The following is a 56,569-nucleotide window of genomic DNA, read 5'->3' as shown; positions in this document are numbered from 1 at the left end:
CCAACCGGATGGCCAAACTCGCCCATGGCTGATCTCTTCCTTGAGCGGCATTCGCCGCATTTGCCGCAGCGCATGTTCGACCTGGTCTCCGATCTCGAGGCCTATCCGCGCTTCATCCCTAACTGCAAGGCGATGGAGGTGCGCGACGACGCCACCGGCGAGGGCATCCTGGCGCGCATGACCATCCAGTTCGGACCGATCACCCAGGCCTATACCAGCCGGGTGGTCGCCGACCCCGAGGCACTGACCATCACCGCCAAGGCGGTCGATGGGCCATTCGCCTATCTCGACAGCAAGTGGAGCTTCGAGCCGGAAGGCGAGGGGACCCGCATCCGCTTCGACATCGACTTCAAGATCGCCAACCCGCTGGTCGCCGCGGTCGCCGAGCCGGCCTTCGCCGCCAAGCAGACCGAGATCATCGACGCGTTCGAGGATGAGGCGGATCGGCGGTTTGGGTAGGGGCTAGTTTGCCGACGAGCCGCCACTTGAGGGTTCGGCGATCATCGTCGGGTGCAACGCGCTCTTCTTGCCTTCTCCCCTTGCGGGAGAAGGTGGCGCGCAGCGCCGGATGAGGGGTACGCGAAACGAAGTGTAGCGCGCTCTGAGCGAAGCGAAGAGCGATCCAGTACGCGGAGAGATACCCCTCATCCGGCCTTCGGCCACCTTCTCCCGCAAGGGGAGAAGGCGCCCAGCATTACCGTCAGGTGGCCCTACCCCTTCGCCGCCTTCAGCAGCAGCTTCAGCGCCTGCACCACGGTGGCGTGCCGGACCTCGTCGCGATTACCTGGGAACACCTTCTTCAAATGCGTGGTGCCATCCTCGGTCGCCACCGAGAAGTGCACCAGCCCGACCGGCTTGTCGGCGGTGCCGCCGGTGGGACCGGCGATGCCGGTGACGGCGATCGCCACATGCGTGCCGGCAGCGCCGATCGCGCCGTCCGCCATCGCCATCGCGACTTCCTTCGACACCGCGCCGAACTGCTTGAGCATGCCGAACGGTACGCCGATCATCGAGATCTTGGCCTCGTTGGCGTAACTGACGAAGCCGCCATAGACCACGTCGGACGAACCTGAGATCGACGTCAGGGCCCCGGCGATCAACCCGCCGGTGCAACTCTCGGCGGTCGCCACGGTCATCCCGGCGGCCTTGAGAGCGGCGATCGTTTCCTCGGCCATGGCGGCGATATCGTCGGGCAGCTTCATCTCAATCTTCCCTGGGCAGTTCGATGCTGGCGCTGGCCATGGCGACAATCCCTTCGCCGCGGCCGGTGAAGCCGAGCTGTTCGCTGGTGGTGGCCTTGATGGCGACACGGCTGGCGGAGATACCACAGGCGCCGCCAATCGCCGCCTTCATCGCCTCGACATGCGGCCCGACCCGTGGCGCCTCGCAGACAATGGTGATGTCGAGATTGACGATCCGGCCGCGCCGCTCGCCGACAAGCCCCGCGGCGTGCTTGAGGAAGATCGACGAGGCCGCGCCCTTCCACTGCGGGTCGGAAGGTGGGAAATGCTTGCCGATATCGCCTTCGCCGAGCGCTCCATAGATGGCGTCGGTCAACGCATGCAGCGCCACATCGGCGTCGGAGTGACCCTTGAGCTTGTGGGTGTGCGGGATTTCGACGCCGCCCAGCCAGACCGAGTTGCCGGTGTCGAACGGATGAACATCGAAGCCGGTGCCGATGCGGGTTTCCATGGCCGTCTCCTGACCCAACAGGCGCTCCGCGCGAGCGAAATCCTCGGGGTGGGTGATCTTGAGGTTATGCGTGCTGCCAGGCGTCAGCGCCACGCTGAGCCCGGCCCACTCGGCAATCGCCGCGTCATCGGTGAACTCGCGTGGCATCCGTCCGGCGCGCAGGTGAGCCGAGAGAATCTGCGGGTAACGAAAGCCCTGAGGGGTCTGCGCCGCGAACAAGGTCTTGCGGTCTTCGGTGGCGGTTACCGTGCGACCATCGACCGAGCGCTTGATGGTGTCGGTCACCGGCACGACGGGCAGGGCAGCCTCGCTGCCCTTCAGCGCCTCGATGACCCCGCTGATGACTTCCGCTGAGACCAGCGGTCGCGCTGCGTCCTGGATCAGCACGAGATCCGGCCGCCGGGGGCTCAGTGCCGTGAGGCCGGCCAGCACCGAAGCCTGCCGTGTTTCTCCACCGGTGACCGGCGGCAGCAGCCGCAGATCGACCAGCCCGAGTGCGGCGTAGCGGTCGACCTGTTCCGCGTGGATCACCGGCACGACCCAACTGATGTCGTCCCGCCCCAGAAATGCCGCGATGCTGCGGCTTAGCACCGGCGTGCCGGCGAGGTCGCGGTACTGCTTGGGGCTGGTGTCGCCGGCGCTGCTGGCGCGCTCGCCACGCCCGGCGGCGACCACGATTACGGCGATGGTTCTGGTGCCTGTCATTGTCGTTTCATATCGCGCCCCTACTGGCGCGGGCTTGGTCTACCGGCGCCTTTTCCCCGCAGCAAGCCCGGTGCCGAACATTGCGCAATCCGATGAGATATGTGGTTGCGCGCCGCCCGCTTTTGACTATTCTGCGGGCATTTCGTGGAAATGAGCAAATCTGGGGCAGGGTGTGTCTGATATTGCCTGCACATTGAGCATTGCTGGTCATAAGTTGCCGAACCGCGCCTTTCTGGCGCCGATGGCGGGGATCACCGACGCGCCGATGCGGAAACTCGCCGAGCGCTTTGGCGCCGGCCTTGTCGTCTCGGAGATGATCGCCAGCAACGCGCTGGCCACCAACAATGACGACATGGTGCGCCGCCTCAACAAATCCGGCGCGCTGCCGCATGTCGTGCAGCTCGCCGGCTGCGAAGCGCAGTGGATGCGGAAGGGCGCCGAGATCGCGTATGCGGCCGGCGCCGATATCATCGACATCAACATGGGTTGTCCGTCCAAGCGCGTCACCAATGGCTATGCCGGGTCGGCGCTGATGCGGGTGCCGGATGAGGCCTTGAAGCTGATCGACGCCGTCGTGGCCGCAACGCCCCTGCCGGTGACGGTGAAGATGCGCCTTGGCTGGGATGAAGACAGCCTCAATGCCGCCGACCTGGCGCGCCGCGCCGTTGATGCCGGGGCCCGGATGATTACCGTGCATGGCCGCACCCGGCAGCAGTTCTACAAGGGCGAGGCGCGCTGGCATCTGGTCCGCCCGGTAGTTGAGTCGGTGAACGTGCCGGTCGTCGTCAACGGCGATATCACCAGCATCGCTGCGGCGCGCGAGGCGCTCGAGCAGTCCGGCGCCGCCGCGGTGATGATTGGCCGCGGGGCGCAGGGGCAGCCCTGGGCCGTTGGCCAGATTGGCGCGCAACTGGCTGGCCGCGAGCCGCTGGCCGCACCAACAGGCGCGGCACTGGCCGAGCTGGTCGCCGAGCACTACGACGCCATGATGACGGATTACGGCACGCAGATCGGCGTTCGTGCGGCGCGCAAGCACCTCGACTGGTATCTCGAGGCCGCCAATATCGTGCTCGACAAGCCTGTCCGCAGCCAGTTGCTCAATGAGCTGGAGCCTGCCGCCGTGACGCGGATGATCGCCGATGTCTATGCCGGCGACTGGAGGCTCGCCGCATGAGCAAGGTTCCCCCGCCGGCCCTCAGCACTGCCGTGCTGCAGGCATTGCCGCAGCCTGTCATCGTCTGCACCGAAGACCGCACCATTGTCTTCGTCAACTACGCCGCCGAGGCATTCTTCGGCGCTTCGCAGAGCGTCCTGTCGCGCCAGCGGCTCGACGATCTCATCGCCTTTGGTTCGCCCATCATCGGCCTGATGCAGGCGGTGGCCGATCGCCGCGGCCCGATGACCGAGTATCGGGTGCGTGTCGGTTCCTCCCGCTTCTCCGATGTGGGCGACGATCGCATCGTCGATGTCTTCGCCTCGCCGCTCTCCGACGCGGATGGCCGCATTGCGCTCTTGTTCCAGGAGCGCACCATGGCCGACAAGATCGACCGGCAACTGGTCAGCCGTGGCGCGGCGCGTTCGGTCACCGGCCTTGCCTCGATGCTGGCGCACGAGATCAAGAACCCGCTCTCCGGCATCCGCGGCGCAGCGCAGCTACTGGAGCAGAGTGTCACGGCTGACGAGCTGCCGCTGGCCCGGCTGGTGCGCGACGAGGTAGACCGGATCGTCGACCTGATCGATCGGGTCGAGGTGTTCGGCGACGACCGCCCGATCGAGCGCGAGCCAATCAATATCCATGTCATCCTCGACCGGGTGAAGCTGCTCGCCAAGAACGGCGTCGCCAAGGGGATCTCCTTCCATGAGGAGTATGATCCGTCGCTGCCGCCGGTCGGCGGCAACCGCGATCAGCTTATCCAGGTGTTCCTAAATCTCGTGAAGAACGCGGCGGAAGCCCTTGAGCGGACACCGAAACCTGAGATCAGGTTCTCGACCGCGTTTCGCCCGGGCATCCGCATTTCGGTACAGGGTGTTTCCGAGCGCATTTCTCTGCCGCTCGAGATCGTCATCGAGGACAACGGCCCCGGCGTGCCGCCCGACATGGTGCCGATCCTGTTCGACCCGTTCGTCACCACCAAGGCCAACGGCTCCGGCCTTGGCCTCGCGCTGGTCGCCAAGATCATCGGCGATCATGGCGGCGTCGTCGACATGGACAGCCGCCCGGGGCGCACCCGCTTCCGCATCCTGCTGCCGGTCGCCGCCAAGAGCGCCGTCACCGAAACTGTCCCCGAAGAGGTTCCGGCTGAATGAGCCATACTATCCTGCTCGCCGACGACGATGCCGCGATCCGCATGGTGCTCAACCAGGCGTTGACCCGCGCCGGCTACGAGGTACGCCCCACCGGTAACCTCTCGACGATGTGGAACTGGGTGAGCCGCGGGGAAGGGGATCTGCTGATCACCGATGTGGCGATGCCGGACGGCAATGCCTTCGACATCATGCCCAAGATCAAGAAACTGCGCCCCGACCTGCCAATGGTGGTGATGAGCGCGCAGAACACCTTCATGACCGCGATCCGGGCCAATGAAGTCGGCGCCTACGAATACCTGCCAAAGCCCTTCGATATCACCGAGGTGCTCTCGGTGGTCGGGCGGGCGCTGGCCGACGCGAAGAAGACCTCTCCGGCCGAGAAGAAGGCAGACGAACCGGGCGAGACCATGCCGCTGGTCGGCCGCTCGCCGGCCATGCAGGACATCTATCGCGCCCTGGCGCGGCTGATGCAGACCGATCTGACGGTGATGATCACCGGCGAGAGCGGCACCGGCAAGGAGTTGGTGGCGCGGGCGCTGCACAATTTCGGCAAGCGCCGCAACGGCCCGTTCGTCGCCATCAACATGGCGGCTATCCCGCGCGACCTGATCGAAGCCGAACTGTTCGGACACGAGAAGGGCGCCTTTACCGGCGCCACCGCTCGCTCCTCCGGTCGTTTCGAGCAGGCCGAGGGCGGCACGCTGTTCCTCGACGAGATCGGCGACATGCCCATGGATGCCCAGACCCGGCTGCTGCGCGTGCTGCAGGAGGGCGAATACACCATGGTCGGCGGCCGCACGCCGATCAAATCCAACGTCCGCATCGTCGCGGCAACGCACCGCGATTTGAGCCAGATGATCCGCCAGGGTCTGTTCCGCGAGGATCTCTACTACCGGCTCAATGTCGTGCCGATCCGCCTGCCACCGCTGCGCGAACGCGTCGATGACATCAACGACCTGGTGCAGCATTTCCTGCGCGCCGCACAGCGCGAAGGCGAGCCGGTCAAGACCATCTCCGCCGACGCCATCCGGCTGATGCACAACTACTCCTGGCCCGGCAATATCCGCGAGCTTGAGAACCTGGTGCGTCGCCTGTCGGCGCTCTACGCCGACGAGAACATCTCGCTCGAAATCGTCCAGAGCGAGCTCAACCTCGCTGATCGGCAGCCGGTACAGACCGCCAGCGGTCCGGTGGACGTGTCGACCGCGGTCGAGACCCATGTCGCCCAGGTGCTGCGCGAGTACGAACCGAACTTGCCGCCGGCCGGGCTCTACCAGCGCGTGCTCGACCGGGTTGAGGCGCCATTGATCGCCATGGCGCTCAATGCCTGTGGCGGCAACCAGATCCGCGCGGCAGACCTGCTTGGCCTCAACCGCAATACCCTGCGCAAGAAGATCCGCGCCCACTCGATCGAGATCGTCAAGCAGTCGCGCCGACAGGGGTGATCGGCCGGCTGATACATCACATTGCCGAGGGCGTTGCACACGGCTGTTGCGAAAATACATCGACGGGGTTACGGAAGCCGGTGAGTTGCTCTGGCGCCTCTTCTCGGTGTCACATTTCAGCAACAATTGTCTTGAAGGGTGAATTGGTGGGGCAGGCCGCCCACGTTTTCGCCCACAACCCGGCTTCTGGATGCACGACGCAACGCTCGCAGGCGACGCACCACCTGAGTCGATTCCGGCGCCCGCGCCGTCCTCGGCACGTCCGTTGCTGTTTGGCAACGCCGGCCGCCGGGCCATTCGCACCATCGGTCTGATTATCGTTCTGCTCTCGGTGTTCGTCTCGTCAGGCTCGTTCCTGATCATGACCGGCGCCACCGACATCGAGCCGACGCCCGAGGTCTGGACGATTATCTGGATCATCAATGGCCTGCTGGTGCTGTCGGTGATTGCGCTGGTGCTGACCGAGGCGACGCTGCTGGTCCAGGCGCGGGTGCGCGGGCAGGCCGGCGCCGGCCTGCAGGTGCGCATGGTGGCGATGTTCGCCACCGTGGCCGCTGTCCCGGCGCTGCTGGTGGCGGTCGTCGCCATGATCTCGCTGAACCAGGGGCTTGACCAGTGGTTCTCCGAACGCACCCGCACCATGGTGGAGAGCTCGCGCCTGGTCGCCCGCTCCTACCTGCTCGAGCATTCGCAGGTGCTGCGTGACGACATCATCTGGGTGGCCAACGAACTGGAACAGGCCCGCGGCACTTTCGAGACCGACCGCACCAAGTTCCAGCGCATCCTGACCGCCCTCGCGGTGACGCGCTCGCTGCCCTTCACCTCACTGATCTCGGCCGATGGCGACACCCTGATGAAGGCGCAGATCAACGCGCCGGGCACGGCGCCCCGGGTACCTGCCGGCCTGACGCAGGGCGTGGTGGAAGGCACGCCGACGGAAATCGGCCCCGGTCGCACCAATCTCGTCGGCTCGGTGGTGAAGCTGCGTGGCTACGACGACACCTATCTCTTCGTGGCGCGCCCGGTTGACCCGGAAGTGCTGGAGTTCACCCGGCTCACCGACGCGAACATCACCGAGTACCGCAACTACGAGAGCAACCGGCTGGTCTTCCAGATCACCTTCACGCTCATGTATATCGGCATGGCGCTGGTGCTGCTGCTCGCCGCGGTGTGGATCGGTATCGCCCTTGCCAACCGCTTCGTCGACCCGATCCGCAACCTGATGATTGCCTCGAGCCGCGTTTCGGAGGGCGACCTCGACGTCCGTGTGCCGGTGCAGGAGGGCAGGGGCGATCTCCGCGATCTCTCCAGCCGCTTCAACACCATGACGCAGCAGCTCAAGACCCAGCGTGTGGCGCTGGTCGAGGCCAACGAGACCAACGAGAAGCGCCGCCAGTTCACCGAGGCCGTGGTGGAGGGCGTGTCGGCCGGTATCGTCGGGCTTGATCCGTTCGGCGCCATCACGCTGGTGAACCTGCGCGCCGCCGAAATGTTCGGCGCGGACGAAATCTCCCTCGTCGGCAAGCGCATCGACGAGGTCATTCCGGCGCTGGCACCGGTCATCGAGCGCGCCAAGTCGGCGCGTCGCGGCACCATTCGCGATCAGATCGAAATCGGCTCCGGCCCGGACTATCGCACCTATCAGGTGCAACTGACCCGGGAAGGCACAATCACCGAGAGCAAGGGGTTCGTCGTGACGCTCGACGACATCACCGACCTGCTTTCGGCCCAACGAACCGGCGCCTGGGCCGATGTGGCTCGCCGCATCGCGCATGAGATCAAGAACCCGCTGACCCCGATCCAGCTCAGCGCCGAGCGGCTGCGCCGCCGCTATGCGTCCAAGCTTGCCGACGACTTCGAAGTCTTCGACAAATGCGTCAACACCATCATCCGGCAGGTGGGCGATATCGGCCGCATGGTCGACGAGTTCTCGTCGTTCGCGCGCATGCCGGAAGCCAAGCTGGAAAAGGGCAACCTGACCGAGTCGATCCGCCAGGCGGTATTCCTCGAAAGCGTGCGCCTGCCGGAAGTCACCATCGACATGGACCTTCCCGAAGCGCCGATCATCGCCTGGTTCGACAACCGCCTGATCAGCCAGGTGCTGACCAACCTGATCAAGAACGCCGTCGAGGCGATCGAGGGGGCAGGACTTGAAGGCATCAAGAATCCGGTGATTTCCGTCGAGGCCCGCCCCGAAGGTGACATGGTTCGGCTGTCCATCTCCGACAACGGCAAGGGTTGGCCGAAAGAGAACCGGCATCGGCTGCTGGAACCTTATGTTACGACGCGCGAGAAGGGCACGGGGCTCGGGCTGGCGATTGTCGCAAAAATCATTGAACAGCACGGCGGCAAGGTCGATCTGATCGACGCCGAGCCGGACGAGAACGGGCGCGTTGGCGCCTGCTTTACCTTCACTCTGCCGTCACGGCGGCCGGGTGAAACAGACGAGGGGGAGCCAGCAGCTTCCCAACCGGTGGCGGAGCAGCAGGCCGCGACCGAGACCACGAATAGCGCAGCGGGTGGGGCAGACCCTGAAAGCGGACAGCAAGAGGAGCCGCAATTGCAAGCGGTTGATAATACCTGATGGCCCTCGACATTCTCATTATCGATGACGAGGACGACATCCGCGACCTGATCGCGGGTATCCTCGAGGACGAGGGCTACCAGACCCGGCAGGCGCATGACGCCGATTCCGGGCTGAACGAGATCGCCCGGCGCCGGCCGAGCCTGGTGTTCCTGGATATCTGGATGCAGGGCAGCCGGCTTGACGGCCTGCAGCTGCTGGATGAGTTCCAGAGCCAGCACCCGGATATGCCGGTGGTGATGATCTCGGGGCACGGCAATGTCGAGACGGCGGTCAGCGCTATCCGGCGTGGCGCCTACGACTATATCGAGAAGCCGTTCAAGGTGGATCGGCTGCTGCTGATCACCCAGCGCGCCATGGAGGCGGCACGCCTGAAGAACGAGGTGGCCGATCTTCGCGAGCGCTCGAACAAGACCGTCGAGCTGGTCGGCAACTCGCAGGCCATGCAGGCAGTGAAGGGGGTTATCGACAAATCGGCGCCCACCAACTCGCGCATCTTCATTTCCGGTTCGTCCGGTACCGGCAAGGGCCTTTCGGCCCGGCTGATCCACCAGCGCAGCGCCAGGGCCGAGGCGCCATTCGTCGAGATCAACTGCTCGCTCTACTCACCCGAGGAAGTGGCGGTCGTGCTGTTCGGCCGCGAATCCCGCGAAAAGACCGGCACGCTCAGGACCGAAGTCGGGGCGCTGGAGAAGGCGCATGGTGGCACGTTGTATCTCTCCGAGGTCGCGGCCCTGCCGCAAGCGGCCCAGCAGGCGCTGCTTCGCACCTTGGTCGAGAGCAAGTTCAACCGGGTCGGTGGTGCCGTGGCGGTGCCGATCGATGTGCGCATCATCTCGTCGAGCTCGCAGAACGTCGCCGGACTGATCGAGGAGGGCCAGTTCCGCTCCGACCTGTTCCACCGGCTGTCGATCGTGCCGCTGCACCTGACGCCGCTGAAGGAGCGCCGCGAGGACATCCCGCCGCTGGTCGAGGTGTTCATCGAACAGGTCTGCCGCCTGCATAACCTCAAGAGCCTGTCGATCGGCGACGACGCCGTGGCCGTGCTGCAGGGGCAGGATTGGCCGGGCAATGCTCGTCAGTTGCGCAACTCGATCGAGCGGCTGCTGATCCTTGTCAAGGACCAGACCCCGGCCGATGGGGTGATCACCGCAGCGATGCTGCCTCCCGATATCGGCGAAGTGCTGCCGACCGTCGGGGACAGCGACTCGTCGGCTCACCTGATGAGCCTGCCGTTGCGCGACGCTCGCGAGGTGTTCGAACGCCAGTACCTGATGGCGCAGATTGAGCGCTTCGGCGGGAACATCTCCAAGACAGCCGAGTTCGTAGGCATGGAGCGCAGCGCTTTGCACCGCAAAATCAAGTCGCTAGGGCTCTGACTGCCATGCGCGTGTACGGGTAGGCACTAAGATTCTTCTGTGCCATACTTCAAAGGCGATGGGAGAGTAACCATAAAGGGAGCAGGGGCGGTGGCGGCCGTTGTTCCCATCAACAGGGCGTGGCCGTTGGCTTGCGGCCCGCGTAACATCCCGCGAGAAGAGGCCAACGAATGCCCAGCGAAAAGACCCAGAACCTCCAGGACGCGTTCCTCAACCATGTCCGAAAGCAGAAGGTGCCGGTCACGATCTTCCTCGTGAACGGCGTCAAGCTGCAGGGCGTGATCACCTGGTTCGACAATTTCTGCCTGCTGCTGCGGCGCGATGCGCAGTCGCAGCTGGTCTACAAACACGCCATCTCGACCATCATGCCGGGCGCTCCGATCCAGCTGTTCGATCCTGAGCACACCGGCGAGGACTGAGACAAAACTTGAGTGATGACTTTGACGACGAGGCCGCCCGCAAGGGCGGCCCTCAGGCATTCATAGACCAGCGTAGCGCCCCGACCCGTGTCGGCCTCGTCATACCCGACGTCCGCGGCCGCGCCGCCACCCACAGCATCGAGGCACGCAAGGCCGAGTTCGAAGGGCTGGCCAGCGCCATCCGGGTTGAGATCGTGTTCTCCGAGATCGCCAAGGTCCGCGAGATCAAGCCCGCGACCTTCATCGGCGGCGGGCATGTGGAAGAGATTGCGAAGCGGGTAAAGGAGGAGGAGATCGAGCTGCTGCTCGTCGACACCGCCTTGCACCCGATCCAGCAGCGCAACCTCGAGAAGGAAACCGGCACCAAGGTGCTGGACCGCACCGGGTTGATCCTCGAAATCTTCGGCGAACGCGCCGCCACCCGCGAGGGCGTGCTGCAGGTCGAGCTCGCCCATCTCAACTACCAGAAGAGCCGGCTGGTCCGCAGCTGGACCCACCTTGAGCGCCAGCGCGGTTCAGGCGGCTTCGGCTTCATGGGCGGCCCCGGCGAAACCCAGCTGGAAAGCGATCGCCGCCAGCTGCAGGACCGCATCAAGATGCTCGAAGAGCGCATCGAGAAGGTGCGCCAGACCCGCGGCCAGCAGAAGGGCCGGCGCGACGCCGTGCCGTTCCAGGTAGTGGCGCTGGTGGGTTACACCAATGCCGGGAAATCCAGCATATTCAATGCTCTGACCGGGGCAGGGGTGTTCGCCAGGGATCTGCTGTTCGCCACCCTCGATACCACGGTGCGCAAGATCAGCCTGCCGCATGGCCGCGAGGTGATGCTGTCGGATACCGTGGGCTTCGTCTCCGACCTGCCGACCGACCTCATCGCCGCCTTCCGCGCCACGCTCGAAGAGGTGCTGGAAGCCCACGTGATCCTGCATGTCCGCGACGTCGCCAACCCTGATCATGCGGCGCAGGCACAGGACGTGCTGAAGGTGCTCGAAGAGCTCGGCATGTCGGCCGAGACCACTCCGATCATCGAGGTGTGGAACAAGGTGGATCTCCTCGAGCGTGACGCCGATGGCACTTATCCGGCGCTGGCGACGCTGTCGCCGCTCGGCAAGGTTTCCGCATCCGTGCCGGTGTCGGCGCAGACAGGCGAGGGGCTGGACAGGCTGCTCGACACCATCGAGAAGGTGCTGGCCGGGCAGGGGCGGACCTACCGCGTGCTGGTGCCGCATACCGCCGGCGCCGATGTCGGCTGGCTCTACGCCCACGCCGAGATCATCGGCAAGGACGAGCCGGACGAGAACGGCCAGGTCTACGAGGTCCGGGTCGAGGCCCGGCACAAGAACGCCTTCACCGAACGCTTCGCCGGCCGCATCGAAGGCTCAGACGCGGCCTGAGCGCGGATAAACGCTCTGCCGTTGCACGCTTGAGCTGGGCTGACGAAGCTCGTTGGGCTCAGTCGTGGACCTACCCACCGGCTGTCATCCCAGCGAAAGCATATGCGCTAAGCTTTGGGTGGATCGCAGCGCGTTAACCGAGGCTCTGCAAGTCCCCCAAACTCGGTGTCATCCCCGCGAAAGCGGGGAACTCCGTTTGCGATCGCGCGGCAGGCACGAAAACAGAGGTTCCCGCTTTCGAGGGAATGACCCGGTGGGTGGGGCGCGATCCTAACTTAGCGCTTGTGAGCGAAAGCTGGGACCCAACTCACCACAGCGCAAGTGGACAATTGGGTCCCAACTAGCCCTTACCCGCGCTCCTTGGCCCTGATCTCGTTCCAGTAGCCGTCGAGCCGGTCGAGGCCGGCTTCCGCCAGCGGCACGGCGTCTTCGCTGGCGCGGCTTTCGACGTAGCGGAAGCGGCGGTCGAACTTGACGTTCGCGTCGCGGAGCGCGGATTCGCCCTCGAACCCGAGCTTGCGGGCAAGGTTGGCGGCCGCGAACAGCAGGTCGCCCAGTTCCTCGTGGATCTCGGCGGTGTTGCCGGCCTCGGCGGCGGCCGCAACTTCGTCGAGCTCCTCACGAACCTTCGCCAGCGTCTGCCGCCAATCGGGCCAGTCGAACTGCACCGAGGCAGCGCGGCGGCTGAGCTTTTCTGCACGGGCCAGGGCGGGCAGGGCGTGCGGTACATCATCGAGGATGGAGGAAGCGACCTGCTTGCGCTCGGCCTTTTTCGCCCGCTCGTCGGCCTTCACCTCATCCCACTTGGCCTTGGCGCCGCCAGCGTTGCGCGCTGCTTCCTCGCCGAAGACATGAGGATGTCGGCGTATCAGTTTTTCAGTAATAGCAAAAACCACGTCGCCGATATCGAACAGGCCTTGCTCCGAGGCCATCTGGGCGTGATAGACGGGCTGCAGCAGCAGGTCGCCCAGCTCTTCGCGGAGGTCGGCATAATCCTCGCGCTCGATGGCGTCGGCGACCTCGTAGGCTTCCTCGATAGTGTAATGGCGGATGCTGGCGAAATCCTGCTCCAGGTCCCACGGACAGCCACCGTCCGGGTTACGGAGGGCGGCCATGATCTCGATCAGGCGGGAAATGTCGCGGGAGGGCTGCATGGCGGATCTCAGGTGATGTCGAAGCTGACGGCGTGGTTGCCGAAGCGACCGACGACGTGGCCGGTGCCGCTGATCGGCACGAGCCCGCAGAGCGAGCCCGTGGTGACGACCGTTCCGGCCTTAAGCGGGAAGGCCGGGTTCTGGTTCTTGGCGTAGGCAATGAACGAGTTGAGCACAGTGCCGAACGAGTGCTTGGCCGGGGCAGACCAGATCTGCTGTCCGGCGAACTCCAGGTGCACGTCGTAGTTGCCGATCTCGGCCCCGGCGTCGCGATGACTGGGATCGATGACGTAGCCATAGGCCGAGGCGTTGTCCGCAATCCCGCCATAGACGCCGGCAAGCGAGCGATCGGCGTAGCGCGTACCGCAAACCTCAACGCCAACGAAGTAATGGCTGATCGCCTCGATGATATCGAGCTCGTCGCGATTGGCGGCATCGGTGCTGAGGTCGCTGGTCAGTACCAGGCCGACTTCGACCTCAAGCCCGGTGATCGTCGGTGACGACAACTCGAACGCGCCGCTGTTGCCGACGCGCGAGCGATAGATCGGTGCGCAAGTGCCGAGGCCATCCGGCGTGACCAGCGTCTTCAGCAGCGCCGGCGCTTCGCCGAGTGCGCTCATCGTCGCCGACTGAATGCGGAGGGCCGCAGCACGATCGAGCGCCGCATAGGGGACAGCGTCGACATCGTGCCGGCCGGCACGTTGGGCCTCGATAAGCTGCTGGGTGAGGTCGGCTTCGGTCGGCATATCGGCTATTCCTCCATTCGCATAAGATATATTATGGAACTATCGCGTGTATCCACGGCGGCTAGGTTATCCAGCACGGCTGCGACATACTCAAATTGAAGTCCTTTTAGGTACATTCAGGTCAACGCCAGCGAAGCTCGGTCCCACAGTTAAGGTCAACGTGACCTCCCCTGGACCGCAGTTCCGGTCAACGCCAGGTCCGGAGTTCGAGTCGCATCAAGTTCCGTTGCGAACCTAGTCGACCCAGTGCCTGCACACCACGCCCCATTGGACGTAACCGAGCGAGACAACGGGCAAGCTTCGGACGTTCAGGCTGGCGCTCGCGATTAAGCCGGTGGATGCAGCCGCGGATCGAGCGCGAAGTCTTCCTGGCTGCGTTGGGCATAGCGCCCGCCGGCTGCCGGCACGGTGAAGACCAGGTTCCAGCTGTGCCGGGACACAACGCTGGGCACCATGATCAACGGATGGCGGGCTAGAAGGTCAGCGCCATATAGCTGCTGGCCGGCACTCGGCAGTCCCGGGACAAGCCAGTTCGGGTTCGGCAGATCCTCGGCTCGCACGATATGGATGTCCGTCAGATCGGTGACGATCGCCGAAGTCAGGACGTGGGGCACGGTGTCGAGTGTCTTGAAGCCCTTGTGTGCCGCGACCTCGAGGATGGCTGTCGAAGGGTCGATCGCGCAGTAGACGGCACGGACGCCTTTGTGGTTCCACCGTCCGCCGCCCAGGAAGGCGCCCTCACCCGAGTCCCAACTCGACGCGTGCTTCTTCTGGTCGAGCCGCCAGACGACGAGTTCGGTGCCGCCTAGGGCGCCAGGAAGCACGTTCATACGTAGACGCCATACTCGAGCTGCAGCAGCAGGTTCTCGACGAGCTCGGTACCGGCCGGCGAGGCCAGCAAGTCGATCGGCCGGCGCTGATCGAGGGCCATTGCGGGCTCTTCAAGCCACCGGCGGGCCTCGTCTTCAGTACCAAAGACCTCGGCCGCCTTGGCGAAAACCTCGGCGAACTTCCAGGCGCGGCCGCTCTGTTCTGGGGTGAGGAGGCGCTCGGGATCTTCCTTCCGACGCTGGACCGTGCGGTGGCTCAGGCCGATCGCACGCTCGAAATAGATGGTTTTGCCGACATCACCCAGGCGAATGATCAGGTGCGCCAGGGCTGGCCCCGGCATGCCGGAGATGAGCATCTCGTGGGCATCGATCGCCGAAGAGATCGTCTGCCGCAGCACCGTTGGGCCGCCGAGCAGGTCGACGACTCGAACCAGGTTTCCGCTCTCCTCGCTCTTTGTGGCAATCGCTGTGCTCATGGTCACGTCCTTGGACAGTTGTCATCTCTCAATATGACAACTGTCGTCCGCCAATCAAGTGCGCACGGCTGCGAGGTCGTTACCTCTTGCCGTATCCGCTCGCACGGCCCATCAGGCGCCGGATGCTCGATCCCCCCTCAGACGGTACTGGACAGCGGCCGCCTACAGTTCCACGGTATCCGTTACCTCCTGAACCTCGTCTCCGCGCCACAAGCAGGCGTGCTGGTTGCCCAGCACGACTAATCCTTCTGCAATGCGCGTTGGAGAAGCGCGGTCGAATAGAACTCGTACGAGGCCGCCTTGTCCGGGAAATCGATCAGATGGACGGTGAAGCGGCATGGAACGCCATTTTCGGGAAGGTTATCGGCGAAGAAGGATGAGTACGCCTCGGCATAGGCTTTCCGAAGGCGATCCTGCTCAGCGGCATATCCGGCGGGGTCGGCGAGGATGTTCGGCGTCTTCGGTTGGGCACCGAATGCGTGCATCTCGATGAAATCGATATCCCGCAAAGACGAGCAGATTCCCGCCTCGACCACCCACTTCTCCCAGCACCTGAAGACCAGTGCGACTTCCTGGTGGGGATCCATCGACACCAGTTCGCTCAGTCCCAACACGCCCTTTGCGGAGTAGCCACCCGTCAGACCAGCGAAATGAATCTTGAGGTCGCCATCCGCCTGTTCCTCGGTGACCAGCGCCGAGAGAACAGGTCGATCGCCTTCATAGTAATAGGTGAGTTTGCCGCGTTTGCGGACCTTGAATGCCATCGATAATTTCCTCGAAACGTGATCAGCTTGCCAGAACCTGTCGCAATCGAGCAGCAACGACATCGGCCTCGTCAATCGTCAGCGTCTGCGGATTCAGCGCTATGGTGTTGGGTTCATCGGCTGGAGCAGCCACCTCAATCCAGACATCGCCGTTCTTGAGTTCGTCAACGACCTGGTCGCGCGTCTTCCTGAACCCGGCATCCAGACGAACCAACGTGCGCGCGTGAGGTTGACCAGCCTCGCTTGGGAAGCCGCGTTCCGTCGTCACTCCCGCAATCCCCGCGAGGGCATCGATCCAGTTCTGGACGATCGACTCGTAAGCCTGGAGAAGCACGTCCTCGTCCTGATTCAGCGTGTACTGAACGGCGGCGAGCATTCCGGCGAGTTCTTCCTTGCCGACTTTCATGGGTCGACCGATGCCCTGCGTTGGCGACGACAGTCGGCGGCAACCGGCAATCAGTCCCCTGCTCCCGAGCACCAGGCCGGCAGCCTGGGGCCCACGGATACCTTTGCCGCCGCTGAAGACAACACCGTCGCAGCCAAGGACCTTTGTGTAGTGCCAGAGATTCGAAACCGGTGGAATTTGAGCCGCGGCGTCAACCAGAACCGGAACGTGGTGCTTCCTGGCGATCGCGATGACATCCTCGATCGGCGGCGATTTTGCCGCCAGCGCACCAGCAAACCAGACCAGGCACGCCGTACGCCCGGTTATGGCCGCCTCGAACGAGTCCAGGGTGTCGTCGCACTCAACGATGGAGGCGCCGGTCTGCCCAATCGCGAAGTCGTAGCCGTTGCGCTGTGAAGTGAAAACGATGGCTTCGTTCCTGGTGATGCCCTTGAGCATTGGATACGCCATCGGATCGGGTTCGTTCGGCGCTGCCATAAACGTTGCGACCGCGAGTACGATCCCAGCTGCCGCACCTGAGGAAACGAACGCGGCATCATTCTGGGTGAGCTCGGCAATTCGGTCCCCGACCCTCGTTTGAAGGAGTGGCAGATCGATAAACGACCCAGCCGCAGCATGCATTGCCTCGAGCACTTCCCTGGGCATGCGCGACCCACCAAGCTTGGTGAGTGTTGCCGACGCGTTGATGATCGGCTTGATGCCAAGGTCTTCGTAGATACTCACCCGCAGAACTCCTCGTGAGAATTGCGAACCCATTCGATGGGCGTCAGCCTCACCGCCCTACCCCAGCACCGCCGTGGCCGTGATCTCGATCCTGAGCCCCTTGGCCAGCAGTTCCTTGACCACCACCGTGGCGCGGATCGGGTACGGTTTGGTGTTGAAGAACTCGGCATAGACACGGTTCATGCCCGGTGCGTCGGCGCTGTCGATCAGGAAGATCTGCACCTGGACGATGTTGGTGAGCTCGCCGCCGGCGGCGTTGATCGCCTGCTTGAGGTTCGATAGCGCCTGGCGCGTCTGCACCTCGATGTCACCCTCGGTGATCTTGCCGGTCTTCGGATCCTCGGCCAGCACCACCAGCCAGACGTGCTTGCCGGCGCGGACGCAGTCGTTGATCGGACCGCTCGACGGTGCAATGCCGGTGTCGATGACTTCAATCATGGGCGGCATGGCTCCGTGGTTTCGCGTGGGGATCAGCGAGGGCTGATGATCTCGCCGGCGGTGATGTCGATCTGCAGGCCGTCGAAGGCCGGCCGCACGTGGTCGGGCGTCATGGCGTCGGTCTGGACATAGTCGAGGTCGATATGGAGGTTGGTCAGCACGGCGTGTCGCGGCTTTAGCTCCTCGACCAACTCGAGCGCTTCCGACAGGCTCAGGTGGCTCGGATGCGGTGCCGGTCGCAAAGCGTCGAGGACCCAGGTATCGAGCCCGCTGACCGTCTCACGCGATGTCTCGGGAATACCGCTCAGGTCACACGAATAGGCAAAGTTGCGCACCCGGAACCCCAGCGAAAAGATGTCACCGTGGTCCTGGCGGAATGGCAGCACGGTGATCGAGCCGCCCGGCCCGTCCACCGTCAGTGGCGTACCGGCTTCGATCAGGTGCTGGTTGAGGATTGGCGGATAGCCCGAGCCCGGCGGCGCGGTGAAGCAGTAGGCAAAGCTCGGCACGATCCGGTTGGCGGCTTCGGCGCTGAAATAGACGTCGACGCGCCTGCGATTATTCAGCGCCAGCACGCGAAGATCGTCGATGCCGTGAGTATGGTCGGCGTGCTCGTGCGTATAGAGCACGGCCTCGACCCGATCGACCTCGGCGCGCAGCAGCTGCTCACGCAGGTCGCACCCAGTATCGACGATGATCCGCGTCGGCTCGTCCGACCCGGCGCTGTAGCCCTCGATCAGCAACGAACAGCGGCTGCGGCGGTTCTTGGGATTGTCGGGATCGCACACGCCCCAATGGCCGCCGATGCGCGGCACGCCGCCGGATGAGCCGCAGCCCATGATCGTCGCAACGATACGCTGTGCTTCAGGCATTACGCCTTAGCCTTTGAGAATAAACGGAAAAAATTGTCGGTGGTTTCGGTGCCGAGCTGCTCGATGCTGACACCCCGAACCTCCGCCACTTTGGCCGCGGTGTGGGCGACGTAACTGGGTTCGTTGGTGCCGCCACGATGCGGTACCGGCGCCAGATACGGCGCATCGGTTTCAACCAGGTAGCGGTCAGCTGGAACGAACTTCGTCACCTCGCGGATCTCCTCGGCATTCTTGAACGTGATGATGCCCGAGAACGAGATGTAACCGCCAAGCTCCAGCGCCCGACGGGCGAGTTCGGTGCCGCCGGTGAAGCAGTGGAGCACGAAGGGGAAGGCCCCCTGCCCCGCCTCGTCAGTCAGCACCGCCGCCATGTGGACGTCGGCCGACCGCGAGTGGATGACCAGCGGCAGGCCGGTAAGGCGCGATGCGGCGATGTGTCGGCGCAGGCCCGTCTCCTGCGCCTCCTTGGGCGCATTGTCGTAGAAGTAGTCGAGCCCGGCTTCCCCGATGGCGACGCATTTGGGGTGGGCGCTGAGCCGCACCAGGTCCTCGGTGAAGATGTCGAGTTCTTCATCGGCGTGATGCGGATGGGTGCCGACCGAACACCAGACCTCGACATGCGCCTCGGCGATGGCCTTGATCTCGTCGAAGCGCTTCACCCGCGTCGAGATGGTGACCATGCCATCGATCCCCGCCGCTTTGGCGCGCGCCAGGACGCCGGCGCGATCGGCGGCGAGCTCCGGAAAATCGAGGTGGCAGTGCGAGTCGATCAACATGGCCTATGCCGTCTTTGGGTGCTCGAACTTCTTGAATACCGGTTCGGGCGGCGGCAAGACGGTGCCGGCGGGAACGCTGGACGCGCTGAGCGCATGGCTGAGCAGACGCTGGTCGGCCGGCACCGCCAGGGCATCGAGAAACTTCGCTGCAGAACCCGGAACGAACGCCTGCGCCGCGATGGCGGCACGACGGACGATATCGGCCGTCGTCACGAGGATCGTGCCCATGCGCGGCAAGTCGGCCTTCAGCCCCCATGGCGCCTGGTCGGCGAAGTAGAGGTTGGCGGCGTTGAGCAGCGTTGTCAGTTCGCCGGCGGCTTCATGGATCTGCTGGGTCTTCATGGCGAGGTCCATCTTGCCGATGGCCGCGATGGCCGTGGCGACGATGGCATGCTCGGCCTCGGTCGGCTCGGCCTCAGGCAGCGCCCCGCCAAAGTTCTTCTGGATCATCGACAGCGAGCGCTGCGCCAGATTGCCGAAGTTGTTGGCGAGGTCGGAGTTGTTGCGGTTGATGAACTTCTCGCGGCCCCAGTCGCCGTCCTGGCCGAAGCTGACTTCACGCAGGCAGTACCAGCGCACCGGATCGGTACCGTAAAGGTCGAGCTGCTCGTGCGGATCGACGATGTTGCCGACCGACTTCGACATCTTCTTGCCTTCCGAGGTCAGAAAGCCATGCGCGAAGACGCGGTGCGGCACCTCGATGCCGGCGCTCATCAGGAAGGCCGGCCAGTAGACGGTGTGGAACCGGATGATGTCCTTGCCGATGACGTGCAGGTTCGCCGGCCAGAACTTCCTGAACTGGTCGGAAGCAGCGTCGGGAAAGCCGACGCCGGTGATGTAGTTGGTGAGCGCGTCGACCCACACATACATCACGTGTCCGACGGCGCCCGGCACCGGGATGCCCCAGTCGAAGGTGGTGCGGCTGATCGAAACGTCGCGCAGCCCGGCTTTGACGAACGAGATGATCTCGTTGCGCCGCTCCTCGGGAGCGATGAAATCCGGCCGCTCCTCGTAGAGCTTCAGCAGCCGATCCTGATAGGCCGAGAGCCGGAAGAAGTAGCTGTCCTCTTCGACCCATTTCACTTCGGCGCCGGTCGGAGCGAACTTCTTGCCGCCTTCGCCGTCGCTGAGTTCGTCCTCGTCGAAATAGGCTTCGTCGCGGACCGAATACCAACCCTTGTAGGTCGACTGGTAGATGTCGCCATTGTTGCTGGCAGCCATCCTGCGCCAGATTTCCTGGCTCGACTCGTAATGGCGCGGCTCGGTGGTGCGGATGAAATCGTCATTGGAAACGTCGAGGCGCCCCGCCAGCTCCTTGAAGCGCGCGGCGTTGCGGTCGGCGAGTTCCCGCGCGGTAATGCCTTCGGCAGCCGCGGTCTGCACCATCTTGATGCCGTGCTCGTCGGTGCCGGTGAGGAAATAGGTTTCCTTGCCTTGAAGCCGCGCCCAGCGGGCGATGGCGTCGGTCGCGATCATCTCGTAGGCGTGCCCGATATGCGGCGCGCCGTTGGGATAAGCGATGGCGGTAGTGACGTAGAACGTGTCGGTCATGGTGTCGGCTGGACGCTCAGGAGCTGGTGTTTCCGGATCGCATCGAAAAGCGCGACCAGGGTCTGCCGCATGTCGAGGTTGTATTCGTCGGCATCGGCGAGGGAGGCTCGCGCCTTCTCCCATAGCTCGTTGGCAGAGGCAAGACGAACCCGGTCGCCGGCGGCGGCCGCCGCCTTGGCCGCATCGGCCAGCCAGTCGTTGAGGATGTCACGGGCAAAGCGCAGTTCGGCCGAGTCTCGATCCGCGGCAAGTGCATCGGCGAGCGCGATGCGGGCGGCTGAAGGCGCTCCGACGGGGTCGCCAAGCCAGGCCTGCAGCAACTGCAGGGCGCCCCCCTCCCTCAGCAGCATGGCCTCGAAGCCGCGGCGCGGCCGCCCCCCGGCAAGCGACACCGCGCGTTCGATGGCGATAGGCTGCCCGCCGACCTGGTCGAGCACGGTGCGCACGTCGCTATCGGCGATTGGCCGCAGCGCCACCTGGAAGCAGCGCGACTTGATGGTGGGGAGGAGCGAACCCGGACGGTGCGAGACGAGGAGGAACGTCGTGTCGGCCGGCGGCTCCTCGAGGATCTTCAAGAGCGCATTGGCCGACGAGGCGTTGCAATCGTCGATCGGATCGACGATGGCGATGCGATGCCCGGCGCGGCCGCGCGTCATCCGCATCTCCTCGATGAAGCGGCGGACCTCCTCGACGCGGATGGCGGTGTAATAGCCCTTGCCGGTGTCGCGGGCCGATTTTCGCATCACGAACAGGTTCGGATAGGCGCCGGCTGCAACCTGGGCGGCGATATGAACCGGCGATTCATCGCCCGTCTTCTCGAAGATACGGCGCGCCAGGTCGAAGGCCAGCGTTGCTTTGCCGATGCCGCGCGGCCCGTGGATCAGGATGCCGCCGGGCAGCCGGCCGGCATCGAGCCGCTCGAGCAGCGTGGCGCGCGCCGCGTCGTGCCCGGAAACGCCGGTCTGGTACTCGGGCAGCGGCACGCCTTCGAGCTGGTCGGGTTCGCGTTCGGGATAGTCCAATTCAGTCGGCCTTTGCCTCGAGCTCGGGGAAGCGCCGGCAGAGCGTATCCCAGATCTCCAGCTCCAGCGCATCTTCCGATTGGCCGGCGGGCAACACCACGCAGCGTTCCGGGTTGGCTTTGCCGATGGCGAGGAAGGCCTCGCGCAGCCGGCGGTGCCACTCGAGATCTTCCTTCTCGAAGCGATCGCCGGTCTCGGCCAACGCCTTCTCGATCTCGCGGTTGTTGACCCGGGCGAAGGCGACGGCCGGATCCATGTCGAGGATGAACGTGATGTCGGGTTGGTGCCCGTCGAGCGCCAGCGTCTCGAGGCCGCGGATCAGCTTGTCGTCGACGCCGCCCGTCAGCCCCTGATAAGCGCGGGTCGAGTCGTGGAAGCGGTCGGAAATCACCCATTTGCCGCTGCTGAGGCTGGGGGCGATGAGCGAGCTGACATGATCGTAGCGCGCCGCGGCGAACAGCACCGCTTCGGCGCCGGCCCCCCAGCTTTCTGAACGCCCCTGCAGGATGAAGGCGCGTACCGCTTCGGCCTTGGGCGTACCGCCGGGCTCGCGGGTGCGGACCGCTTCGATGTCCATGCGGTTCAGCCGGACCAGCAGGCGCTTGACCTGCGTCGACTTGCCGACGCCTTCGCCGCCCTCAAAGGTGATGAATCGGGCGGCGGGCTTCGCCGGCACATCGAGCATCTGCATCCAGTCCTGAGCTAGAGCCAGCCGAGCGCCAGTTCCTTCAGCGCATCGGTCGCCTTGCGGACGATATCGCCGTCGGCGACATCCTCGCCCGCATAAAGCGGGGTGACCTGTACCACGGCGCCGTTGCACATGACATTGAGCTGGGCCAGTTGATCGCCCTTCTGCACAGGCGGGCGGATCGGCGCCTTGTAGGTCACGGTGGCTTGCGGGCAGTTCTGCGCCCCCTTGGGCAGGAACAGATCAATGCTGCCCTTGCCCACCAGCGACACCTGCCCGCTGCTACCGCCATAAACATCGGCATAGGAGACTGCGGACCCCTCAGGAAACACCGGGATCAGTTCGAACCCGCGCGTGCCCCAGGTGACGAGCTTGCGTGCCTCTTCGGTGCGCTCGGTCATCGATTTGAGCCCGTGCAGCACCGCGATCAGACGGCGACCGGTGGCGGCGGTCGAGACCACCTCGCCATAGCCTGCGGCCTCGGTGTGTCCGGTCTTCAGGCCATCGACGCCGATGCCGATCTCGAGCAGCGAGTTGCGGTTCATCTGCCGGATCTTGTTCCAGGTGAACTCCTTCTCGGAGAATATCGGGTAGTACTCGGGGAACTGCGCGATGATGAATCGGGCAATTGTCGCAAGGTCACGCGCCGTCGAGAACTGCGCCGGGTCAGGCAGGCCGGTGGCGTTGACGAAGTTCGAGCCGGTGAGTCCGATCTCCTTGCCCAACTGGTTCATCATCTGGGCAAAGCTGAGCTCGCTCCCGGCAATGCCCTCGGCCAGTGCGATGGCCGCGTCATTGCCGGATTGGATGATCACCGAGCGAACCAGATCCATCACCGGGATCTTCGAGTTGAGCTCGGCAAACATGGTCGAGCCGCCCGAGGACGCGCCGCCATCGCGCCAGGCATGCTCGGAAATGAAGAACTCGTCGGTCGGCTGGAGCTTGTTCGTCTGCAACTGGTCGAACACCACGGCCAGCGTCATCAGCTTGGCCATGCTGGCGGGTTCGAGCTGCTCGTCAGCCGCCTTGTTGAACAGGATCGTGCCGGACTCGTAGTCCATCAGCACGGCAAACGGCGCCTTGGTGTCGAAATCCTGCGCGTGCGCGGCTGCTGCCGAAACGACGGCGAACAAAGCGACCAGCAGTTTCAAGCTGAAGTTCCGCAATCTCAACCCCGATCGCGGTCACTTTTCGACCGCTCTCAAACTAATAGAGCACCAGGTCCTTGAGTCCAAGTTGCCTGGCGAGCGACATTACATCATCCCGCGCCACACCGGGCTTAAGATGGGTGAGTGTCAGTCGTGTGGCAGCGGCGCCGGGAATGCGAACCGCATCCTCGTCGACCGCGCCGAGCATGGCGAACTGCAGCGCCACATCTTCGGCATGCACGGTATCGGTGAACACGCCGAGTTCGAGCTTGATGGCGCGCTTGTCCTCGTCGACGCTCGCGACCCAACCCTCGAGCGAGCCCGAGCGTGTTGCCATGGCGTTGACCGCGGCATGGGCGCCGGTAACGGCCTCGTTGGTCTCGGCATAGCCGAACATGTCGATGATGCCGCCGATAAGGTTCGGGCGTTCCTGGTTGTCGTTCATGGCGAGGCGGGTCGTGCCCTGCTCCATGCGCGTCGGCCGATCGAGGCTGGCGAGCAGCATGCGGGTATCGTCGCCATTGAGCGGCGCCGGGCCGACATACTCTACCTGGATGTTGCCGACGCCATGGTTGGCATAGCCGAGGATTTCGGCGGTGCGGTAGCTCATGTCCATCACCCGGCCATGCAGGTACGGCCCGCGGTCGTTGACGCGACAGACGATGGAGCGGCCATTGTCGAGATTGGTGACGCGGACATAGCTCGGCAACGGCAGCACCGGGCTGGCGCAGGAGATGGCATTGGCCGAGAAGATCTCGCCATTGGCGGTACGACGACCATGGAAGTCGTTGCCGTACCAGGAGGCATTGCCCGAGGCGACATAGCCGACAGGGTTTTCGATCGGCTCATAGAGTTCGCCGCGCACCGTATAGGGCTTGCCGACCATGTAGCGGCCGCCACCCTTGGGCGGGTTCTTGGCATTGGTAACGCGCGGGCTGACGGCGACGCCGAACTCCTTTGAGCTGAAGGCGGCGCGCTTGATATGCGGCACCCCTCCCCCGCCACTGCCGCAGGCAGCCAGGACCGGCGCCACGAGCGCAGCAAGAACAAGCAGCCGGGCGGCCGCGCGAAGGTCGCGAGAAAACACTGCCAAAACCAGATCAACCCAAAAGAGATTCCGCATCATACTCAAAGGCGTGCGGTGATGATCTCAAGGAAACGCAACGTGGTTGCGGCCGGGTTAATTTGCTTCAAATGCTAGGGAAATCGCCCTGGACGCCGCTGTGCCCCCCCCCTGGCGGCTCTAGCGGTTCAACCACTCCACCATCGCGGTCGTCACCGTTGTGTGTTGCTCGACCAGTGCCATGTGCCCTGCCCGCGGCACCACAACCAGCCTCGCATCGGCAATGCCGGCAGCCATCTCGCGCGCCGCCTCCGGCACGGTGATGGCATCCTTGTCGCCAACCACCACCAGTGTCGGCACGTCGATGGCGCCAAGCTCAGGCCGCGAGTCCCGACGGCTCATGATCGCGGTCTGCTGGCGGATATAGGTTTCGCCGCCATTCGCTGTGGCCATGCGGACGTGCAGCGCCTTGAGGTCGGCATTGCCGACATGGTCGGGATGGACTGCATTGGGGAACGACTGCGCTACAGCCAGATTGAACTTACCCTGCTCGGTCAAGGCGATGGCCGTTCGCCGCTTCTCAATCGCCTCCGGGGTATCCGGACGCGCCGAAGTGTCGAGCAGCGCCAGCTTTAGCACCCTGCCCCGAGCCTGCCGAAGCATCTCGAACGCCAGGTAGCCGCCCATCGAGAACCCGACCAATGCGAACTGCGGCGGCGCGTCGCTGAGGATCGAGGCGGCGATTTCCTGCATCGAACTGCCCTGCGTGTGGTTGGCAATCGTCACCGGCCCGAACTGCCACAGCGCCGGCACCTGATGCGCATAAATCTCGGCGGTGCAGTTGAGGCCGGGCACGAGGAGGATCGGCTTTGTCATGGAAGTGAAAGTCCTGATCGGAGGAACGTTTTCGTCCTCGCGGCGCGGGAACGGGAACGGGCTTGCTTGCCGGGCGGTCGGCAGTCATATAAAGATATCTTTATATCCCGCCGTGCCACCCTGCCGGCGGTGAACGCATTTTGGCGTGACAGACGTTGGAAAGTCGAGCGATGACTGAAGCTCAACACATTGAGATCGATAGAAATTCCTTGCCCAGGGGCGAGGAGGTGCGGGCAGCGCTTACCCAGGCGGCCTCCGAACGCATCCTGATCCTCGATGGCGCCATGGGCACCATGATTCAGCAGCTGAAGCTTGACGAGGCCGCCTATCGCGGCGAGCGCTTCAAGGATTGGCACAAGGACGTGCGGGGCAATAACGACCTGCTCAACCTGACCCAGCCCGACGCCATCCGGGCCATCCACCTGCAGTACTACCTCGCCGGCGCCGACATGGTGGAGACCAACACCTTCTCGTCCACCGACATCGTCATGGCCGATTACGGCATGCAGGCGCTCGCCTATGAACTGAACGTCGAGGGCGCCCGGCTGGCGCGTGAGGCGGCGCAGCAGGCTTTCGATATCGACGGCAAGCGTCGGTTCGTTGCGGGGGCGCTGGGTCCGCTGAACAAGACCGCCTCGATGTCGACCGACGTCAATTCTCCGGGACACCGGGCCATCACCTTCGACGAGATCGTCACGGGCTACGCCGAACAGATCAACGGGCTGATCGACGGTGGCGCCGACCTCCTGCTGTTCGAGACCATCACCGATACGCTCAACACCAAGGCTGGCATCTTCGCGGCGCAGCGCATCTTCGAGGAGCGTGGTAACGAGCTGCCGGTGATGATCTCAGGCACCATCACCGACCTTTCCGGCCGGACCCTGAGCGGCCAGACCCCGACGGCGTTCTGGTACTCGGTGCGGCACGCCAAGCCCTTCACCATCGGGCTCAATTGCGCACTCGGCGCCAATGCGATGCGCGCCCATATCAACGAGCTCTCCGATGTCGCCGACACCCTGATCTGCGCCTACCCCAATGCCGGCCTGCCCAATGAGTTCGGCGGCTATGACGAGACGCCGGAGTTCATGGCGCGGCAGCTCGAGGGCTTTGCCCGCGACGGCTTCCTCAACATCGTCGGCGGCTGCTGTGGCTCGACCCCGGACCATATCCGGGCGATCAAGGAAGCGGTCGGAAAGTACAAGCCGCGCAAGATCCCCGAGGTGCCGACGTTCCTCAGGCTGAGCGGCCTCGAGCCGTTCACGCTCACCGAGGACATCCCCTTCGTCAATATCGGCGAGCGCACCAATGTCACGGGCTCAGCCAGGTTCCGGAAGCTCATTACTGCCGGCGACTACACCGCGGCGCTCGAAGTGGCGCGCGACCAGGTGCAGAACGGCGCGCAGGTCATCGACATCAACGTCGACGAGGGCCTGCTCGACAGCCAGAAGGTGATGGTCGAGTTCCTCAACCTGCTCGCCGCGGAACCCGATATCGCCCGCGTGCCGTTGATGATCGACAGCTCGAAGTTCGAGGTGATCGAAGCGGGGCTCAAATGCGTGCAGGGCAAGGCCCTGGTCAATTCCATCTCGATGAAGGAAGGCGTCGACAAGTTCCTCGAGGCCGCCCGCCTGGTACGTTCATATGGCGCTGCCGTGGTGGTGATGGCCTTCGATGAGCAGGGTCAGGCCGACAGCTACGAGCGCAAGGTCGAGATCTGCTCGAAGGCCTATAAGCTCCTCACCGAGGAAGTGGGCTTTCCGCCCGAGGATATCGTCTTCGACCCCAATATCTTTGCCATTGCCACCGGCATCGAAGAGCATGTCGGTTATGGCATCGCCTTCATCGAAGCCACGAGGACCATCCGGCAAACCCTTCCCTACGCTCACATTTCCGGTGGCGTCAGCAACCTCAGCTTCTCCTTCCGGGGCAATGAGCCGGTGCGTGAGGCGATGCACTCGGTGTTCCTTTACCACGCCATCCAGGCGGGCATGGACATGGGCATCGTCAATGCCGGCCAGCTAGCGGTGTACGACACGCTGGAGCCGACGCTGCGCGAGGCCTGCGAGGATGTGATCTTCAACCGCCGGGCGGATTCGACCGAGCGGCTGCTGGAGATCGCCGAGCGCTTCAAGGGCCAGGCCGGCGGCGAGCAGAAGGCCAAGGACCTGACCTGGCGGACCAAGCCCGTGGCGGAGCGTATCTCGCATGCCCTCGTCAACGGCATCACCGAGTTCATCGACGAAGACACCGAGGAGGCCCGGCTCGGCGCCGAGCGCCCGCTGCACGTCATCGAAGGCCCGCTGATGGCCGGGATGAGTGTCGTCGGCGACCTGTTCGGCTCCGGCAAGATGTTCCTGCCGCAGGTGGTGAAATCCGCCCGCGTCATGAAGCAGGCCGTGGCGCACCTTCTCCCCTTCATGGAGGCGGAGAAGAACGCCGACGGCAACGCCACCGGCCGCCGCAGCGCCGGCAAGGTGTTGATGGCGACGGTGAAGGGCGATGTGCACGACATCGGCAAGAACATCGTCGGCGTGGTTTTGAGCTGCAACAACTACGAGATCATCGATCTCGGCGTCATGGTGCCGACGGCGAAGATTCTCGAAGTAGCGAAGGCCGAGAAGGTCGACGTCATCGGGCTGAGCGGCCTGATCACGCCATCGCTCGACGAGATGGTGCATGTCGCCTCCGAAATGGAGCGCGAGGGTTTTCACGTGCCGCTGCTGATCGGCGGCGCCACGACCAGCCGCGTCCACACGGCGGTGAAGATCCATCCGCAATATCATGGCGGGCCGACCGTCCACGTCCACGACGCGAGCCGCGCCGTTGGCGTGGTGTCGTCGCTGCTGAGCGACGAGCAGCGCCCGGCTTATGTCCAGGATGTGAAGGCCGAGTACGAGCGGCTGGCCGAAAAGCACCGGCAGAGCGAAGCCGAAAAGCAGCGCACCTCGCTGGCCACTGCCCGCGCCAACCGCTTCCAGCCGAAATGGGATGGCTACGTGCCGCCCAAGCCGAGCTTCCTCGGCACGCGGGTGTTCGAGAACTATGACCTGGCAGAGATCGCCAGGTACATCGACTGGACGCCGTTCTTCCAGGCCTGGGAGCTGAAGGGCCGCTTCCCGGCGGTGCTCGAGGACAAGGACCAGGGCCCCGCCGCTCGGCAACTCTGGGACGACGCGCAGAAGATGCTGAAGGAAGTGATCCAGAAGAACTGGTTCCGCCCCAAGGCGGTGATCGGCTTCTGGCACGCCAACCAGGTCGGCGACGATATCCGGCTCTATACCGATGCGGACCGCAAGGATCAGCTGGCGACGTTCTTCACCCTGCGCCAGCAGCTTTCGAAGACCGGCGGTAAACCGCACATGGCTTTGGCCGATTTCGTCGCGCCCGAGGGCATCCCGGACTATCTGGGCGGCTTCGTCGTCACCGCCGGGCTCGAGGAAAACGTGATCTCCGAGCGCTTCGAGCGGCGGAACGACGACTATTCGTCGATCCTGATCAAGGCCCTGGCCGACCGCTTCGCCGAGGCCTTCGCCGAACTGATGCACGAGCGGGTGCGCAAGGAGTTCTGGGGGTACGGTGCCGCGGAGACCTTTGCGCCCAACGAGATGATCGGCGAGCCCTACCAGGGCATTCGCCCTGCCCCCGGTTATCCGGCGCAGCCCGACCACACCGAAAAGACCACGCTGTTCCACCTGCTCAACGCCAGGCAGCGCATCGGCGTCGAACTGACCGAGAGCTACGCCATGTGGCCGGGCTCGTCGGTGTCGGGCATTTATCTCAGCCACCCCGAGAGCTTCTACTTCGGCGTCGCCAAGGTGGAGCGCGATCAGGTTGAGGACTACGCCAAGCGCAAGGGCATGGCGATCCGCGAGGTCGAGCGCTGGCTCGGGCCGATCCTCAACTACATCCCAAGCTCGGATAAGGAGGGGGCATGACCACCCGTCCGGTTCGCCTGGCTACCCCTCACTCTACCCCTCTCCCCAGCGGGGAGAGGGGACGTTGGGGCACGGCCGGTGCAAAGTGCGCCCCCTCGCCCCTCTGGAGAGAGGGTCGGGGTGAGGGGCAGCCAAGCACGGGGAGTTCGCCATGACCTCCCCTGCCCCATTCGCCCGGCGCGCCACGTCGGTGCCGGTGACCGTGGTCACCGATAAGGCGGCGCTCGGTCGCTTCGGCGGTCGCGATACGGCGGTGCTGCACCTCGATCCGCCGTTGCATGCGCACGACCCGGGCACCGAGTGCATTGCCTGCGACAGCCGCGGCAATGTGCGGGTGCTGCTGTTCGAGTTGCAGGAAAAGGTGCGGCTGGGGATGGCCGAGCCCTTTCTGCGCGTGGTGGTCGACGCCACCGACATCGAGAACCACGCTGCCGTCGCCGACGCCATCGTCCCCGGCAAGCTGCCGGCCTTCGGGCTCCGCGACTTCACCGTGGCCCGCAACTTTCACTTGGCGGAGGTGGTGTGATGGCCGCGCTCGACCTGTTCATCCGGCCCGCGGTCGACGATATCCATCCCATCAGCCGCGCGGCGCTGCAGACCCTCGATGCGACAGAGCGAGCAGAGCGCCTCAGCGAGCAGCAGGCGGCGATCCGCTCGCGGCTGGCAACGGCGCCGGACGCGCGCGACTGGCACAATCAAGTCGGCATGATCGTCGCCGAGTTGCGCCGCGCCGGTCATCCGCTGCGCCGCGACGGTGATACGCACAGCTGGCAGGGTGAAGCCGGCCTGGCTGTCAGTTTCTGCCAATCGGGCAACACGTTGCTCAACTGGCAAGCCCGGTAACGCCAAACCTCAGTATTACTTGCAGCATCACCTCCCCGCGTTAAGCTGACACCGTCGCTATCGTTGGCGGTTACTGTGCGCTTGAGGGGGCGTAGCAAATGGCAGAGCATGGTGATCCGTTCTCGATCAATGTCGGGAGCAAACTGCTCTTCGGCGCCATCATGCTTATGGGCCTCGGTGTTATCGGCGCCATTCTCGGGCCGTTGCTGACAGCATTCGGTCCGAACGCCAGCCCGGAAGCCATCGGTGGCGCCGTAGGCCCCGGAATCATGCTGATTGGCGTCGGGCTGGTGCTCGGCATTATCGCCGGCATCTTCCTCGGCTACGCCAACGGCAAATACCCGCCATCCAGCCGCTAGAGCACCGTACGACCGGGTTTGGACCACTGCGACAACCCCATCTGACAGCGGGTGGATGGGGCAACTGTCGAGCACCGGCTTTCCGTGCCGTCCAATCGAGAGGCACCCTAGTGCGTGTGTTCGGTGACGCACTCGCCGTGGTCGGCCAACACCTCGATGATGCGGCAATCGCAGATCCGGCCATGCCCGCATTCCTCGACCATGCGTGTCAGCTCGCCGCGCAGCGCCGTGAGGCTGGCGATGCGGCGGTCGATCTCGGTCAGGTGGTTGCGGGCAATGCTGTCAGCCTGGTGGCATGAGGCCTGCGGCGAGGCAGCCATCTCCAAGAGCTCGCGAATATCCTCGACCTCGAAGCCGAGCTCGCGCGAGTGGCGGATGAAATTCAGCCGCTCCACTTCCGGCTTGCCGTAGCGGCGCTGGTTGCCCTCGGTGCGCGGCGGCGCCGATAGCAACCCGATCTGCTCGTAGAACCGGATGGTCGGAACCTTGACGCCGGTCCGTCGTGACAGTTCGCCGATCGGCAGATTCATCGCATTCACCTCTTGATCCTCTAGTGGCTAGAGGTCCTAGATGTAGGCGGACATGATGAAGAATCCAAGGAGTGCCGCATGTCCGAGGCCGCCGAGAAGCTGAGATTCCGCGTTGGCGGCATGGATTGCGCTGCCTGCGTGACCAAGATCGAAAACGCCGTCGGCCGGTTGCCGGGAGTCGGCGAGGTCGGCGTGTCACTCCCCAATGGCACGATGACGGTGACGCGCTCGGGCGAGGTCGCTCGGGGCGCCATCGAGCGGCAGGTGAAGGCGCTGGGGTACCAGATCTCCCCTGCTAAACCCGCCTCCACCGGGTCTACTGCTCGCACGACGGAGCACCACAGCCAAGCCGAGCATGATCACTTCGATCGCAGCCACGACCACGACCATTCCGGCGATGATCACGATCACCCCGGCCACGCCAAGATCCTTGATGGCCCCTGGTGGAAAACGCGAAAGGCCATCCTGACCTTCATCTCCGCTGGCGCATTGCTCGCGGCCTACCTCGCCGGGCAGCTGTTCCCCGCCATCGGCCACTGGGCGTTCTTCGTCGCCATGGCGGTCGGCCTGATCCCGGTGGCGCGGCGGGCCATCGTCGCCGGCATGACCGGCACGCCGTTCTCGATCGAGACGCTGATGACCATCGCGGCGATCGGCGCAGTGTTCATCGGCGCCACCGAGGAGGCGGCGACCGTGGTGCTGCTGTTCCTCGTCGGCGAGCTGCTCGAGGGAGTCGCTGCCGGCCGTGCCCGCGCCAGTATCCGCGGCCTTGCCGACCTCGTGCCCAAGCTGGCGCTGGTCGAGCGGGATGGCGGAACGTCCGAGGTGCCCGCCGCCCAACTGGCCGTCGGCACCATCATCCTCGTGCGTCCCGGCGACCGCATCGCCGCCGACGGGGTCATCGTCGAGGGCAGTTCCGCCATCAACGAGGCCCCGGTCACTGGCGAGAGCGTGCCCATGACCAAGGGTGCGGGCGACGAGGTGTTCGCCGGCACGATCAACACCGACGCCGTGCTGCGGGTGCGGGTAACGGCAGCGGCAGCCGACAACACCATTGCCCGGGTCGTCCGGCTGGTCGAGGAAGCCCAGGAAAGCAAGGCGCCGACCGAGCGGTTCATCGACAAGTTCTCGAAATACTATACGCCGAGCGTGCTGGTGGTGGGCGCACTGGTCGCTATCCTGCCGCCGCTGCTGGCCGGCCAGCCTTGGGATGAGTGGATCTACAAGGGCCTCGCCATCCTCCTGATCGGCTGTCCCTGCGCCCTGGTGATCTCAACCCCGGCGGCGATCGCCGCGGGTCTATCGGCCGGCGCTCGCCGCGGGCTGCTGCTGAAGGGCGGCGCGGTGCTGGAGCAGTTGCGCACGGTCGACACCGTGGCACTCGACAAGACCGGTACGCTGACGGAAGGCAAGCCGCAGGTCACCGACATCATCGGCATCGCCCGCTCGGAAGCGCAGGTGCTGTCGCTGGCGGCGGCGCTGGAAACCGGCTCCAGCCACCCGCTGGCGCTGGCGGTGCTAGCCCGTGCCTCGGCCGACAAGGCCTTCGTGCCGCCTGTTGCCGGCGCCAAGGCCGTGCCGGGCAAGGGCGTTACCGGCAGGGTCGGCGGCGAAGCCCTGTTCCTCGCCTCGCCCAAGGCGGCCGAAGAGCAGGTGCCGTTCGATGCGGCGCTGCGTCAGCGGATCGGCGCCCTCAACGATGCCGGCAAGACCGTCTCGGTGCTGTTGGTGGGCACAGAGGTGGCGGGCCTCCTCGCCATCCGCGACGAACCGCGTGCCGACGCCGCCGATGGGCTGCGCCGCTTGCAGTCGGAGGGGGTGAGGACTGTCATGCTCACCGGCGACAATGAGCGGACCGCCAAAGCCATCGGCGCCGCTCTCGGCATCGAGGTGCGCGCCGGTCTCCTCCCCGAGGACAAGCAGCGTATCGTGCGCGAGCTGCAGCAGCAGGGCCGCGTCGTCGCCAAGGTCGGAGACGGCATCAACGACGCTCCTGCCCTTGCGGCCGCCGATATCGGCATCGCCATGGGCGGCGGCACCGATGTGGCGCTCGAAACCGCCGACGCTGCCATCCTCCATGGCCGCGTCGCCGATATCGCCAACATGATCGGCCTGTCGAAGGCGACGATGGGCAACATCGCCCAGAACATCACTGTGGCGCTGGGGCTGAAGGCGGTGTTCCTCGTCACCACCATCATCGGCATCACGGGGCTGTGGCCGGCGATTCTCGCCGATACCGGCGCCACGGTGCTGGTCACGTTAAACGCCATGCGGTTGCTGGGCTGGAAGGGCAAGTAGCGCTATGTCGCATTGCGGCGCCGGCGCTTTCGGGGTCGGCTCAACCAGCGGTCGCTGGGGGAGCCGATGCGGGAAGGCGGACTGAAGCAATTACTGGCGCAGCCCGGTTTTGTTCGACTGTGGGTGGCGGACGGATTGTCGAATCTCGGCCTCTTCGTCTTCGGCCTGGCTCTGCAACTGCTGATGATCGAGGTGCTCGAGGCCAACCAGCTCGAGATCGGTCTCGTCCGTTCGGCGCAATGGCTGCCCTCGCTGCTCTTCGGCTTGATGGCCGGGGTGATTGTTGATCGGGTCCGTCGCAAGCACTTGTTGATCACGGTGGACCTCGCCAGCGCCCTCTTGCTGCTGACGATCGGCACGCTGGCGGTCCTCGGATGGCTGACGCCGCTCACGCTGGCGATGCTGGTGTTCCTGCTGGGTACTGCGGCAGTGCTGCAGGGAGGCGCCCACCAGTCGTTTACGGCCGATCTGCTGCCACCGGGACTACTGACGGCGGGCAACGTCAAGCTGACCCAGACCTATACGATTGCGCAGACGATGGGACCGCTGGTCGGCGGGGCGCTGGTGCGCCTTATCGGTGCGCCCTTCACCCTGTTCGCCTACGCCGCCTCCTCGCTCGTTTCGGCCGCCCTGCTGGCGGGCGTTCCGGATGCCGGCGGCGAGCGTCGCGCGGCGCGCAAGTCGATCATTGCCGACCTCAAGGAAGGCGTCGCCTGGATCTATCGGCATCCGATGCTGTCGCCTTACGCGATCACGCTCCACCTGTGGTTCGTCGGCAACAACATCGTCGGGACGGTGTTCGTGTTCCACGCCACGCAACTGGGGCTCGACGCGCCTGCGGTCGGCTTGACGCTGGCTTGCGCGGGAGTAGCCGGCTTTATCGGCGCTGCGCTGGCCGAACCGCTCACCCGCCGCTTCGGGTTGGGGATCGTGGTGGTCAGCAGCGATTTCGTCGCAGCAACGGGATGGGCCATTGCTGCCCTGGCACCGGCAACGGGAGGTGCGCTCTATGCGCTCTGCCTTGCACAACTGGTCTATGGATTCGCGCTTGGGGCCCGGGGACCGCTCGAGATGAGCTACCGGAACGCGGTGACGCCGTCGGCGCTGCGTGGTCGCATGAACACGACGATCCGCTCGATCAACTGGGGGCTGATCGCTGTGGCGGCGCCACTCGGCGGCTGGATCGCGTTCAGCTTTGGCGATCGGGTCGCACTCTGGACCGGTTCGGTGATCATCGCCGGCTGCGGCCTGGCGCTGGCGCTCTCCAGATACCGGACTGCGGTGATGCCGGCCGAGACCTAGGGGCACAAACAACAACGGCTCCCCGAGGGGAGCCGCTTGTTTTGGACTGCAGGTCTCGTGAGAACCTGGTGCGGTCGAGAAGAGACAGCCGACGCGACCCGTAGGCGTTGATTTCATTGACGTTTTCGTCGCCGCCAATTCGGGTTTTGTAGGGGGCTTTGTAGGGGCTGTCAACGGTCACACGGCTTCTCTAGTCCCGTAGCGGCACCTCAAGGGATAGTGCGCTCCTCATAAGTTGGTCGTCTCCATCCCGGGTGTCATCGCCCCTTGCTAGGCGACCCTACTGTCGGTCGCGGTCGACGGGGTGCTGCGCCCGCGTGCCTACTGGCTGTGGCAATTTCCACCGCACCTATCCGGGCGCGAACATTCGCATCGAAAAACTGACGCACATTATCGCCCCTACCTTGCCCGAGAGCCGTTTCCCCGCCGGGAAAGGAGCGAAGACGCCTCATGATCTCTTGGACCTCGGCTGTCAGTATCGGGGTTCCTGCACTGAGGACATCCACCGTACTGCTCCGGGTCGGCAGAAAGCCCAACAGCTTCTTGGTCACGTCATTCACTTCGGCCACATCAAGCTCAACTTGGAGATTTCCCGACACCGGGCTCTTCGAAAGGCTCGTTGCCTTGGTAAGGATGTAGCTTCTCAAGTCCCGCGACGAATGCACCGAGAACGTTCTTCTCGATAGGGCGTTGCCAACGACTTCAGAGAGTTCCTTAGGGTTGACCATAGCCGCAACCATCTCTGCCCGGTGCACCGGAGTGGTTTCACGGTAATTTGCGATGAACACGCTCATCAGAAGGTGCAGGGCCGCAAGGTACTCCATCGGCGCTTGAGCGGTCCTGACAATCGAGATCAGTCCATCGAAGGCCCCTGCCTCGTAGAACGCCCCATCGATCTTGTGGCGTGACAGCCATGACAACCAGACGCCATTCGGGCCTGGCAGATCGTCCGATGGGTAGTCCGAATGCCGCAAGGCAATAGCGTATGGGGTCAGCCGATCTAGATCTAGCGAGCCGGGATAGTTCAAGAATTGATCGACCCCGAACGTGGCGGTTGCCTTGCCGTCTTCACGCCTTACGAAGAACTCATCGAGAAACTCACAAACTTGATCGGTTGCCCAACGGCACACGGATGCCACCGCGCCGCTCTTCTCGCCGTCAGGGGAAAGGCAACTCTGGTAAAGGTGCTCCGATGCTAAGAATTCCTGGATGGACCGATGGCCAAAGTAGACAATGTCGCTGCCCTTTTCGACCAGACACCCTTGTGCCAACTCTCGCACCAGTGCCTCGTTGTCGAACTCATGGTCAACATTGCCAACGGCAGCTTTGAACAGCGATAACGGGGCGGCCGAAACGGACGTAGTCGACGCACCTTCCTCCGAAAATAGCCACCAGGACAGGCTGGCATTTGCCGCCCGGCGGACGCCAACATCGAACCCTGCAAATCGACCGGGTTTGTCGACCTCCCGCATTAGCAGGTACTCGATGAACCGGTCGTAGAGGCTAAACAGGTCGACTTCGCTAAGGCCCCAATTCGGCTTGGTGGCGATGCGGCAAAGCATCTGGCTGTGAACTGGTCGCACGACAAGCTCGGCAAAGTGAGGAGAGAGAAGCTCTAGGAGACGGCCCTCCACCCATTCCGGTTGTGCGTCGGCTACCTCCGTCCTTGCGAGTAGGCTAAAGTAACCCCTGATGAAGCGGTGGGCCTCCTCTATCGTAAAGGGCTCTAGCTTAACGTGGTCGCATTCGGGTCTGGACGCATAGGACACCTCGTTTCCATTGACGGTACGGCGCTTCCCTTTAATGACTGCCTTGAATTCGGTGTCATCTTTGAAAGCGGTGTCGCGACCGAGGATGAGAACCTTCGCGTCGCCAACCGCCAGTGACAGTAGCAAATTGAACTGTCGCTGGAAAACGGGCAGCGTCATGCCGTGTTTCATTTCGTCGAAGCCATCAAAGACGATCAGAAAGCGGCCAAGCCTGTTTAACTCTTGAAACAATTGCCAGCTGTACCCGCGTGCATTGTGGGCAGCCGTGAAGTGAGCTCCGAACAGGCCCTCAAGATTATTCTGTTCTGTCAGATCGCCCAAGCGGATACGGACGGGTATGCGTTGAGTGGGGTCCGACATGGCTCGCGTTGCCAGCAAACCCGTTAGGTGGGAGGCGAAGGTCGTCTTGCCCGAGCCGTACCCGCCAAGGACCACAAGGGGGCGTTCGTGGGGCTCATCCAGCCACTTCAAGACGAACTGCTCAAGGTCGCCCTCTTCGATCCGCGCAGGTACGTATCCCCAGCACGAAAGCGGCGATGAGCTGCGTGATCAGGAACGTCCCGATGCCCGCGAGGATGGCGATGAAGGTAGTCATGTCGTGTCCTTGGGTGTGGTTGTAGGGCACGGCGGCAGAAGCCCCCGAGGAGGCCCGTGGCGAGGCAGGACGCGCGGCAGATGGAAAGGGTCCAGCTCAGCCGCAGACGGCCCTCTACGGGCCTCCCACGGGGCTCCTACTGGTTCTTGATTTCGTAGCGGGGGAACTGGTCGATGGCCTTGGCCAGGTCTTCCACCGTCGGTGTCTCGTAGACCCGCTTGGCGCGAGTATCGACCCAGCCGCAGAAGGCGTTGCGCAGGCGCTCCTCAATCCCTGCGCGAGCGGCGCGACGGGCGAAGGTGTGTCGCCACGAGTGCCCCGGCGAGTAGCCCTTGTCCTCAACGCCAAGTGAACGAACCCAAGCCGCGAGCTTGTTCCTCAGCACGACCGAAGCGGGGCGCGGCGGGTTAAGCGGGTCCTTGATCGGGCGCTCGCTGGAAAGCTCGTAGAACAGCGGTCCCTTCGGAGCCGCCTCTACGAAGTCAATGAAGCCCTGCTCGATCAGGTGTTCATGCAGAACGATCGTGCGAGCCACGCTGCCCTTCACCGTGCCAGCTTCCGGGGTGATCGACAGTGTCCAATGCCCCAAACGGTGTCGGACGATGTCCTCACGCCGAAGCTGCGTCATCTCCCCGGGGCGGCTGCCCGAGTACGCGGACAGCCACGGCACCCAGCGCTTGGCCGCCTTGAGCTTCGCCCCCTCGTTGGACGTCTGCTGCCGGAGGGTGGCAGCAAGGATGGTTTCAATCGCTTCGTCGGCGAACTCGCCCTTGGTCGGCTTGACCTTCGGGCCAGCAGCCTTGACGCGGTGGAACGGGTTCTTCTCGATCTTCTTTTGATCGACGACCCACTGGAACACGGTTCGGGCCGCCGTCAGCCACACGTCATTGACGGTTCGGCTCGCCCTGTCCTCACCGATCAAGGTATCCTTCCACGCCACCGCATCATCGCCGGTGTAGAGGGCAACGTCCTTGTTTCTGAAGTGGTCATTGAGGTTGAGAAAGATCGCCCGCCAGCGATTGATGGTGGAGTTGGCCGGCTTGCGTTCAGTCACGTATGCCGAGAAGGCGTCCCACGCATCCCAGCCAGCGAGCCTTGGTCCGGTGGTGGGCTGTACGCGACCGATTTGCTCTGCATCGACGGCACGCGGGTCTGGCCGGTAGTCGCCTCCCGCCATCTTCATGAGCTGCGATAGGGCCGCTCCGAACTCATCTCGTAGAGGACCGTCCAGCAGCGCTTCGGTGCTCTCGGCCGAGATGGCTTCGCGTTCCGTGGCGAGGAAGGTGGCGAGTTGGGAAAGCTCCGCCAGCTTGGCGCGGATGCGGCGGCGATGGGCGGGAGTGACCTCTCCCACCTCATCCGGGTCGCCCATCCCCGAAAAGCCACTCTCCCACACGTCCTGCAGGTCGCTTGAGATGTGCTCCCACTGGTCCTGAGTGCCGGGGTTGTCAGCGTGCAGCCGCATGAACCACAGGTACCAGCGCGCCGCGAGGCCATGCAGCTCTCTCTGGCTCAGCGTAACAACTTGGCCGCTTGCCGCTGCCATGAGGCGCTTGATGCGCTCCTCCACCTCCAGCAGCCATTCGGCGTATGCCCGCCTAGCTTCGTTCTGTGGCGAACCAGCCGGCAGTCGAAAAAGAGCTTCGCGCCGCACCCCGTGGGCTGCAGCGTAAGCATCTCGAACATCTGCGGGGATGGCCTTACGGGCGATGTAGCCGCCGTTCGGGGCCCTTTTGAGGGTCGGCATCGATATCGTCATTTGTAGTGCCCTTTGTATGGGGCGGGCGACTACAACCCCCTGCAAGACCTCAACTATTTGATCTTACAGGGAAACCAAAAGCCCCTGGTGCGGTCGAGAAGACTCGAACTTCCACGCCTTGCGGCACAGCGACCTCAACGCTGCGCGTCTACCAATTCCGCCACGACCGCACGCCGAGGTAGAAGCAACGCCGGAACCGGCGAAGCGAGGCAGCGTGTAGCAACGCTCGTTGGCGGGCGCAAGCGATTAATTGCCGTTATGCAAACGCTCGCGCCGAAACCCCAAATCAGGCTGGCCGGCGGACTTTTTCGGTGAGCTCGACGCTGAGGCGGCCGTCTTCGACCTTCACTTCGCCGCGCGCGATCAGGGTGTTGTTGGCATAAACGCGCAGCGGGTCGTTCTCGCCGGTATCGAGCTCGATCACCGCGCCGCGGCCCATGCGCAGCAGGTGGTGCACGGGCATGATCGCCGCGCCCAGCTCGACGGTGATATCGACTTCAATATTGTCTAGAGTGTTCATACATAAACCGCGAACGACCATCCCGGCTGAATCGCACGGGCCGCTTGTGAAAGACCATTGGACACCCATGCTTACCGAAGCGTTAACGACTGACCCAACTTGCGACACCGGGACCAAACTGGTCCGCGCTGACGGGGTGCCGGTCGAGTGGCGAATCTCGGAGGGCTATGTCCCTTACCCCGAGGCGCTCGAAGCGATGAAGGTGCGAGCGGCCGCGGTCGCGGACGGTACCGCGGCTGAATTGGTGTGGCTGCTCGAGCATCCCCCGCTCTACACCGCCGGCACCTCGGCGGCACCCGAGGACCTGCTGGCACCCAACCGCTTCCCGGTTTACGACGCCGGGCGAGGTGGGCAATACACCTATCACGGCCCCGGGCAGCGAGTGGTCTATTTCATGCTCGATCTCCGCCAGCGCGGGCGCGACGTCCGCTGCCTGGTGCAGGGGCTCGAGGGCCTGATCATCGATACCCTCGCCGCCTTCAACATTCGCGGCGAGCGGCGCGACGGGCGGATCGGCGTCTGGGTGGCGCGGCCCGACAAGGGCCCCGGCCGCGAGGACAAGGTGGCGGCGATCGGGGTTCGGGTCAGCCGCTGGGTGACGTTCCACGGCATTGCGATCAATGTGTCGCCGACCCTTTCACACTTCGATGGCATCGTGCCATGCGGTATCTCGGACCAGGGTGTGACCAGCTTCGAGGATCTCGGCCAGCTGGTTTCGATGGCTGACGTCGATGTTGCCCTGCGCGCAGCATTCGAGCGCCGCTTCGGCATGACGGCAGCCCTGCGGCCAGGGGCCCTTGTCAGTGCCGCCTGACGCACGCATTTTCTGGGTGACCGATTCCATGGGGGTGAGGCCATGACGCTGGACGATCTCAAGAAAATCTTCCTCAGCCCGACGCTGTTCCGGCTCGAGACAATTCTCTCGCCGCGACTGGTGCCGGTGCTCTACGCCACCGGCCTCGCAGCGTTGCTGCTGTGGTCGGTGGGCCACCTGTTCGTCAGCTTCGGCCGCAATTTCGGCGATGGCCTGTGGGGTATCCTCGAGATCGCAGTCTACGGCGCGCTGTTCCTCATCGTGCTGCGCATCGTGTGCGAAGTGCTGCTGGTGTTCTTCAAGGCCAACGAGACGGTCACCCGCACCGTTAGCCTCAGCCGGGTGCCGACCTCGCTGATCGACGAAGTGCGCGACGCCATCCACGACATCGCCGAGGACGAACCCTACGAAGACGAAACGAGCGAGGGCGCTGCGGCCGCAGAGCCAACCACGTCGGCGGTGCGGCGAACCGCAAGGCGCACGCCACCACCGGCGGCCAAACCGGACATCTGAAACAAGAAGGCCGCCCGAGGGCGGCCTTTTCGTTTCTTGGGGAACTCGAATACGGCTCCCCTCAAGGGGGGAGGGAGGCGAAAACCGCAGCGCCGGTGGTCAGGCAGCAGCCAGCGAGCGCCGGGACTTCAGCACTTCGTCGACGCTCCAGGCACCCGGACCGGCAAAGACGAGGTAGAGGAAAATGAAGCAGAACAGCACGGCGCCGTCGCCGCCATTGGCGACCGGGATGATGTTGCCCTGCCCCATCATCGGCACGTGCACGAACCAGAACGCGTAGGCCATCTGGCCGGCGAGGATGAAGGCCACCGGACGGGTGAAGACGCCGAGGAGGATCGCGAGGCCGCCGAACACTTCGAGCACCGCAGCAAGGCCCATCAGCGAGAACAGTTCGAACCCTCCGCCGCCCATCTGTGAGGCGGGAAAGCCGAACATCTTCTGCGTGCCGTGCGCCATGAAGCAAAGCGCGGCAACGATACGGAGGACGGCCAGCGCCTGCGGCTGGTACCGGTTGAGGGCTTCGAGATTCATGGGTCTTTTTCCTGCTGGACGCCTCGGAGGTGGGCGCATCGGAAATAAGAGCACGAGGCTCAGGATTCGGGTCAACTTACAGCGTGGTAACCTGACGGGCTCGTGATCATTAGTGATCAGGGCTGCCCTGCTTCTATCGCAAGGTGCCGATCATTGCTTTTTTCGCCGGTTTGGCGCATAGGCACGCGCCAATGACACAAGCTCCGAAAATCGGCCTGGTCAGCCTCGGCTGTCCCAAGGCTCTCGTCGACTCCGAACGCATCATGACGACGCTGCGCTCGCAGGGCTATGCGTTCTCGCGCGACTATGAAGGCGCGGACGTCGTGCTGGTCAACACCTGCGGCTTCCTCGACAGCGCCAAGAAGGAAAGCCTCGAGGCGATCGGCGAGGCCGTCGGCGCCAATGGCCGCGTCATCGTCACCGGCTGCCTCGGCGTCGAGGAAGAAATGATCCGCGCCACCCATCCGAGCGTGCTCGCCGTCACCGGCCCGCACCAGTACGAGGATGTGGTCAATGCGGTGAACACCCATGTGCCGCCGGTGCCCAACAAGTTCGTCGACCTGGTGCCGGAAGCCGGGTTGAAGCTGACGCCGCGCCACTACGCCTACATGAAGATTTCTGAGGGCTGCAACAATCGCTGCACCTTCTGCATCATCCCGCAGATCCGCGGCGACCTGGCGTCGCGTCCGATCGCATCGGTGCTGTACGAGGCGGAGCGGCTGGTGGCGACGGGCGTCAAGGAGATCATGGTGATCTCCCAGGACACGTCGGCCTACGGCCTCGACATCAAGTACCAGAGCTCGAAATTCCGCGGCCGCGACATCGAGGCCCGCTTCCAGACCCTCGCCCAGGAGCTGGGCAGGATGGATGTGTGGACCCGCCTCCACTACGTTTACCCCTACCCTCATGTCGACAGCGTCATTCCGCTGATGGCCGAGGGCAAGATCCTTCCCTATCTCGATATCCCGTTCCAGCACGCTTCGCCTTCGGTGCTGAAGTCGATGCGCCGCCCGGCCAACCAGGTGAAGACGCTCGACCGGATCAAGGCCTGGCGCGCCGTCGCGCCGGATCTCGCCATTCGCTCCAACTTCATCGTTGGCTTCCCCGGAGAGACCGAGGAAGACTTCGAGTTCCTGCTCGATTGGCTGGAAGAAGCCGAGATCGACCGCATCGGCTGCTTCGAGTACGAGCCGGTGACCGGGGCCCCCGCCAATGACATCGAAGGCATCGTCCCCGATGAGCTCAAGCGCGAGCGCTATGAGCGGCTGATGGAAGTGGCGCAGGACATCTCGGCGCATGTGCTCAGCAAGAAGGTCGGCCGCACCATCGACGTATTGGTCGACGACGTCGAGCCCGATACCGGCCGCGCCATTGGCCGCAGCCAGTGGGACGCCCCGGAGATCGACGGCACCGTGATCATCCACGAAGCCGACGGCATCAAGGTCGGCGACAAGGTGTCGGTGCTGGTGACCGACTCCGATGAGTACGACCTGTTCGGCGTGCCTGCGGCGGTCGCCGCCAAGGATGATCAGAAGCCGACCGCCGTCGCCAGCTGATGCCCGGTCACCGAGCGTATGAACTGGCGCCACGCAGCGCCGCGCTCAGGCTTGGCCAAACGGCCAGGCTGATGGGCATCCTCAACGTTACCCCCGACAGCTTCTCCGACGGCGGCCGCTTCGATGTCGTGTCGGCAGCTCTGGCGCAGGCCCGGCTGATGCTGGCCGAGGGGGCCGACATTATCGACATTGGCGGCGAAAGCACCCGGCCCGGCGCCGACGAGGTCTCGGCCGCCGACGAGTTGGCTCGGGTCCTGCCGGCGATCGCCGCGTTGCGCGCCGACGGGATCGTGGCGCCAATCTCGATCGATACCTACAAGGCCGAGGTGGCCGAACGGGCCATCGCCGCCGGCGCCACCATCATCAACGACGTCTACGGACTGCAGCGCGAGCCCGAGCTGGCAGCAGTGGCGGCCGCCACCGGCGTACCGTTGGTGCTGATGCACTGGGACAAGGCGCGGGACACCGCTCGCGATGTGATGGCGGAGCTGGCACGGTATTTCGAAGTGACACTCGCCATCGCCGACAAGGCGGGCGTCCCTCGCGACAACATCGTGTTCGACCCGGGTTTCGGCTTCGCCAAGTCGCTCAGCGAGAACTATGAGATCCTGCGGCGGCTCCCCGAGCTCGTGACGCTGGGCTTTCCCGTGCTGGTCGGCACTTCGCGGAAGTCGATGATCGGCAAGCTGCTCGACGTGCCGGCCGACGGGCGACTGGCCGGCACGGTGGCAACCTCGGTGCTGGGCTATACCGCCGGCGCTCATATCTTTCGGGTCCACGATATCCGGCCCAACCGCGACGCCTTGCGCGTCGCCGAAGCGGCCCTGTATGGACCGCGAGACTAGGATTCCAAAAGACGTGACCAGAGACTTCGACGGCGACCGCATCATCCTCAGGGACCTGGGGTTCTTCGGCTATCATGGCGTGATGCCCGAGGAAGCGGCGCTGGGGCAGCGCTTCTTCGTCGATCTCGCTTGCGGCGCTGACCTGATGCAGGCCGGACAGAGCGACGAGTTGCTACACTCGATCTCCTATGCCGAAATCTACGAGGTGACCAAGGCGGCGTTCGAAGAGCGGCGGTTCAAGCTGATCGAGGCAGTTGGCCAGCATATCGTCGATCGGCTGTTCGCTGCCTTCCCGACCATTCAATGGGTCCAGGTCCGGGTGAAAAAGCCTTCGGCGCCAATCGCCATGGTTGCCGGCGAGGCCGCCATCGAACTGCACCGTCACCGCGGAGATCGCTGATGTCGAGGGCATGGCTTGGGCTTGGCGCCAATATCGGTGACCCGCCGGCGCAGGTGCGCGAAGCGGTGGAACGGTTGAACGCCTGGCCGGGGATCGCCGTGGTGGCGCAGTCGGCCATGCTGCTCACCAAGCCATGGGGCAAGACCGATCAGCCGAACTTTTCCAACATGGTGGTGGAGGTCGAAACCAGCCTCGCGCCGCTCGACCTGCTCGACGCCTGCCTCGGCATCGAACGCGAGATGGGTCGGGTGCGCGATATCCGTTGGGGTCCGCGCCGTATCGATATCGACGTGGTGGCCTACGAGCGGCTGGAACTCGACACCGAGCGCCTGAATGTGCCGCACCGCCATGCGCATGAACGGGATTTCGTGCTCGAGCCGCTGCGCGAGATCGCGCCCGAGGTGGCGGAGTGGATCGTGGGGCGCAAGCTCTAGCTCCCGGTTGCCACAGCCACGGAGTCATCCCGCGAAAGCGGGAACCTCTGTTTTGTTGCCCCAGGCGAGATCGCAAACGGAGGTCCCCGCTTTCGCGGGGATGACCCGGTGATAGCCAGAGGAAATCGTCCGTGGGGACGGTGGTGTTGAGCCGACAGGGTCAGCGGGCCCTCACCATCTCCAGCACCCGCACCGCGGCGTCGAATTCCAGCCGGCGTCTGGCGCGGCGCTCGGTGGCTTCTTCAACTTCGCCCCACAGCCGGATGTTGTGGTCCTCGTCGACATGCGCTGCAGCCCAAACTTCCTCGGCCGTCAGCAACCCCTCGCGCCAGGCAATGCTCAGCAACCCCGAGCCGGTGAAGCCGGTGAGCGAGTTGAGCGCCACCGCTTCGATCAGCTCGGCATCGGCCAGCGACACACGCAGGCGCTCCAGCGTTGGCGCCGGCTGCGGCTGATGGACGATGCCGATCGTCGGCTGGAAGCCGATCTCGAAATGCCGGGCGAGCTTGACCAGTACCGCATCCCAAACCCGCTCCTGCTCGGCGACGAGCTCGCGCGGCGTGTCGGCGCGATAGAGCAGCAGGTCGTTGCCGGAATATTTGACGATCTCCTCGCGAAGGGCTTCGAGCCGTTCGTCGCCAGCCTCGACCGCCGAGTTGATCAGCCGAACCATGGGCATGGTCTTGGGATCGATAAACTCCTGCTGCGCCGCCCACTCCTCGGCCATGGCGGCGGCCACCGATTGATACGGCACCACCACCGGTTTCTGCGCCGGAGTGCGCGGCGTTTTGCCGTCGAGCGTCACCGCAAAGCCGCCTGCAACGGTGCCAACGCCGACGGCCCTATAGAAGCGCTTGGGCAGTTCGACCTTGTTGAGGTGCTGGGCTCGGCCGTAACCGTCGTCGCGGTGCTTGTCGGCGTCTTCGAGGAATTCGCGCATCAGACCTCCAGCAGCTTGTCCACGGCGTCGACCAACTGATCCATGCGGTGGATGACGAGATGGGCGCCGGCAGCCTCGAGGTCGGCCACGGCGTGATAGCCCCAGGCCACGCCGAGAGCTTTGACGTTCGCGTTTCGGGCCATCTTCATATCGTGCGACGTGTCGCCGATCATTACGGTCGCTTCACGGCCGATACCGGCCTTCGCCATGGCCGTCTCGATCATCTGCGGATCGGGCTTGCCGCGATTGTGGGCCGGGGTCTGGATCGAGTTGAAACGACCAATGATCTCGTGGCGCTCGAGCAGCGTGATGGCGCCGGCGTGGCCCTTGCCGGTGGCTACCGCGAGGATCGTTTCAGGGTCGGCCTGCAGGCCATCGAGCGCCTCGAGTGCGCCCTCGAACATCGGCTCTCGCGCAAGGCCTGCCTTCCCAAGGTACGTGGCACGGTAGGCGTTGAGGATCACGTCGATCCGGTCGCTGTCGACGTCAGGCGCGAGGATACCCATGGCATCGCGCGCGGTGATGCCGGAGATCGAGCGGATCGCGTCGTCGCTGGGAATCGCCTGCCCCACCGAGGCAAAGGATTCGCGGACCGTCTCGATGATCAGCGCTTCGGAATTGATCAAGGTGCCATCGAGATCGAAGACGACGAGCCGCATCGGGGGAACTCCTGCCGGAGCGAGATCAGGAAAGGTTGCAGACCTTTCCGGTTCGATCTCGCGACAAAACAAACAGTTGGAGCGGGACTGCGATTCAACGAAACACAATCCCGCTCCAGGCCCGCTCAGAACCACAATTTGCCGGGCATGTCACGCCCTGTGAAAGGCTTGGCTCAATCACGGAAAGATGTGCCGCTCAGTGCTACTCCAGCACCCGCTCGATGGCGGCATCGAGCTCGGAATAGTCGTGGATCAGGGTCCCTGCCCCGGCCTTGAGCAGCTCGGCGGCATCGTGATAGCCCCAGCTGACGCCGATCGAGCGCACCTTGGCGGCGCGAGCCAGCTCCATGTCGAACACCGTGTCGCCGATCATCACCGTCTGCTCCGGGGCAGCGCCGGTTTCCTGCATGGCGCTCAGCAGCATGCCGGGATGTGGCTTCGAGGGGTTGTGGTCGGGCGTCTGCAGCGTGGTGAAATGCGCCGTGATGCGATGATTGTCGAGGATGCGCGCGACGCCGGTGAGGCCCTTGCCGGTGGCGATGCCCAGCACAGTGCCCTTCTGCTCGCGCAGCCGATCCAGCGCCTCGCGGGCGCCGGGATAGAGCGGTTCGCGGTCGAACTCATGTTCGAGCGAGGCTTTGTAGAAGCTCTTGTACTGCCCGACGATGCCCTCGATCACATCGATATCGTCGGTGCCGGCGAGTTGGCCGACAGCGACCGGCAGCGACAGCCCGATGATCTGCCGAACCTCTGCCGGTGTGGGTGGAGGCAGGTCGAGCGAACGGAACGCGGACCCCATATGCTCGGAAATGAGCGCCTGGGTATCGATCAGTGTCCCATCCATATCGAAGACGATGAGCCGCACGGGAGTTCCCCCTGAATTCGGCCCGTTCAGAACCACAAAACGCAGGGCGTGTCACGCCCTGCGCCACGGCTTGAAGTCTACATCGCGGCAAAGCAATAGAGAAGGCCTGCACCGCCGGTGCCGACGAGGTTCTCCTGGCTGCAGCCGCGCGACGGATGTGACGAGTTCCACGACTTGGCGGCGTCGGAGTCATCGAGGCCGGTGCGATCGGAATGGCCGACAATTGCGCTGCCTTCGCCGTTCAGCGTCCAGTCGCCACAGGTCTGACCCGCAGCCAGTGTACCATCGGGGTTCGAGCCGGTGAGGATGTCATGCTGGTTCGGCGTGTCGCCGCGACCGTTGATCGGAGCTCCGGTCTCGGAAAGCGCCGTCGCCTTGGTCAGCTTATTGTCGGCCGAGTGCAGGTTGGCGACATCGGTGGCAATCACGTCGCCCTTGAAATTCTGCCATGGGCCGGCGCCGATCCGGTCCTTGGCGTTGACGCCTTCGGCACTGAGATAGGCCTTCCAGGTCTTGCCGGTGGAGCCGGCGGCTTCCGCCAGCTTGGCGCAATGTGCGTCGGCCCCCTCGAGGCCGCCGAGATTGGCGCCGTCTCCGCCACCGACACTGGTGACAAAGAAGCTCATGGTGGTCGCGTCCTGCGCAATGGCCGGTGCAGCAATGGCGAGGGCTGCCGCGGTGGCAGCGGCGAGAACGATCGTTTTCATTGGCATCTCCCTGTGCGCCCGCAATGGGTCGCAACAGGTCAACACGCGAGGCCGGCGTTTCGTCCGGCGCTCGCGGCGATTTGATCAGTCCTGTTCCGGATCCTGATCCTGCACGTCGTAGCGGTCGGCATCGAAGCCGAGCACGTCGAACGTCGCCTGCATATGGGGTGGCAGCGGTGCCGAGACATCCAGCATTTGCCCGTTGCGCAGTGGCAGCCGGATGCGGCGGGCATGAAGGTGCAAGCCCTTCGAGATCTCGTCCGGCGGCGTCCAGTTCTCGATATTGAAATAGCGCGGATCACCCATGATCGGGTTGTGCAGCTGCGCCATGTGGACGCGCAACTGGTGCGTGCGCCCGGTCACCGGCTTCAGCGTCACCCAGGCAAAGCGCCGGGCGGCGGTGTCGGTGGTCGAGTAGTAGCTCATCGAATGCTGAGCGCCGGGCGTCCCCTGCGGCACCACCACCATCTGCTCGCCATCGGTGGTCGCCTGCTTGGCGAGGAAGCACGAAATCGAGCCCTGCTTGGGGTGCGGGTTGCCCCACACCACCGCCCAGTAGATCTTGCGCGCCTGCCGTGACGAGAACACTTCGCCGAAATGTGCCGCAGCCGCCTTGGTCTTGGCGACGACCAGACACCCCGAGGTGTCGCGATCGAGCCGGTGCACCAGACGAGGCGCCTCGCCCTTCTTGTTTGGGAGGCTCTTCAGCAGCCCATCCATGTGCCGCTTGGTGCCCGAGCCGCCTTGCGAGGCGAGGCCGTGCGGCTTGTTGAAGACATAGAGCTCGTCGTCCTCGTAGAGGATGATATCCCTGAGGAAATCGGCGTCGCGCGAATTGATCTCGCCCTCGGCGCGTTCGGGCGCAGCCTCGATCGGGGGTACGCGGACCACCTGACCGGCGGCGAGGCGAGCATTGGCCTTGACCCGGCCACTGTCGACGCGGATCTGGCCCGAGCGCAACAGCTTCTGCAGATGCCCGAACGTGACTTGCGGGAAATGCGTCGCGAACCAGCGGTCGAGCCGCATGCCGTCTTCGTCGCGGGCGACCACCTGTTGCCGAACGCCGCTCATGCAAGCACCCGCACGGCCGTGAGACCGATCCACAGACCCGCCAGTGCCAGCAGCACCGAGCCGACCACGTAGATCGCGGCCTGCAGGATCTCGCCACGTTCGAGCAGCGCGATGGCGTCGAGCGAGAAGCTCGAGAAGGTGGTGAAACCACCGAAGACGCCGACGGCGACAAACAGCCGGATCTCGTTCTGGTACTGCGGCGTGGTCTTGGCGAGGACGCCGACCAGCACGCCCATGGCGATCGAGCCGACGATGTTGACGAGGAACGTCGCCACCGGGAAGCCATTGGGCAGGCTGCCGATCCAGTTCTGGGCGCCAAAGCGCATGAGGGCGCCGAGAGCGCCGCCTATGCCGACGAGAAGATATGCGTTCATGGCCCCTCTTTGACCCGGCCCACGCAAATACTCAAGCGTGGTGTAGCGAATGCCGGCTAGTGACCGAGCATCCGCTCCATCGCGCCCGGTCGGTCATGGACCGCCAGCTTGTCCATCAGCGTGGCGCTCGCCTCGTTCATGCCGACCAGTTCGACCTCGGCACCCTCGCGGCGAAATTTCAGCACTGCGACGTCAACGGCGTTCACCCCGCTGATGTCCCAGATATGGGCCTTGCTGACGTCGATGCGAACGCGCTGCAGGGCTTCCTTGAAATCGAAGGCGTTGAGGAAATCCTCGACCGAGGCGAAGAACAGCTGACCTTCGACGAGATAGTCGCGCTCGCGTCCGTCAGCGCTGAGGATCGAGGTGACACGGAAGATCTGCGCCACCTTCCAGGCGAAGAAGATGCCTGACAGCAGCACGCCCACGCCTACTCCCAGCGCCAGGTTGTGAGTGCCGACCACGGTGATGACGGTTGCCAGCATGACGATGCTGGAGCGGCGCGGATGGCGGCGCAGGTCGTTGAGTGACGACCAGCTGAACGTGCCGATCGACACCATGATCATGATGGCGACCAGCGCCGGCATCGGGATCAGCCCGACGATGTCGCCGAGCACCATCAGCAGAAACAACAGGAATGCGCCGGCAACGAAGGTCGAGAGCCGACCGCGGCCGCCCGACTTCACGTTGATCACCGACTGGCCGATCATCGCGCAACCGGCCATTCCGCCGAACAGGCCACTTGCCACGTTGGCGATGCCCTGCCCGATAGACTCGCGGCTCTTGTCGCTGCGGGTATCGGTCATCTGGTCGACGATGGATGCAGTGAGCAGGCTCTCGAGCAGCCCCACAGCAGCAACTGCCACAGAATACGGCAGGATGATCAGGAGGGTATCGAGGGTCAGTGGCACATCGGGGAACAGCAATGTCGGAAGTGTCGACGGCAGTTCGCCCAGGTCGGCGACGGTACGCACGTCTACATGCAGCACGAGCGAGATCGCGGAAAGCACGAGGATGCAGACCAGCGGCGACGGCACCAGCCTGGTGAGGCGCGGGAACAGGTAGATGATCGCGAGCCCGGCCGCGATCATCGCATAGGTCTGCCAGGTGACGCCGATCAACTCGGGCAATTGCGCCATGAAGATAAGGATGGCCAATGCGTTGACGAAGCCGGTCATCACCGAGCGGGACACGAAGCGCATCACGTAGCCAACGCGAAGATACCCGGCGACCACCTGCAGCAAACCGGCAAGGATGGTGGCGGCGAGCAGGTACTGCAACCCGTGCTCGCGCACCAGCGTGCCCATCAGCACCGCGGTGGCAGCCGTGGCGGCGGAGATCATCGCCGGGCGGCCGCCGGCCACCGAGATCACCATGGCGATGATGAACGAGGCATATAGCCCGATCTTGGGATCGACCCCGGCGATGATCGAAAAGCCGATGGCTTCCGGGATCAGGGCGAGGGCGACGACAATGCCGGCGAGCACGTCGCCGCGGATATTGGAAAGCCAGTCACGGCGAAAGGTCTGAGCGAAAGTCATTGCTGGTCCAGACGGCATGGGCGCGTGGTTCGTCCGAGGGCGAACGACAGCGCGGATGCGGTTTAGCTGGAGTGTCCGGCGGATCGGCGGCCGGAAGAGCCACCCGGGATTGCACCGGGTCCTAACGAATGCTCGCCTTGTGCCCGCTGCCACCCGCAAAATCAAGGATGGCAGCGAGCGACGAACTCTAGCGGCGACAGATCAGGCGTTAGCCGGTGCGGCGTCGTCCTCGTCGTCGGCGTCGATCTCGAGCGCCGGCGCCACCGCCGACGCGACCAGGCCGTTGAGCGAGCCGCCCTTGAGCCCGAGCTCGGCCAGCAGTGCGTCGATCAGCGGCGCCTGGCTGCGGTAGCGCAGCGCCGCGTCGACCGCCTGGTCGGCGATCCCGCCTCCGCCATGACCGTTCATTGAATGGCCACTACTGCCACCCCCAGAAAGCCCATCGACATGCAGGATCTTGATGCCCTCGATATTCTCCATCGGCTTCACCGACTCCGAGATGATCTGCGGCAGCGCCTGGATCAACGCCATGCGAATGTTCATGGCGATCTGCTCGGGCGACAGGTGGTTGGCCGCTTCGTTCAGCTTCTGCTTGCCTTCGGCCTCGACGGCATAGGTAACCTCGGTCGCGGCGGCCTTCAGCTTGGCGGCTTCCGCCTCGCCCTGGGCCAGCGTGCGCGCCGCCTCGGCGCGGTTCTTGGCCGCCTGCTTCTCGGCATCGGACGATACCACGATGTTGATCGAAGCCTTCTGCGCTTCCTGTTCGGCTTCGATCAGCTGGATGCGCTTGGTTCGCTCGGCGATCTCGGTCAGCCGGGCCGTCTCCACCTCTTCGGCCGCCTTGGCGGCGAGCGCACGAGCCGCGTCGGCCTTGGCTTCGGCCTTCGACTGCTCTTCGGACTTGGCGGCAATGGCCGTGGCGCTGATCTGCTCGCTGAGCGCGATCGCCTGGTCGGCCTTGATCGCCGCCTCCTTCACCTGCTGGCGCGACAGCGTCCGCGCCGCCTCGGCTTCGGTGGCGCGCTGGGCGCGCAGGCTCTCGATCTCGGCGTTCTGTTGGTCGATGCGGATAGCGATCTCGCGCTCGTTGTTGAGCCGCGCATACTCGGAGTCACGGGTGATGGTGAACTGTTCCTGCTGCGCCTCGAGATTTTTGCGGGCAATCGCCACCTGGGTGTTCTGCTCGATCTCGTTGCGGGTCTTGCGACGATCCTCGATCGACTGGGTCATCTTGGTCAGACCCTCTGCGTCGAACACGTTGTTGGGGTTGAAGAATTCCCGATTGGTCTGGTCGAGCCCGGTCAGCGACACCGACTCGAGTTCGAGACCGTTCTTCAGGATGTCCTCGGAGACCGCGGCCTGCACCTTCTGGACGAAGTTGACCCGCTGCTCGTGCAGTTCTTCCATCGCCATCTCGGCGGCCACGGCGCGCAACGCATCGACGAACTTGCCTTCGACCAGTTCCTTCAGTGCCTGCGGCTCCATGGTGCGGCGCCCAAGGGTCTGGGCGGCGTCGGCGATGGCCTCGGCAGTCGGTTGCACCCGCACGTAGAACTCCGCCTGCACGTCGACACGCATGCGGTCCTTGGTGATCAGCGCCTGCTCGGCAGTGCGCACCACTTCCAGCCGCAGGGTGTTCATGTTGACCGGGATGGTCTCATGCAGCACCGGCAGCACCAGGGCGCCGCCGTTCATGATCACCTTCTGCCCGCCAAAACCGGTGCGGACGAAGGAGACTTCCTTGCTGGCCCGGCGATACAGCCGCGCGATGATCATGCCGATCACGAAGATCGCGACGATGATGATGCCGGCAAGGATCAGGGTCGAAATGAGCTGCTCGTACATGCTGGGCTATTCCTGTGGCGGGGTGAGGCGGGTGATGGCGCGGTAGATGTTCTTGTCGCGGCCGACGAGGAAAACCCGGTCGCCGGCGCTGTAGGTCATGCCGGGCTCGCCCGGCACGAGCAGGATGTAATGGGTACGGCCACGCAGATCCGTGGTCTTGGCCTCGGCGGGCTGCCCCTGCTTGGCTTCTCCGCGAATGATCGTGGCATAGCTGCCGACCAGCTCGGAGCGGCTGGCCGCCTCGGACTGATCCCTGGGGAAGATATCGCCGAGCCAGCGCCCGAGGTGGCGTGTTGCATAGCTGGCGCCGACCAGCGCCGGCACCGCAGCAAGCCACGGGCTGAGCGCGCTGCCGATGGCGGCGCTCGCCACCCACTGCACGACATAGCCGCTGAGCCCGAAGCCGGTGAGGAAGATGACGAGAAGCGCCAGGAACGGCAGCCGCCCGATCGACAACCAACTGAGCACATGCGAGAGCGGGCCGACTTCGGCGCCACTGAGTTCCGGCGCCTCGAGGTCGGGAACATCGACACCCGGAAGCGCCGCTTCGATCGACGCGGAAGGCGAGAAGCCGATGAGGAGGGATAGCAACTCAATTACGCCGATCGCCAGCATGACGATCAATGCAACGGTGAACGGTGCGAACTCCGGCGCGAACAGTTCTATCTTGCCCCTCCCCTGATCCCTTCAGGTCATATGGGACTGTTGTGACAGTTTTCCATTGGGCGCAAGGACTTCGGGAGATGGATTCTGGATATGGCTAATCTTGGGTCGGCAAATGCCATCAAGCAACGGCGGACAGGCGAAATCGTTTCGGGCTGCATCGGTCAAGCGGATTGGTCTTGGCCTCGACTACCCACCGGCTGTCATCCCTGCGAAAGCAGGGACCCATCGATCTGCCAGCGCGGGCGTCGTGTTGGGTCCCTGCTCTCGCAGGGATGACATCGCTGGTGAGGTGATCGCAGTGGTTCATCTCAAGCACCGCCGCCATGGCAACGCCGAAGCGGTGCTCAACTAGTTCTCGCCCTCTTCCTCGCGCCGCTGTTCGCGGCGGCTGGACCAGAAATCGAGACGCTTGATCACCTCGCGCTCGAAGCCGCGTTCATTGGGCTGGTAGAGTTGGGGACGACGGTCGCCGGCGAGTTCATCGGGGAAGAACTCCTGGCCTGAGAACGCATCGGGGTAGTCGTGGTCGTAGCGATAGCCCTTGTTGTAGCCGAGCTCCTTCATCAACTTCGTCGGGGCGTTGAGGATGTGTTTCGGCGGCGTCAGCGAACCGGTCTGCTGGGCCAGCGCCTTGGCCTTGGCGAAGCCGACCATCGCGGCGTTGGACTTTGGTGCGGTTGCGACATAGACGATGGCCTGCGCCATGAACAGCTCGCCCTCCGGGAACCCGGTGCGTTCAAACGCCGACCAGGCCGTGATCACCTGTACCATGGCCTGCGGGTCGGCCATGCCGACATCCTCGGAGGCGGCGCAGGCGAGGCGGCGGAAGATGGTGTCCGGGTGCTCGCCGCCGACCAGCATGCGCTGCGCCCAGTACATCGCTGCCTGCACGTCCGAGCCACGCAGGCTCTTATGGAAGCAGCTGAGCAGGTTGTAGTGCTCCTCCTGCCCCTTGTCGTAGACCGGGGCGCGCTTCTGCACCGTCTCGGCGAGGCCGGCGACGTCGAGCATCGCATCCTTTGGCAGCGCGAACAGCTCCTCGGCGAGGCCGATGAGGTAGCGCCCGTCGCCGTCGGCCATCTCGAGCAGTGCGTCACGGGCTTCGGCGGTGATTGGCAGCTTGCGGCCGACATGCGCCTCGGCGCGCTCGGCAAGGATGGCGAGATCGGGCTTCTCGAAGCGGCGCAGGGTATAGACCTTGGCGCGCGACAACAGGGCCGCCACCATCGAGAAGCTCGGGTTCTCGGTGGTCGCGCCGATCAGGATAACCGTGCCGTCCTCGACATGCGGCAGCAGCGCATCCTGTGTGGTGCGGTTGAAGCGATGCAGCTCGTCGACGAACATCACTGTCTGCCGCCCTGCCCCGAGCCGCAGCGCCTTGGCATCGGCGATCACCTTGCGGAGGTCGGCGACGCCGGAGAGCACGGCGCTCAACTGCACGAAATCGAGCCCGACTTCCTTGGCGACGAGCCGCGCGATGGTGGTCTTGCCGACGCCCGGCGGACCCCAGAGGATAAATGACGAGACCCGCCCCGCCGCCACCATCCGGCCGATCGGACCGTTGGGCCCGAGCAGGTGATCCTGCCCGATGACGTCGGCGAGCCGCTGCGGCCGCAGGGCCTCGGCTAGCGGACGCGGCGCGACATCATCGAACAGGGAATCCATCAGCCACTTACCTCGGCACGGACGATCCGGCCGCCCCGCTGTAGCACAACGCGCCAGCTCTGCGGACGGTCATTGGCCAGCTTGCCGAAGCGCTCGGCATCATCGGTCGCATCGCCGTTGAGGCTGATGATCAAGTCTCCGGCCCTGAGGCCCATATCGTCGGCGGGCGAACCGGACTCGACACTGCGCACCAGCACCGCGTGGGTGTCGTAAGGCAGCCCCAGTTCCTGCGCTACCGCCGGCGTCACCGTCTCCACTGTGGTACCGGCAAAGCGGGTGTTGCCCGAAACGGTGACCGGCTTGCCGGCGCCGGGAGGGGCTTCGAGGGTGATGACCTTGTCCTCGATCTTGCCGTCGCGGAAATACTGCAGGTCCGCGGTGGCGCCGACAGGCTTGGTGGCGAGGCGGAAGTCGAAGGCGCTGGGCTGCTCGATGTTGAAGCCGTCGACCGCGAGGATCACGTCGCCATCGGCAAAGCCGGCCTTCTCGGCAGGACCACCCGGGGCGATTTCGCTGATCAGCGCGCCGCGCGCCTGGCCGAGCCCCAGGCTGTCGGCGAGATCGGCAGTCACCGGCTGCATGCGGGCACCGAACCATGGGCGAACCAGCGCGCCACCGGCGATGCCAGTCTCGGCGACGAGCTTTGCCATATTGGCCGGGATGGCAAAGCCGATGCCGACCGAGCCGCCGGAGCGCGAGACGATGGCGGTGTTGACCCCGACCAGCCGGCCTTGCAGGTCGACCAGCGCGCCGCCGGAATTACCCGGATTGATGGCGGCGTCGGTCTGGATGAAGAACTCGTAGTTCGAACTCTCGACCCCGGTGCGGGCCAGCGCCGAGACGATGCCGGAAGTTACGGTCTGCCCGACGCCGAACGGATTGCCGATGGCGAGCACCAGGTCGCCCACCTCGAGCTGGTCGGAATCGGCAAAGGCCAGCGCCGGGAAGGTCGAGCCCTTGGGGTCCTTGACCTTCAGCACGGCGAGATCGGTCTTGGGATCGTCCAGCACCAGGTCGACAGGATACTCGTGCCCGTCGTTGGTCGAGATGCGGATATCGGTGGCGCCGTCGATCACGTGGTGGTTGGTGAGGATCACCCCGGCACCGTCGACGATGACGCCCGAGCCCAGCGACTGCGATTTCTGCGGGCGGCTGTCCATGAACGGGCTGTCGCCGCCGAAGAACTGCGAGAAGAACGGGTCGTTGAGGAAGGGCGAGTTGGAGCGCTGGCTGATCGTCGTGGCGTAGACGTTCACCACCGATGGCGTCACCGACTTCACTACGGGAGCAAAGCTCAGCTGCAGCTCCGTGCGGGTGGCCGGGACGGCTCGCGTTTCGGCGGCGACCGGCTCGGTGGCCCGCGCCGCACTGACCATGGCTGGCGGCTCGGCGTTGCGATTCGAAATCTCGGCATAACCGAACACCAAAGCGGCGCCGGCGGCGACACCGGCAAGTGCCAAGATCCAACCCTGTTTCGACATCGTCACATCCTCAGGCGATAGTGCGCCGCAGAGCGCAGCGCGATGGCCCGACAAACGCCGCGAATCTGGCGCCTTTTAGGTGCTGGGCTTACCGATTGGTAATCCCCGAAATATGACGTTGCCCAGTGGGTCAATCGACCCTATATGCAGCGCTCGCTTTTCTGCCCCGAGGACCTTCTCGTACAAGACCCCTGAAAGGTTAGCCGCCCAATGACTGAGCCGACCACGGTCTACACCAACACGTCGCAGCTTATCGCCAGCGAGGAGCCGGATTTTCCGAGCTTCCTGTTCTCCAAA

The 56,569-nt window shown here is 64.4% G+C and carries 54 protein-coding genes, 1 tRNA gene and 1 other annotated feature (1 of these 56 cut by a window edge); of the genes, 21 read left to right on the top strand and 34 right to left on the bottom strand.

Annotated features, from left to right (window positions below; genetic code table 11):
* On the top strand, window positions 1-32 hold the end of the coding sequence (gene lipA / locus VGV07_RS10415; RefSeq protein ID WP_326868617.1) for a lipoyl synthase. Its footprint begins 925 nt before the window's first position; 32 of the gene's 957 nt are visible here — the last part of the coding sequence; its start codon lies off the left edge, out of view; its stop codon occupies window positions 30-32.
* Window positions 25-459, top strand: coding sequence for a type II toxin-antitoxin system RatA family toxin (locus tag VGV07_RS10410; RefSeq protein ID WP_326868616.1), 435 nt, complete (start codon window positions 25-27; stop codon window positions 457-459). The genes lipA and VGV07_RS10410 overlap by 8 nt, the downstream gene beginning before the upstream one ends.
* Window positions 460-710: 251 nt before the next feature.
* Here the strand turns inward: VGV07_RS10410 and VGV07_RS10405 are convergent, their stop codons facing one another.
* Both VGV07_RS10405 and VGV07_RS10400 read right to left on the bottom strand, forming a co-directional pair.
* Window positions 711-1,202: a nicotinamide-nucleotide amidohydrolase family protein gene (locus VGV07_RS10405; protein ID WP_326868615.1), complete on the bottom strand. Its 492-nt coding sequence runs from the start codon at window positions 1,200-1,202 to the stop codon at window positions 711-713.
* A 1-nt stretch (window position 1,203) separates the two neighbouring features.
* Window positions 1,204-2,397, bottom strand: coding sequence for a bifunctional 2-C-methyl-D-erythritol 4-phosphate cytidylyltransferase/2-C-methyl-D-erythritol 2,4-cyclodiphosphate synthase (locus tag VGV07_RS10400; RefSeq protein WP_326868614.1), 1,194 nt, complete (start codon window positions 2,395-2,397; stop codon window positions 1,204-1,206).
* A gap of 172 nt (window positions 2,398-2,569) precedes the next feature.
* On the opposite strand from VGV07_RS10400, the gene dusB reads away from it, so the two are divergent.
* From dusB to hflX, 7 genes are all read left to right on the top strand, one after another.
* Window positions 2,570-3,571: a tRNA dihydrouridine synthase DusB gene (dusB, locus tag VGV07_RS10395; RefSeq protein ID WP_326868613.1), complete on the top strand. Its 1,002-nt coding sequence runs from the start codon at window positions 2,570-2,572 to the stop codon at window positions 3,569-3,571.
* Window positions 3,568-4,704, top strand: coding sequence for a two-component system sensor histidine kinase NtrB (locus VGV07_RS10390; protein ID WP_326868612.1), 1,137 nt, complete (start codon window positions 3,568-3,570; stop codon window positions 4,702-4,704). The genes dusB and VGV07_RS10390 overlap by 4 nt, the downstream gene beginning before the upstream one ends.
* Window positions 4,701-6,149, top strand: a complete 1,449-nt coding sequence (ntrC, locus tag VGV07_RS10385) for a nitrogen regulation protein NR(I) (RefSeq protein WP_326868611.1) — start codon at window positions 4,701-4,703, stop codon at window positions 6,147-6,149. Before VGV07_RS10390 ends, ntrC begins: the two co-directional genes overlap by 4 nt.
* 265 nt (window positions 6,150-6,414) lie before the next feature.
* A complete protein-coding gene (locus tag VGV07_RS10380) occupies window positions 6,415-8,733 on the top strand; it encodes a PAS domain-containing sensor histidine kinase (protein WP_326868610.1) in 2,319 nt (772 codons plus the stop codon).
* Window positions 8,733-10,112 carry a sigma-54 dependent transcriptional regulator gene (locus VGV07_RS10375; RefSeq protein WP_326868609.1) on the top strand — a complete coding sequence of 460 codons (1,380 nt, stop codon included), beginning with the start codon at window positions 8,733-8,735 and terminating at the stop codon, window positions 10,110-10,112. Before VGV07_RS10380 ends, VGV07_RS10375 begins: the two co-directional genes overlap by 1 nt.
* 170 nt (window positions 10,113-10,282) lie before the next feature.
* Window positions 10,283-10,531, top strand: coding sequence for an RNA chaperone Hfq (hfq, locus tag VGV07_RS10370; RefSeq protein ID WP_055049125.1), 249 nt, complete (start codon window positions 10,283-10,285; stop codon window positions 10,529-10,531).
* A gap of 8 nt (window positions 10,532-10,539) precedes the next feature.
* A complete protein-coding gene (hflX, locus tag VGV07_RS10365; protein ID WP_326868608.1) occupies window positions 10,540-11,922 on the top strand; it encodes a GTPase HflX in 1,383 nt (460 codons plus the stop codon).
* 347 nt (window positions 11,923-12,269) lie between these two features.
* On the opposite strand, the gene mazG is transcribed toward hflX, so the two are convergent.
* The 15 genes from mazG to VGV07_RS10290 all read right to left on the bottom strand — a co-directional run bounded on the left by mazG (window position 12,270) and on the right by VGV07_RS10290 (window position 25,455).
* Window positions 12,270-13,076 carry a nucleoside triphosphate pyrophosphohydrolase gene (gene mazG, locus VGV07_RS10360; protein WP_326868607.1) on the bottom strand — a complete coding sequence of 269 codons (807 nt, stop codon included), beginning with the start codon at window positions 13,074-13,076 and terminating at the stop codon, window positions 12,270-12,272.
* 8 nt (window positions 13,077-13,084) lie between these two features.
* The gene (locus VGV07_RS10355) at window positions 13,085-13,822 is read right to left on the bottom strand and encodes a hypothetical protein (RefSeq protein ID WP_326868606.1); all 738 of its coding nucleotides are present in this window, start codon (window positions 13,820-13,822) and stop codon (window positions 13,085-13,087) included.
* A gap of 326 nt (window positions 13,823-14,148) precedes the next feature.
* On the bottom strand, window positions 14,149-14,652 hold the full coding sequence (locus VGV07_RS10350; protein WP_326868605.1) for an RES family NAD+ phosphorylase: 504 nt from the start codon (window positions 14,650-14,652) through the stop codon (window positions 14,149-14,151).
* The gene (parS, locus tag VGV07_RS10345) at window positions 14,649-15,128 is read right to left on the bottom strand and encodes a type II toxin-antitoxin system Xre/ParS family antitoxin (RefSeq protein ID WP_326868604.1); all 480 of its coding nucleotides are present in this window, start codon (window positions 15,126-15,128) and stop codon (window positions 14,649-14,651) included. The genes VGV07_RS10350 and parS overlap by 4 nt, the downstream gene beginning before the upstream one ends.
* A gap of 239 nt (window positions 15,129-15,367) precedes the next feature.
* Window positions 15,368-15,892, bottom strand: coding sequence for a hypothetical protein (locus VGV07_RS10340; protein WP_326868603.1), 525 nt, complete (start codon window positions 15,890-15,892; stop codon window positions 15,368-15,370).
* A gap of 22 nt (window positions 15,893-15,914) precedes the next feature.
* Entirely contained in the window at window positions 15,915-17,021 is a 1,107-nt protein-coding gene (locus VGV07_RS10335; protein WP_326868602.1) for an aminotransferase class V-fold PLP-dependent enzyme, read from the bottom strand.
* Window positions 17,022-17,078: 57 nt separating this feature from the next.
* Entirely contained in the window at window positions 17,079-17,459 is a 381-nt protein-coding gene (locus tag VGV07_RS10330; protein WP_326868601.1) for a RidA family protein, read from the bottom strand.
* Between the two features lie 32 nt (window positions 17,460-17,491).
* Window positions 17,492-18,331 (bottom strand): MBL fold metallo-hydrolase, encoded by an 840-nt coding sequence (locus VGV07_RS10325; protein WP_326868600.1) that lies wholly within the window; start codon window positions 18,329-18,331, stop codon window positions 17,492-17,494.
* Window positions 18,331-19,107, bottom strand: a complete 777-nt coding sequence (locus VGV07_RS10320; RefSeq protein ID WP_326868599.1) for a TatD family hydrolase — start codon at window positions 19,105-19,107, stop codon at window positions 18,331-18,333. Before VGV07_RS10320 ends, VGV07_RS10325 begins: the two co-directional genes overlap by 1 nt.
* A gap of 3 nt (window positions 19,108-19,110) precedes the next feature.
* The gene (metG, locus tag VGV07_RS10315) at window positions 19,111-20,658 is read right to left on the bottom strand and encodes a methionine--tRNA ligase (protein WP_326868598.1); all 1,548 of its coding nucleotides are present in this window, start codon (window positions 20,656-20,658) and stop codon (window positions 19,111-19,113) included.
* Window positions 20,655-21,680 (bottom strand): AAA family ATPase, encoded by a 1,026-nt coding sequence (locus VGV07_RS10310; RefSeq protein ID WP_326868597.1) that lies wholly within the window; start codon window positions 21,678-21,680, stop codon window positions 20,655-20,657. The genes metG and VGV07_RS10310 overlap by 4 nt, the downstream gene beginning before the upstream one ends.
* 1 nt (window position 21,681) lies before the next feature.
* Entirely contained in the window at window positions 21,682-22,371 is a 690-nt protein-coding gene (tmk, locus tag VGV07_RS10305; RefSeq protein ID WP_326868596.1) for a dTMP kinase, read from the bottom strand.
* Window positions 22,372-22,382: 11 nt separating this feature from the next.
* Window positions 22,383-23,519, bottom strand: coding sequence for a D-alanyl-D-alanine carboxypeptidase family protein (locus VGV07_RS10300; protein WP_326868595.1), 1,137 nt, complete (start codon window positions 23,517-23,519; stop codon window positions 22,383-22,385).
* Window positions 23,520-23,574: 55 nt separating this feature from the next.
* A complete protein-coding gene (locus tag VGV07_RS10295) occupies window positions 23,575-24,507 on the bottom strand; it encodes a septal ring lytic transglycosylase RlpA family protein (RefSeq protein ID WP_326868594.1) in 933 nt (310 codons plus the stop codon).
* 252 nt (window positions 24,508-24,759) lie between these two features.
* Window positions 24,760-25,455 carry an alpha/beta hydrolase gene (locus tag VGV07_RS10290; protein ID WP_326868593.1) on the bottom strand — a complete coding sequence of 232 codons (696 nt, stop codon included), beginning with the start codon at window positions 25,453-25,455 and terminating at the stop codon, window positions 24,760-24,762.
* A 170-nt stretch (window positions 25,456-25,625) separates the two neighbouring features.
* On the opposite strand from VGV07_RS10290, the gene metH reads away from it, so the two are divergent.
* From metH to VGV07_RS10270, 4 genes are all read left to right on the top strand, one after another.
* On the top strand, window positions 25,626-29,390 hold the full coding sequence (gene metH / locus VGV07_RS10285) for a methionine synthase (RefSeq protein ID WP_326868592.1): 3,765 nt from the start codon (window positions 25,626-25,628) through the stop codon (window positions 29,388-29,390).
* Window positions 29,391-29,541: 151 nt separating this feature from the next.
* The gene (locus VGV07_RS10280; protein WP_326868591.1) at window positions 29,542-29,916 is read left to right on the top strand and encodes a hypothetical protein; all 375 of its coding nucleotides are present in this window, start codon (window positions 29,542-29,544) and stop codon (window positions 29,914-29,916) included.
* Window positions 29,916-30,233, top strand: a complete 318-nt coding sequence (locus VGV07_RS10275) for a hypothetical protein (protein WP_326868590.1) — start codon at window positions 29,916-29,918, stop codon at window positions 30,231-30,233. Before VGV07_RS10280 ends, VGV07_RS10275 begins: the two co-directional genes overlap by 1 nt.
* A gap of 98 nt (window positions 30,234-30,331) precedes the next feature.
* Window positions 30,332-30,592 carry a hypothetical protein gene (locus VGV07_RS10270; protein ID WP_326868589.1) on the top strand — a complete coding sequence of 87 codons (261 nt, stop codon included), beginning with the start codon at window positions 30,332-30,334 and terminating at the stop codon, window positions 30,590-30,592.
* A 107-nt stretch (window positions 30,593-30,699) separates the two neighbouring features.
* Here the strand turns inward: VGV07_RS10270 and VGV07_RS10265 are convergent, their stop codons facing one another.
* Window positions 30,700-31,122, bottom strand: a complete 423-nt coding sequence (locus VGV07_RS10265) for a helix-turn-helix domain-containing protein (RefSeq protein ID WP_326868588.1) — start codon at window positions 31,120-31,122, stop codon at window positions 30,700-30,702.
* Between the two features lie 78 nt (window positions 31,123-31,200).
* On the opposite strand from VGV07_RS10265, the gene VGV07_RS10260 reads away from it, so the two are divergent.
* Entirely contained in the window at window positions 31,201-33,420 is a 2,220-nt protein-coding gene (locus tag VGV07_RS10260; protein WP_326868587.1) for a heavy metal translocating P-type ATPase, read from the top strand.
* 66 nt (window positions 33,421-33,486) lie between these two features.
* Entirely contained in the window at window positions 33,487-34,722 is a 1,236-nt protein-coding gene (locus tag VGV07_RS10255; protein WP_326868586.1) for an MFS transporter, read from the top strand.
* Window positions 34,723-34,979: 257 nt separating this feature from the next.
* Here VGV07_RS10255 and VGV07_RS10250 read toward each other — a convergent pair whose 3' ends face one another.
* From VGV07_RS10250 to VGV07_RS10235, 4 genes are all read right to left on the bottom strand, one after another.
* Window positions 34,980-36,962 carry an NACHT domain-containing protein gene (locus tag VGV07_RS10250; protein WP_326868585.1) on the bottom strand — a complete coding sequence of 661 codons (1,983 nt, stop codon included), beginning with the start codon at window positions 36,960-36,962 and terminating at the stop codon, window positions 34,980-34,982.
* 260 nt (window positions 36,963-37,222) lie between these two features.
* Window positions 37,223-38,833 (bottom strand): hypothetical protein, encoded by a 1,611-nt coding sequence (locus VGV07_RS10245; RefSeq protein ID WP_326868584.1) that lies wholly within the window; start codon window positions 38,831-38,833, stop codon window positions 37,223-37,225.
* A gap of 97 nt (window positions 38,834-38,930) precedes the next feature.
* Window positions 38,931-39,015, bottom strand: a tRNA-Leu gene (locus VGV07_RS10240).
* 116 nt (window positions 39,016-39,131) lie between these two features.
* Window positions 39,132-39,365, bottom strand: coding sequence for a FliM/FliN family flagellar motor switch protein (locus VGV07_RS10235; RefSeq protein ID WP_055049144.1), 234 nt, complete (start codon window positions 39,363-39,365; stop codon window positions 39,132-39,134).
* A 67-nt stretch (window positions 39,366-39,432) separates the two neighbouring features.
* On the opposite strand from VGV07_RS10235, the gene lipB reads away from it, so the two are divergent.
* Both lipB and VGV07_RS10225 read left to right on the top strand, forming a co-directional pair.
* A complete protein-coding gene (lipB, locus tag VGV07_RS10230) occupies window positions 39,433-40,179 on the top strand; it encodes a lipoyl(octanoyl) transferase LipB (protein WP_326868583.1) in 747 nt (248 codons plus the stop codon).
* A 42-nt stretch (window positions 40,180-40,221) separates the two neighbouring features.
* Window positions 40,222-40,692: a DUF4282 domain-containing protein gene (locus VGV07_RS10225; protein WP_326868582.1), complete on the top strand. Its 471-nt coding sequence runs from the start codon at window positions 40,222-40,224 to the stop codon at window positions 40,690-40,692.
* A gap of 99 nt (window positions 40,693-40,791) precedes the next feature.
* Here the strand turns inward: VGV07_RS10225 and VGV07_RS10220 are convergent, their stop codons facing one another.
* Entirely contained in the window at window positions 40,792-41,223 is a 432-nt protein-coding gene (locus tag VGV07_RS10220) for a DoxX family protein (RefSeq protein ID WP_326868581.1), read from the bottom strand.
* A 191-nt stretch (window positions 41,224-41,414) separates the two neighbouring features.
* Between VGV07_RS10220 and rimO the strand changes: the two genes are divergently transcribed.
* The 4 genes from rimO to folK are packed head-to-tail and all read left to right on the top strand — an operon-like array spanning window position 41,415 to window position 44,458.
* Entirely contained in the window at window positions 41,415-42,779 is a 1,365-nt protein-coding gene (gene rimO, locus VGV07_RS10215; RefSeq protein WP_326868580.1) for a 30S ribosomal protein S12 methylthiotransferase RimO, read from the top strand.
* Entirely contained in the window at window positions 42,779-43,624 is an 846-nt protein-coding gene (folP, locus tag VGV07_RS10210; RefSeq protein ID WP_326868579.1) for a dihydropteroate synthase, read from the top strand. Before rimO ends, folP begins: the two co-directional genes overlap by 1 nt.
* A 13-nt stretch (window positions 43,625-43,637) precedes the next feature.
* Window positions 43,638-44,024: a dihydroneopterin aldolase gene (folB, locus tag VGV07_RS10205; RefSeq protein ID WP_326868578.1), complete on the top strand. Its 387-nt coding sequence runs from the start codon at window positions 43,638-43,640 to the stop codon at window positions 44,022-44,024.
* A complete protein-coding gene (gene folK, locus VGV07_RS10200) occupies window positions 44,024-44,458 on the top strand; it encodes a 2-amino-4-hydroxy-6-hydroxymethyldihydropteridine diphosphokinase (protein WP_326868577.1) in 435 nt (144 codons plus the stop codon). The genes folB and folK overlap by 1 nt, the downstream gene beginning before the upstream one ends.
* A 160-nt stretch (window positions 44,459-44,618) precedes the next feature.
* Here folK and VGV07_RS10195 read toward each other — a convergent pair whose 3' ends face one another.
* The 11 genes from VGV07_RS10195 to VGV07_RS10145 all read right to left on the bottom strand — a co-directional run bounded on the left by VGV07_RS10195 (window position 44,619) and on the right by VGV07_RS10145 (window position 56,272).
* The gene (locus tag VGV07_RS10195) at window positions 44,619-45,398 is read right to left on the bottom strand and encodes an ATP12 family chaperone protein (protein WP_326868576.1); all 780 of its coding nucleotides are present in this window, start codon (window positions 45,396-45,398) and stop codon (window positions 44,619-44,621) included.
* A complete protein-coding gene (locus VGV07_RS10190) occupies window positions 45,398-46,057 on the bottom strand; it encodes an HAD-IA family hydrolase (protein ID WP_326868575.1) in 660 nt (219 codons plus the stop codon). The genes VGV07_RS10195 and VGV07_RS10190 overlap by 1 nt, the downstream gene beginning before the upstream one ends.
* Window positions 46,058-46,259: 202 nt before the next feature.
* Window positions 46,260-46,922 carry an HAD-IA family hydrolase gene (locus VGV07_RS10185; RefSeq protein ID WP_326868574.1) on the bottom strand — a complete coding sequence of 221 codons (663 nt, stop codon included), beginning with the start codon at window positions 46,920-46,922 and terminating at the stop codon, window positions 46,260-46,262.
* A gap of 77 nt (window positions 46,923-46,999) precedes the next feature.
* The gene (locus VGV07_RS10180; RefSeq protein WP_414649934.1) at window positions 47,000-47,635 is read right to left on the bottom strand and encodes a hypothetical protein; all 636 of its coding nucleotides are present in this window, start codon (window positions 47,633-47,635) and stop codon (window positions 47,000-47,002) included.
* Between the two features lie 78 nt (window positions 47,636-47,713).
* Window positions 47,714-48,700 (bottom strand): RluA family pseudouridine synthase, encoded by a 987-nt coding sequence (locus VGV07_RS10175; protein ID WP_326868572.1) that lies wholly within the window; start codon window positions 48,698-48,700, stop codon window positions 47,714-47,716.
* Window positions 48,697-49,074, bottom strand: coding sequence for a fluoride efflux transporter CrcB (crcB, locus tag VGV07_RS10170; RefSeq protein WP_326868571.1), 378 nt, complete (start codon window positions 49,072-49,074; stop codon window positions 48,697-48,699). Before crcB ends, VGV07_RS10175 begins: the two co-directional genes overlap by 4 nt.
* A 56-nt stretch (window positions 49,075-49,130) precedes the next feature.
* Window positions 49,131-50,615: a SulP family inorganic anion transporter gene (locus tag VGV07_RS10165; protein WP_326868570.1), complete on the bottom strand. Its 1,485-nt coding sequence runs from the start codon at window positions 50,613-50,615 to the stop codon at window positions 49,131-49,133.
* A gap of 69 nt (window positions 50,616-50,684) precedes the next feature.
* Window positions 50,685-50,740: a sequence feature (sul1 is cis-regulatory element that is thought to sense ions involved in sulfur or methionine metabolism; They are found in Alphaproteobacteria), on the bottom strand.
* A gap of 76 nt (window positions 50,741-50,816) precedes the next feature.
* Window positions 50,817-52,460, bottom strand: a complete 1,644-nt coding sequence (locus VGV07_RS10160; RefSeq protein WP_326868569.1) for a flotillin family protein — start codon at window positions 52,458-52,460, stop codon at window positions 50,817-50,819.
* 6 nt (window positions 52,461-52,466) lie between these two features.
* Entirely contained in the window at window positions 52,467-53,120 is a 654-nt protein-coding gene (locus tag VGV07_RS10155) for a YqiJ family protein (protein WP_326868622.1), read from the bottom strand.
* A gap of 354 nt (window positions 53,121-53,474) precedes the next feature.
* The gene (locus VGV07_RS10150; RefSeq protein ID WP_326868568.1) at window positions 53,475-54,791 is read right to left on the bottom strand and encodes a replication-associated recombination protein A; all 1,317 of its coding nucleotides are present in this window, start codon (window positions 54,789-54,791) and stop codon (window positions 53,475-53,477) included.
* Window positions 54,791-56,272, bottom strand: coding sequence for a DegQ family serine endoprotease (locus VGV07_RS10145; protein ID WP_326868567.1), 1,482 nt, complete (start codon window positions 56,270-56,272; stop codon window positions 54,791-54,793). The genes VGV07_RS10150 and VGV07_RS10145 overlap by 1 nt, the downstream gene beginning before the upstream one ends.
* Window positions 56,273-56,569: the final 297 nt, after the last annotated feature.

The organism is Devosia sp. (genome assembly GCF_035944845.1).
Classification (GTDB): Bacteria; Pseudomonadota; Alphaproteobacteria; order Rhizobiales; family Devosiaceae; genus Devosia_A.
This window is presented reverse-complemented; position numbering and strand designations above follow the sequence as displayed.

What these genes read in the sequence shown, in the direction of transcription:
- VGV07_RS10180 (WP_414649934.1), bottom strand. Translation starts at nt 47,635, where the DNA reads ATGCCAATGAAAACGATCGTTCTCGCCGCTGCCACCGCGGCAGCCCTC.
- VGV07_RS10270 (WP_326868589.1), top strand. Translation starts at nt 30,332, where the DNA reads ATGGCAGAGCATGGTGATCCGTTCTCGATCAATGTCGGGAGCAAACTG.
- VGV07_RS10375 (WP_326868609.1), top strand. Translation starts at nt 8,733, where the DNA reads ATGGCCCTCGACATTCTCATTATCGATGACGAGGACGACATCCGCGAC.
- VGV07_RS10350 (WP_326868605.1), bottom strand. Translation starts at nt 14,652, where the DNA reads ATGAACGTGCTTCCTGGCGCCCTAGGCGGCACCGAACTCGTCGTCTGG.
- VGV07_RS10330 (WP_326868601.1), bottom strand. Translation starts at nt 17,459, where the DNA reads ATGATTGAAGTCATCGACACCGGCATTGCACCGTCGAGCGGTCCGATC.
- VGV07_RS10255 (WP_326868586.1), top strand. Translation starts at nt 33,487, where the DNA reads ATGCGGGAAGGCGGACTGAAGCAATTACTGGCGCAGCCCGGTTTTGTT.
- VGV07_RS10260 (WP_326868587.1), top strand. Translation starts at nt 31,201, where the DNA reads ATGTCCGAGGCCGCCGAGAAGCTGAGATTCCGCGTTGGCGGCATGGAT.
- metH (WP_326868592.1), top strand. Translation starts at nt 25,626, where the DNA reads ATGACTGAAGCTCAACACATTGAGATCGATAGAAATTCCTTGCCCAGG.
- VGV07_RS10225 (WP_326868582.1), top strand. Translation starts at nt 40,222, where the DNA reads ATGACGCTGGACGATCTCAAGAAAATCTTCCTCAGCCCGACGCTGTTC.
- VGV07_RS10160 (WP_326868569.1), bottom strand. Translation starts at nt 52,460, where the DNA reads ATGTACGAGCAGCTCATTTCGACCCTGATCCTTGCCGGCATCATCATC.
- VGV07_RS10410 (WP_326868616.1), top strand. Translation starts at nt 25, where the DNA reads ATGGCTGATCTCTTCCTTGAGCGGCATTCGCCGCATTTGCCGCAGCGC.
- VGV07_RS10405 (WP_326868615.1), bottom strand. Translation starts at nt 1,202, where the DNA reads ATGAAGCTGCCCGACGATATCGCCGCCATGGCCGAGGAAACGATCGCC.
- VGV07_RS10325 (WP_326868600.1), bottom strand. Translation starts at nt 18,331, where the DNA reads ATGCCTGAAGCACAGCGTATCGTTGCGACGATCATGGGCTGCGGCTCA.
- VGV07_RS10320 (WP_326868599.1), bottom strand. Translation starts at nt 19,107, where the DNA reads ATGTTGATCGACTCGCACTGCCACCTCGATTTTCCGGAGCTCGCCGCC.
- folP (WP_326868579.1), top strand. Translation starts at nt 42,779, where the DNA reads ATGCCCGGTCACCGAGCGTATGAACTGGCGCCACGCAGCGCCGCGCTC.
- VGV07_RS10175 (WP_326868572.1), bottom strand. Translation starts at nt 48,700, where the DNA reads ATGAGCGGCGTTCGGCAACAGGTGGTCGCCCGCGACGAAGACGGCATG.
- VGV07_RS10265 (WP_326868588.1), bottom strand. Translation starts at nt 31,122, where the DNA reads ATGAATCTGCCGATCGGCGAACTGTCACGACGGACCGGCGTCAAGGTT.
- VGV07_RS10165 (WP_326868570.1), bottom strand. Translation starts at nt 50,615, where the DNA reads ATGACTTTCGCTCAGACCTTTCGCCGTGACTGGCTTTCCAATATCCGC.
- VGV07_RS10290 (WP_326868593.1), bottom strand. Translation starts at nt 25,455, where the DNA reads ATGACAAAGCCGATCCTCCTCGTGCCCGGCCTCAACTGCACCGCCGAG.
- crcB (WP_326868571.1), bottom strand. Translation starts at nt 49,074, where the DNA reads ATGAACGCATATCTTCTCGTCGGCATAGGCGGCGCTCTCGGCGCCCTC.
- VGV07_RS10190 (WP_326868575.1), bottom strand. Translation starts at nt 46,057, where the DNA reads ATGCGGCTCGTCGTCTTCGATCTCGATGGCACCTTGATCAATTCCGAA.
- rimO (WP_326868580.1), top strand. Translation starts at nt 41,415, where the DNA reads ATGACACAAGCTCCGAAAATCGGCCTGGTCAGCCTCGGCTGTCCCAAG.
- tmk (WP_326868596.1), bottom strand. Translation starts at nt 22,371, where the DNA reads ATGCAGATGCTCGATGTGCCGGCGAAGCCCGCCGCCCGATTCATCACC.
- VGV07_RS10150 (WP_326868568.1), bottom strand. Translation starts at nt 54,791, where the DNA reads ATGGATTCCCTGTTCGATGATGTCGCGCCGCGTCCGCTAGCCGAGGCC.
- VGV07_RS10275 (WP_326868590.1), top strand. Translation starts at nt 29,916, where the DNA reads ATGGCCGCGCTCGACCTGTTCATCCGGCCCGCGGTCGACGATATCCAT.
- folK (WP_326868577.1), top strand. Translation starts at nt 44,024, where the DNA reads ATGTCGAGGGCATGGCTTGGGCTTGGCGCCAATATCGGTGACCCGCCG.
- lipB (WP_326868583.1), top strand. Translation starts at nt 39,433, where the DNA reads ATGCTTACCGAAGCGTTAACGACTGACCCAACTTGCGACACCGGGACC.
- VGV07_RS10390 (WP_326868612.1), top strand. Translation starts at nt 3,568, where the DNA reads ATGAGCAAGGTTCCCCCGCCGGCCCTCAGCACTGCCGTGCTGCAGGCA.
- VGV07_RS10355 (WP_326868606.1), bottom strand. Translation starts at nt 13,822, where the DNA reads ATGCCGACCGAAGCCGACCTCACCCAGCAGCTTATCGAGGCCCAACGT.
- mazG (WP_326868607.1), bottom strand. Translation starts at nt 13,076, where the DNA reads ATGCAGCCCTCCCGCGACATTTCCCGCCTGATCGAGATCATGGCCGCC.
- VGV07_RS10235 (WP_055049144.1), bottom strand. Translation starts at nt 39,365, where the DNA reads ATGAACACTCTAGACAATATTGAAGTCGATATCACCGTCGAGCTGGGC.
- VGV07_RS10400 (WP_326868614.1), bottom strand. Translation starts at nt 2,397, where the DNA reads ATGACAGGCACCAGAACCATCGCCGTAATCGTGGTCGCCGCCGGGCGT.
- metG (WP_326868598.1), bottom strand. Translation starts at nt 20,658, where the DNA reads ATGACCGACACGTTCTACGTCACTACCGCCATCGCTTATCCCAACGGC.
- VGV07_RS10145 (WP_326868567.1), bottom strand. Translation starts at nt 56,272, where the DNA reads ATGTCGAAACAGGGTTGGATCTTGGCACTTGCCGGTGTCGCCGCCGGC.
- VGV07_RS10220 (WP_326868581.1), bottom strand. Translation starts at nt 41,223, where the DNA reads ATGAATCTCGAAGCCCTCAACCGGTACCAGCCGCAGGCGCTGGCCGTC.
- VGV07_RS10340 (WP_326868603.1), bottom strand. Translation starts at nt 15,892, where the DNA reads ATGGCATTCAAGGTCCGCAAACGCGGCAAACTCACCTATTACTATGAA.
- ntrC (WP_326868611.1), top strand. Translation starts at nt 4,701, where the DNA reads ATGAGCCATACTATCCTGCTCGCCGACGACGATGCCGCGATCCGCATG.
- VGV07_RS10280 (WP_326868591.1), top strand. Translation starts at nt 29,542, where the DNA reads ATGACCTCCCCTGCCCCATTCGCCCGGCGCGCCACGTCGGTGCCGGTG.
- parS (WP_326868604.1), bottom strand. Translation starts at nt 15,128, where the DNA reads ATGAGCACAGCGATTGCCACAAAGAGCGAGGAGAGCGGAAACCTGGTT.
- VGV07_RS10245 (WP_326868584.1), bottom strand. Translation starts at nt 38,833, where the DNA reads ATGCCGACCCTCAAAAGGGCCCCGAACGGCGGCTACATCGCCCGTAAG.
- hfq (WP_055049125.1), top strand. Translation starts at nt 10,283, where the DNA reads ATGCCCAGCGAAAAGACCCAGAACCTCCAGGACGCGTTCCTCAACCAT.
- VGV07_RS10195 (WP_326868576.1), bottom strand. Translation starts at nt 45,398, where the DNA reads ATGCGCGAATTCCTCGAAGACGCCGACAAGCACCGCGACGACGGTTAC.